Here is a 56,599-nt window from a genome sequence, read left to right as displayed (position 1 = left end):
GCAACGGCGGCCTTGTTGTGACGACCGTGCTTTTTCAGGGCCTTGCGGGTGATTTCCATCTGGTCGGAGACAGCGCCGAAACGCTGCGCTGCGATGACCGGATCCGGACCGCTTTCGGCTTCTTCTTCGTCATCCGAAGCTTCGGCGTCATCGTCGTCGGTATCGTCGTCAGCCTTGGCGGCTTTCGCGTCGATCGGCGGTGGCACTTCGGCAGCAGGCGGCGCAATGCCGTCGTCCGGGTCGATGTAACCGCTCAGAACGTCGGACAGGCGACCACCTTCGGTGGTGACGCGAGTGTACTCGGAGAGAATGTGGTCAACCGTGCCTGGGAAGTGCGCGATAGCGCTCATCACTTCACGGATGCCTTCTTCGATACGCTTGGCGATTTCGATTTCGCCTTCACGAGTCAGAAGCTCGACCGTACCCATTTCACGCATGTACATGCGCACCGGGTCAGTGGTGCGACCGATATCGGTCTCCACCGCGGCCAACGCGGCGGCTGCTTCTTCCGCAGCGGCCTCGTCGGTATCGGCGTCGGCCAACATAAGGGCGTCCGCATCCGGAGCACTCTCGTGTACGGGGATCCCCATGTCGTTAATCATGCGGATGATGTCTTCCACCTGCTCCGGATCTGAAATATCCTCGGGCAGGTGGTCGTTGACCTCGGCGTAAGTCAGATACTTCTGCTCACGACCCAGTTTGATCAACTCAATAATACGAGACTGCTGTTGCGCTTTTCCGGACATAACACCCTATCCACTGAAGGTCTTGGCGGGCAAAAAACAAGCCGAGGATTATACCTGAGCTATGACCTCACGCGCCAGTTGAGGTCGGGTTTGATGCGGAAACATTGCGACTTAATAGGTCGCGCAGTTGATTTTTTTCTTCGGCGCTCAGTTCGCTTTGACGCGCTTTCCTGAGCAACTGTTCCAGATTTCGCTCGCGTTGGCGGGCTGACAAGCTAGTAATGGTGTCGAAAAACTGTTGTTCAAGGTTTTCTCCGTCAATCAGCCACTCCTTTTCCGCCAACGCCTTGAGCAAGCGACCCTGTTCAGTGCCATGCCATCGCGCGATCAACTGAAATGAGTTTAGCTTGGGATTCTTCTGTACGGCTTCGAGCAGCGCCACAAGCAACTGGGCATTGGTCTGATTTTCGTCCGCAATGTGCCCGGCGTCTTCGACGCGTTCGGCCAGTTGCGGGTGGTGCAGCAATGTACGCAGGGCGGTCAGCGTCGGCGACTCGACACCAATCGGCGTGCGTGGGCGCTGTTGATCGCGATCGCCGCCACGCTTGCCGTTCTTGTCCCAGGGTTTCTTGTCCCATTTCTTGCCGCCGGCGCCGGGTTTCTTTGGCGTCCACTCCTGCTGCGGCACATACATGTCCTGTGCCTGCGGCTGATGGTAGTCGCTGTAGTCCGGCATTGCGTCGTAATCGATGCCCGGATCGTAGGCCGGAGGAGCTTCCTGCGGCGCACTTTGCGCGAGCTGGCTGACCGTTTCGCTGCTCAGGCCGGTGATTTCGGTCAGGCGCTGACGCATCAGAATGCGCAAGTTGGCGCCGGGCACTTTGTCGATCAGCGGCGCGGCGAGGGTAGCCATGTGGGCCTTGCCTTCGAGCGAGCGCGGATCGGCTTCCTCGGTCAGTTGCTGGAAGAAATAGTCTGCCAGCGGCTGCGCATGCTGATTGATGCGAGCCTTGAAGGCGTCAGTGCCTTCGGCGCGAACCAGCGTATCCGGGTCTTCGCCTTCGGGCAGAAACAGGAAGCGCGCACGGCGCCCGTCCTGCAGGCACGGCAGTGTCGCTTCCAGTGCGCGCCATGCAGCATTGCGGCCAGCCTGGTCGCCATCGAAGCAGAACAGAACGTTGGGCACGACGCGAAACAGGCGCTTGAGGTGCTCTTCGCTGGTCGCCGTGCCCAAGGTTGCGACGGCATTGCGCAAGCCTTGCTGGGCGAGAGCGATGACGTCCATGTAACCCTCGACGACGATGATTTCGTCGAGGTTGCGGTTGTTCTTGCGTGCTTCGTAGAGGCCGTAGAGTTCCTGGCCTTTATGGAAGACCGGGGTTTCCGGCGAGTTCAGGTATTTCGGCTTGTCGTCACCCAGTACCCGGCCACCGAAAGCGATGATCCGGCCACGGGTATCGCGGATCGGGAACATCACGCGATCGCGGAAGCGGTCATAGCGTTTGCCGGTTTCGGCGTTCTCGATCAGCAGGCCGGCGTCGATCATGGCCTTCTGCTGCAACGTGTCGCTGCTCAAGTGCTTGAACAGATTGTCCCAGCCCGGCGGCGCAAAGCCGAGACCGAAGTCCCGGGCGATCTCGCCGGTCAGACCGCGGCCCTTGAGGTAATCCACCGCAGCCTTGCGCGCCGGATGGCTCTTGAGCGCCTGGCGGTAGAAGTCGGCGGCGGCGGTGAGCAGCGGATACAGCGGCGAGTCGGTTGGCTGCCGCGGTTTGTGCGGGCGGCCGCTTTCTTCGCGGGGGACTTCCATGCCGGCGGCTTTGGCCAGGTCCTCGACAGCCTGGGGGAAATCCAGGTTGTCGTGGTCCATGAGAAAGCCGAGGGCATTGCCGCCGGCGCCGCAGCCGAAGCAGTAATAGAACTGCTTGTCGGGGCTGACGCTGAACGACGGGGTTTTCTCTTTGTGGAACGGGCAGCAGGCGGTGTAGTTCTTGCCGGCCTTTTTCAGTTGCACGCGCGAGCTGACCACGTCGACGATGTCGGTGCGGTTCAGGAGGTCGTCAATAAAGCTCTGGGGAATCAGCCCGGCCATGGCGTTCTCGTCTGCGCTGTAATGAGTCCGATGCGAAGGGCGGCCGGACACAGGTCTTGAGTGAAGCGCACAAAATGGGCGGTTCGACCGGTCGGTGCATATTCGCTGTCGGGAAGTGTATCTGCCGAAAATCCACTGACGTTAGTAACCATCAGTCTTCGACTATTTGAAAGTGTTGCGCTGAATCCGCTGACGGCCGATAAATGGCCTCGGATAGCTCAATAAAGCGGGCACGCATGGAGGTGCCTTGGGCTGATCGTCGTGAGAGGAATCAGTGGGTGTGCTCGTCAGTAGCCTTGAAAGGCTCGTCAGAAAAGACGTGCACCGCTGGCAAAAGAGCCAGGTCTGACGCGTGAAGCAGATTTGTCTCGGTCGCGTGTGCGGCTTCGACGGTGAAGCATCAAGCGTTTTACGCAAATGCCATTAGCCCGGCTGAAGGCCGGGCTTAGGCAAGAAGCTTGCTACGAACGTCTGTGTATTAGTACAGACGAACGGCGCGGCGCTGTTCGCGCTGAACTTTCTTGGCGTGACGCTTAACAGCGGCTGCTGCTTTGCGCTTACGCTCAGAAGTTGGCTTCTCGTAAAATTCGCGGCTACGAACTTCAGCCAGTACACCGGCTTTTTCGCAGGAGCGCTTGAAACGACGCAGAGCTACGTCGAAGGGTTCGTTCTCTTTAACTTTGACGGCTGGCATCCAGAGCTACCTTCATTCATTACCGGGGTCAACATCCTCGCGGCAAAAGAGCACTTGAAGACGTCGGTTTTTAAGGGTTGCGGATGTTAACCCCTCATCGCTCGGAATGCAAAGCCTCTGATCGAAAACCGCTAGTCGGGGCATCGCGTGGCGACTATTATGCGCGCCTTCGAATTCAGCCTAAACAAGGCGCAAACCCATGCTAGTACTGGGATTAGAAACCTCCTGCGACGAAACCGGCGTCGCATTATACGACAGTGAACGCGGCCTGCTGGCCGACGCGCTGTTCAGCCAGATCGACCTGCACCGCGTCTATGGCGGCGTGGTGCCGGAGCTGGCCTCGCGTGACCACGTCAAACGCATGCTGCCCTTGATTCGTCAGGTGTTGGCCGAGGCCGACTGCGTGCCGACCGAGATCGATGCGATCGCCTACACAGCGGGCCCGGGCTTGGTCGGCGCGCTGCTGGTCGGTGCCTCGTGCGCTCAGGCGCTGGCGTTTGCCTGGGGTATTCCGGCACTTGGTGTGCACCACATGGAAGGCCACTTGCTGGCGCCGATGCTGGAGCCCAAACCGCCGGAATTTCCGTTCGTCGCTTTGTTGGTGTCCGGTGGGCACACGCAACTGGTTCAGGTCGATGGCATTGGCCAATACAGCCTGCTTGGCGAGACCCTCGACGATGCCGCCGGTGAAGCGTTCGACAAAACCGCGAAAATGATGGGCCTCAATTATCCGGGCGGGCCGGAAATCGCCAAGCTGGCCGAGAAGGGCGTTGCGGGACGTTTCACCTTCCCGCGTCCGATGTGTGATCGCCCGGGTCTGGATTTCAGCTTCAGTGGCTTGAAGACCTTTGCCCTCAACACCTGGCAGCAATGCGTCAGCGCCGGGGACGACAGCGAGCAAGCCCGTTGCGACATTGCGCTGGCGTTCCAGCAGGCCGTGGTGGAGACTTTGACCATCAAATGCAAGCGGGCCCTGAAACAGGCAGGCATGAAACGTCTGGTGATCGCTGGCGGCGTCAGTGCCAACAAGGCGTTGCGTGTTTCGCTGGAAAAGATGCTCGGCGATATGAAGGGCGATGTGTTTTACGCCCGTCCCGAGTTTTGCACCGACAATGGCGCGATGATCGCGTTTGCCGGTTGTCAGCGTTTGCAGGCCGGTCAGCAGGAAAGTCTGGCGATCAGCGTGCAGGCGCGCTGGCCGATGGAGCAGTTGTCGGCGCTGTAATGTGCGGCGCTCATGGGCGGTATTTAAAAATGCCGTTCGCGCCCGGCAAACAGGTCGCGTAGATTGCCGCGGTGGCGCCAGACGATCAGAAGCGTCAGCGCGCTCATCGGCAGCAGCGCCTCCGGCTCTTGCCATGCAAGTAGGGGCAAGGTCAGTGGCGTGGCGATCAGCGCCGCCAGCGAGCTGGTACGGGTCAGGTAGAACGTCAGCAGCCAGGCGCACACCGCCAGCAGCGCGGCGGGTGGATACAGGCCCAGCAGCATGCCGGCAGCCGTGGCGACGCCTTTGCCACCGCGAAAACGGAAATACAGCGGGAACAGGTGACCGATCACGGCGCACACGCCGATCCAGGCCTGATCCTGCAGCGAAAGGCCAGCGGCTGCTGCGATCAGCACCGGCAACAGGCCTTTGCACAGATCACCGAGCAAGGTCAGGATCGCCAGTTTGCGACCGGCCAGGCGCAGCATGTTGGTGGCGCCGGCATTACCCGAGCCACTCATTCGCGGGTCCGGATTTCCGGTCAGGCGGCTGAGCAAAATGGCGAAGGACAGAGAGCCGAGCAGGTAGGCGAGGGTCGCCAGTAACCAAAACATGCTAACTATTCCGGGCGAGGACGCCCTGATTCTAACGGCGCATTGCGCCCTTGTCGTGCAGCGGAGAAAAGTGCTTGGACAGAGTGTTTATCGAGGGCCTGGAAGTCGACACCGTGATCGGTGCCTATGACTGGGAGCGCGGCATCCGTCAGTGCTTGCGTCTTGATCTGAGCTTCGCCTGGGACAATCGTCCGGCTGCGGTCGGTGACGACCTGACCCTGGCGCTCGATTACGCCAGCGTTTCCACGCGCATCCAGGCCTTTGCCGAACAAGCGCAATATCAATTGGTCGAGACCTTTGCCGAGCGTCTGGTCGAAGTGCTGATGACCGAGTTCAAGATTACCTGGGTTCGCCTGAAACTGACCAAGCCGGGCGCCGTGCCGGCCGCCAAGGGTGGCGTGGGTGTGGAGATCGAGCGCGGATGTCGCTGACTCAGGTGTACCTCGGGCTCGGTAGCAATATCGAGCGCGAAACCCATTTGCGCGCCGGGCTCGACGCTTTGGCGACATTTCTGGTGGATATCCGCTGTTCGGCGGTGTTCGAGAGCCAGCCGGTGGGAATCAAGAGCGGGCCGTTCTTCAATTTCGTGGTCTCGGCGTTTACCGATCTGCCCTTGATGGAGCTGGATCGGCGCTTGAAATTCATCGAAGCCGACAATGGTCGCTATGCGCCGGATCGCAAGGGCTTGCCGTTGGATATCGACGTGCTGTTGTACGGCGATCTGACGGGTAATTTCGACGGTTTGATCCTGCCGCGTGCCGAAATTCTGAAAAACGCCTTTGTGCTGTGGCCGCTGTCGCTGATTGCGCCGGATCGGGTGCATCCGGGTGTGGGAAAAAGCTTCGCGACATTGTGGGCCGAGGCGCAGATTGATCAGGTGTTGGCACCGGTGGGGTTTGAATGGCGTGGCGAACAGCTCACGCCTTTGAACCTTTGAAGCAAAAGATCGCAGCCTGCGGCAGCTCCTACACGGGGACGCGCGTTTCCATGTAGGAGCTGCCGCAGGCTGCGATCTTTTGATCTTGCTTCAGCGGTTTTCCTTGTACGCTTTCAACGCCTTGAGTCGCTCACGCTTGAGCGCTTCCCCAAGCTCCGGCCCTTTAAAGCCCTTCTCCAGCAGCGGCTGCACCGCCACCCCGCGTGCCACATCGGCCGCCCCACGCAGATAATCGGCCTGTGGATAACTGCGCTGTTCCAGCCCCTTGCGTCCGCGCGCATCCATCTCGCACGCGACGATGAACTCCTCGAAACGCTGCGGGCGACGATACACGTCAAAGCTCTGCAAAAGCTCCAGCAAGGTCGATGCCTTCAGCTCCAGGGCGCGGTGGCCGTGGGTGTGGTACTGGCCAACCAGCAACGCCAGTTCCTGACAGTCTTTAGGCGCCTTGAAGCGTTCGTTGACCGCTTTGATAAGCTTCAACCCCGTGTGTTCGTGGGCGATGTGCCGTGGCCAGGCTTCTTCAGGAGTCAGGCCTTTGCCAAGATCGTGGAGCAGACAGGCCCAGCGTACGGTTAGCGGTTGCTTGTGCAGCGCTGACTGTTCCAGCACGCTGAGTGTGTGGAGCCCGGTATCGATTTCCGGGTGATGCGCCTCCGGTTGCGGCACACCAAACAGCGCGTCAACTTCCGGCATCAGTACTTTCAGCGCGCCGCAGTCGCGAAGTACCTGAATGAATACCTGTGGCTGATCCTCCATAAGCGCGCGGGAGATTTCTTTCCAGCTGCGCTCGGCGGTCAACGCTTCCAGCTCGCCGGATTCGCTGAGCTGACGCATCAGTTCCAGCGTTTCTGGGGCGACGGTGAAACCCAGTCCGGCATAACGCGCGGCAAAGCGCGCAACGCGCAGTACCCGGAGCGGATCTTCGGCAAATGCGGGGGAAACGTGACGCAGGATGCGCGCTTCGAGATCGCGCTGGCCATGATAGGGATCGGTCAGATTCTGTTGATCATCCTCGGCCATTGCATTGATGGTCAGGTCGCGGCGGAGCAGGTCCTCTTCAAGGGTGACTTCAGGGCTGGCGTGAAAGATGAAGCCGCCATAACCGCGACCGCTTTTGCGTTCGGTGCGGGCGAGAGCATATTCCTCGCCGGTTTGCGGGTGAAGGAATACCGGAAAATCCGCGCCAACCGGGCGATAACCCTTGGCGAGCATCTCGTCTGCCGTGGCGCCGACCACTACCCAATCAATATCGGTCACCGGTAACCCGAGCAAGCGATCGCGTACCGCACCGCCAACCTTGAAAATCTGCATAAAAAACCTCCGTTAGCCCGACAGGATAAACCTTGTGTCGGACTTTCGGAGGTCAGAACCGCATCTAGAGATGAATCACGGCCAAGTCGAGCCGACCGTAATCACCCTCGCTGTGCTCACTGCGTGGCGGCACGTGGTGGGTTTTCATGATCTGGTCGCCCTGCAGGGTTTCCAGGTGAATGTCGAAGCCCCACAGCCGGTGCAGATGCTTGAGTACCTCATCAGTGGAGTCGCCCAGCGGTTTACGGTCGTGTTGCTGGTGACGCAAGGTCAGCGAGCGGTCGCCGCGTCGGTCGATGCTGTAGATCTGCACGTTCGGCTCACGGTTGCCGAGGTTGTACTGCGCCGCCAGGGTTTCACGGATGATCCGGTAACCGGTTTCGTCGTGGATCGCCGGCACCAGCAAATCGTCCTTCTGGTCGTCATCGAGGATGCTGAACAGCTTGAGGTCGCGGATGACCTTGGGTGACAAGTACTGCAGGATGAAGCTTTCGTCCTTGAAGCTGCTCATGGCGAACTTGATGGTCGAGAGCCAGTCGGAACCGGCAATGTCCGGGAACCAGCGCCGGTCTTCCTCGGTAGGGTTTTCGCACATACGGCGGATGTCGCGATACATCGCAAAGCCCAGTGCGTAGGGGTTGATTCCGCTGTAATAAGGGCTGTCGAAACCTGGCTGGAACACCACGCTGGTGTGCGAGGTAAGGAATTCCATCATGAAGCCGTCGGTCACCAGGCCTTCGTCATACAGGTCGTTCATCAGCGTGTAGTGCCAGAACGTGGCCCAGCCTTCGTTCATCACCTGCGTCTGACGCTGTGGATAAAAATACTGGGCGATCTTGCGCACGATGCGCACGATTTCCCGCTGCCACGGCTCCAGCAACGGTGCGTGCTTCTCGATGAAATACAGGATGTTTTCCTGCGGTTCGGCCGGGAAGCGGGCGTTGTCCTTGTCGCTGTATTTGTCTGCGCCTTTGGGAATGGTGCGCCACAGATCGTTGATCTGCTTTTGCATGTGCTCTTCGCGGTCCTTCTGCCGCCGACGTTCCTCTTCAGCAGAAATCGGATACGGACGCTTGTAGCGGTCGACGCCGTAGTTCATCAGCGCATGGCAGGAATCGAGCAGGTCTTCTACCGCATCGATACCGTGGCGCTCCTCGCACTGCATGATGTACTGCTTGGCGAACACCAGGTAATCGATGATCGAGCTGGCGTCGGTCCAGGTGCGGAACAGGTAGTTGCCCTTGAAGAAGCTGTTGTGGCCATAGCACGCGTGCGCCACCACCAGCGCCTGCATGCAGATGGTGTTTTCCTCCATCAGGTAGGCGATGCACGGGTCGGAGTTGATCACGATCTCGTAGGCCAGCCCCATCTGTCCGCGGCTGTAGGATTTCTCGGTGCTGAGGAAGTGTTTGCCGTAGGACCAGTGGTGATAGCCCAGTGGCATGCCAACCGAGGCATAGGCGTCCATCATCTGCTCGGCGGTGATCACTTCGATCTGATTGGGGTAAGTATCCAGAGCGTACCGGGCCGCAATCCGGGCGATCTCGCGGTCGTAGGCCTGAATCAGCTCGAACGTCCATTCGGAGCCGGTGGAAATGGGTTGGCGCTTCTGCTCTTTGGCGGTCATGTCACTAACCTGCGCTGGAAGAGTTCACGGAAGACCGGATAGATATCCCCGGCCGAGACCAGCTGCTGCTGGGCAAACGTGTCGGAAAAGGCTTCGGCGATGCGTTCGTATTCGTACCAGAGGGCCTGGTGCTCGCGTGGGGTGATCTCCACATAAGTGTAGTACTGCACAAACGGCATGATCTGGTTGATCAGGATGTCGCGGCAGATCGGTGAGTCGTCGTTCCAGTTGTCACCGTCGGAAGCCTGCGCGGCGTAGATGTTCCATTCGTTGCTCGGATAACGCTCGGCCATGATCTCCTGCATCAGTTTCAAGGCGCTGGAGACGATGGTGCCGCCGGTTTCCCGCGAGTAGAAGAACTCTTCCTCGTCCACTTCCCGGGCGCTGGTGTGGTGGCGGATGAACACCACATCGATCTTGTCGTAGTTACGTTTGAGGAACAGGTACAGCAGGATGAAAAAGCGTTTGGCGATGTCCTTGGTGGCCTGGGTCATCGAACCGGAAACGTCCATCAGGCAGAACATCACCGCTTTGGAGCTGGGGTTGGGCTGCTTGACCAGCAGGTTGTATTTGAGGTCGAACGTATCGAGAAACGGCACCCGGTGGATGCGCGCGCTGAGTTTTTCGATTTCTGCCTCGAGTTCCTGAATATCGCCGAAGTTGTCCGGCTCTTCGCGTTTTAATCGCGCCAGTTCTTCTTTGGCCTCGCGCAGCTTGGCGCGGCTGCTGCCGGACAGGGCAATGCGCCGGGCATGGGCCGAGCGCAGGGTGCGGATGATATTGATCCGCGACGGGTTGCCTTCGTTGCTGATCCCGGCGCGCACGGTCTTGAACGTGTCAGTCCCGCTGAGATTGCGTTTCACCAGATTCGGCAGTTCGAGGTCTTCGAACATGAATTCGAGGAATTCTTCCTGAGTGATCTGGAAAACGAATTCGTCCATGCCCTCGCCGGAATTGCCAGCCTTGCCGGGGCCGCGTCCGCCGCCACCTCCCGGTGGCCGGGCGATGTGTTCGCCGGCAGTGAATTCCTTGTTGCCGGGGTGAACCACGGTCTGCTTGCCGCCGCGACCGTGGTGAAGCACCGGTTCGTCAATGTCGCGACCGGGAATGCTGATCTGTTCACCGTGTTCCATGTCAGTGATGGAACGCCGGCTGACCGCCTCTTCGACAGCCTTCTTGATGTGATCACGGTAACGCCGCAGAAAGCGCTGGCGGTTCACCGTGCTCTTGTTCTTGCCATTGAGACGTCGGTCGATCACATAGCTCATGACTGCTCCTTAGAAGCTGTCCTGCAAAGGCGGGAGCGGTCATGCAGCATTGAGCCGAATGCCAGGGGACGTACACGCTCCCCCAAGCGCTCTGGATGCTGCCTGTACCTCGCTACCGACTTGCGGACACCTTCCAGAGGCCTGTGTAGCAGAAAATGCGGGCACAGGCCTCGGGCTGACGACAACCGGTCTTACCGGCCGCGGTTTACTGTGACTTTCTGACTCGCAGGTACCACTCGGACAGCAGTCGTACCTGTTTGTCGGTGTAGCCGCGTTCGACCATTCGAGTAACGAAGTCGTTGTGTTTCTGTTGATCCTCTTTGCTGGCCTTGGCATTGAAGCTGATGACTGGCAGCAGGTCTTCGGTGTTCGAGAACATTTTCTTCTCGATGACCACCCGCAGTTTTTCGTAGCTGAGCCAGGTCGGGTTCTTGCCGTTGTTGTTGGCTCGGGCGCGCAACACGAAGTTGACGATCTCGTTGCGGAAGTCCTTCGGATTGCTGATGCCGGCCGGTTTCTCGATTTTCTCCAGTTCTTCGTTCAAGGCGACGCGGTTGAGAATCTCGCCGGTTTCCGGATCGCGGTATTCCTGATCCTGAATCCAGAAGTCCGCATACAGCACGTAGCGGTCGAAGATGTTCTGCCCGTACTCGCTGTAAGACTCCAGGTAAGCGGTCTGGATCTCCTTGCCGATGAATTCGATATAACGCGGCGCCAGGTACTCCTTGAGGTAGCGCAGGTAGCGTTCACGGGTTTCAGCCTGGAACTGTTCCTGCTCGATCTGCTGCTCGAGCACATACAACAGGTGCACCGGGTTGGCGGCAATTTCATGCGGATCGAAGTTGAACACTTTGGACAGGATCTTGAAGGCAAAACGGGTCGACAGACCGTTCATGCCTTCGTCGACGCCGGCCGAGTCGCGGTATTCCTGAATCGACTTGGCCTTCGGATCGGTGTCCTTGAGGTTTTCCCCGTCGTAGACGCGCATCTTCGAATAGATGTTGGAGTTTTCCGGCTCCTTGAGGCGCGACAGCACAGTGAACTGCGCCAGCATCTTCAGGGTGTCCGGCGCGCAGTGAGCCTTGGCCAGGGAGCTGTTGAACAGCAACTTGTCGTAGATCTTCACTTCGTCACTGACCCGCAGGCAGTACGGCACTTTGACGATATAGATCCGGTCGATGAAGGCTTCGTTGTTCTTGTTGTTGCGGAAGGTGTGCCATTCCGATTCGTTGGAGTGGGCGAGCAGGATCCCGGTGAACGGAATCGCACCGAGGCCTTCGGTACTGTTGTAGTTGCCTTCCTGGGTGGCGGTCAGCAATGGGTGCAGCACCTTGATCGGTGCCTTGAACATTTCGACGAACTCCATCAGGCCCTGGTTGGCCCGGCACAGCGCGCCGGAGTAGCTGTAGGCGTCGGCGTCGTTCTGTGGGTATTCCTCGAGTTTGCGGATGTCGACCTTGCCCACCAGCGCGGAGATGTCCTGGTTGTTCTCGTCGCCCGGTTCGGTCTTGGCCACGGCGATCTGATTGAGGATCGACGGGTACAGCTTGACCACGCGGAACTGGCTGATATCGCCGCCAAATTCAGCCAGGCGTTTGGTCGCCCACGGCGACATGATGGTGTTCAGATAGCGCCGCGGGATACCGAAGTCTTCCTCGAGGATCGCGCCATCTTCGGTGGCGTTGAACAGACCCAAAGGTGATTCGAATACCGGCGAGCCCTTGATCGCATAGAAGGGCACTTTTTCCATCAACTGTTTCAGCTTCTCGGCCAGGGACGATTTACCGCCACCTACGGGGCCGAGCAGGTAGAGAATCTGTTTCTTCTCTTCCAGGCCCTGGGCGGCATGGCGGAAATACGAGACGATCTGGTCGATGCATTCTTCCATCCCGTGGAAGTCTTCAAAGGCCGGATAGCGACGAATCACCTTGTTGGAGAAGATCCGCGACAGCCGCGAGTTGGTCGACGTATCGAGCAGCTCGGGTTCGCCAATAGCCATCAGTAGACGCTCGGCGGCGGAAACGTAAGCGCTGCGATCCTTTTTGCACAGCTCCAGGTACTCCTGCAGCGAGAGTTCTTCCTGGCGTGTGGACTCGAAGCGTTGTTGGAAGTGGCTAAAGATACTCATGACGTCACCTCGCTCGATACGTGGAGCCGACGCCGGATCACTCAGTCGATGCTGGCAAGCAGCCGTGGTGGCCACTTGTTTACCCCCCAGAACACTTTCGCGGTCGACAACCTTGAAAGTCACTCCCGATGACCCGTGCGCCGGTGTACCGGCTCTCCCCTGTTTTGGATGGCCTGGGCTTAAGGATAGTTGGGAATTCGAGAGGTAAAGGCGAGATACGTAATTAGTTGTGGCAGACCGTTCGTCTGTCACGCGCAGGCCCGCGTGAGCCGGGGCCTGCGCGTGACAAAAAAATTATTCGGCGCCGCCTTGCGCGGTTTCCGCAGGATAAGTCGTACGCCACAGCTCGAAGCCGCCGTCCATGCTGTAGACGTCGGAGAAGCCCTGGCTGATCAGGTAAGCCGCAGCGTTCTGGCTGGAGTTGCCGTGATAGCAGACCACCACCAACGGTGCGTCGAGATCGGCGTTACGGATGAATTCCGAGATCGAGTGGTTATCCAGATGGGTCGAGCCGGCGATGTGCAGCGCGGCATAGGTTTGCGGGTCGCGGATGTCGACCACCACTGCGCCTTGTTCACGCAGGGCCTGGGCCTGTTCCGGGGGGATTCGTTTGAATTCGCTCATGGCGGGTTCCTGTAGCTCGGCAGAATGCGCAGTCTAACGCGGGACGCTGACTGGCGACGTTTCGGGGATAAGTGGCGCGACGGTCGGGGCAAGTCCGCCGTGCTCATCGCATTTGCACGACACGCGCTCGCCGCTGTCGACGTTCATCAGGGTCAGGCTGCCGCCCCAGACACAACCGGTGTCCAGTGCCGAGACGCCCGGTTCACGGACATCACCTTCCAGTGCGGCCCAGTGGCCGAAAATGATCCGCAGGCCACGGGTTTTGCGCTCCTTGTGCTGAAACCACGGTTTGTAGCCCGGTGGCGCGGTGTCGAGGCCTTCCTTGCTCTTGAGGTCGAGCTTGCCGTCGGCGGTGCAGAAGCGCATGCGGGTGAAATAGTTGGTGATCACGCGCAGGCGGGTCACGCCGGTGAGATCGCTGTCCCACTTCGCCGGCTCGTTGCCGTACATGCCATCGAGGTACAACGGAAACAGGTTGTCGTCACGCAGCGCGGCTTCGGCTTCGGCGGCGTACTTCAAGGCCTTGCGCAAGGACCACTGCGGGGGGATGCCCGCGTGCACCATGGCGACTTCGCGCTGTTCGTCATAGTGCATGAGTTTCTGTTGGCGCAGCCATTCGAGCAGGTCAGCCGCATCGGGGGCTTCGAGAATCTCGCGCAGGGTGTCGGATTTCTTCAGGCGCTCGATGTTGTTGGCGGCGGCGAGCAGATGCAGATCGTGGTTGCCGAGTACGCAGACCAGTGAGTCGCGCATGCCATAGAGAAAGCGCAGAGTCTCCAGCGACTGAGGTCCGCGATTGACCAGATCACCGACCAGCCACAGCCGATCAAGCCTGGGGTCGAACGCGACTTGCTTGAGCAAGCACTTGAGCGGATCAAGGCAGCCTTGCAGGTCGCCGACGGCGTACGTCGTCATCAGTGCAGGGCTCCAGGCACGGCGAGGCGAAAAGGCTTGATGATCGCATCGAAATGCTTGCCATCGTCGGCGACCATTTCGTAAGAGCCCTGCATGGTGCCGACCTTGGTGGTCATCACTGTGCCGCTGCTGTAAGTGTGACTTTTGCCGACCTCGATCAGCGGTTGCTGGCCGACAACACCGGCGCCGCGAACCTCTTCGACATGCCCGTCACCGTCGGTGATCACCCAGTGCCGCGACATCAGGCGGGCGGGCTTTTCGCCATTGTTCTGTACGGTGATGGTGTAGGCGAAGGCGAAGCGGTCGTGCTCGGGTTGCGACTGGTCTGCCAAATAATGGGTAACGACGCTGACATCGACCTGGTAACGGGAATCGGACATGCAAAAGGGCCTTAACGAAGCGGAACGCGTGGCGTAGCTGATGAAGAGTCAGTCTAGGCAAGTATCGGGCAGTAAACCAGAGTGGCGTCCTGCCCGATAGCGTTCATCGCCGGTCAGTCGGCGGCAGGCGCGGCAGCAACCTGCTCGGCGAGCTTGTCGGCCAGGCGCACGAATGCGGCCAGGTCCAGTTGTTCGGGACGCAGGCTGCCATCGACGCCGGCGGCTTCGATCTCGGCGGCGGTCATCAATTGCTTGAGGGTGTTGCGCAGGGTCTTGCGACGCTGGTTGAAGGCTTCGCGAACGACGCGCTCCAGCAGGCGATGATCCTTGGCCGGGTGCGGCAGCACCGCGTGCGGCACGAGACGGACGATGGCCGAGTCGACCTTCGGCGGCGGATTGAACGCGCCCGGGCCGACGTTGAACAGGTGTTCCACGCGGCAGTGGTACTGAACCATGATCGACAGACGACCCCAGTCGCCGCCGCCCGGACCGGCCGCCAGACGCTCGACCACTTCTTTCTGCAGCATGAAGTGCATGTCGCGAATGATGCCGGCGTTGTTCAGCAGATGGAAAATCAGCGGCGTGGAAATGTTGTAAGGCAGGTTGCCCACCACACGCAGGCTGTTCGGCGCGGCGTTGAGGGTGTTGAAGTCGAACTTCAGCGCATCGCCCTGATGCAGGTTGAAGTTGCTCTTGCCGGCGAACTGCTGGTTGAGGATCGGGATCAGGTCCTTGTCCAGTTCCACCACGTCGAGTTGCGCGCCGGAATTGAGGATGCCGGCGGTCAGTGCGCCCTGGCCCGGGCCGATTTCCAGCATGCGGTCGTCAGGCTTGGCGCTGATGGAGCGCAGGATGCGGTCGATGACGCCGGCATCGTGCAGGAAGTTCTGGCCAAAGCGTTTGCGCGCCTTGTGTTGGTATTGCTCGGTCATAAACGGGTCTCGGCCATCTGGTAGGCGGTTTCCAGGGCGACCTGCAGGCTGCCGGTGTCGATCTTGCCGCTGCCAGCCAGATCCAGGGCAGTGCCGTGGTCGACCGACGTGCGGATGATCGGCAGGCCGAGGGTCACGTTGACCGCCGCGCCGAAGCCTTTGTACTTCAGCACGGGCAGGCCCTGGTCGTGGTACATCGCCAGCACTGCGTCGCAGTGCTCCAGATATTTGGGGGTAAACAGAGTGTCGGCAGGCAGCGGGCCACGGAGGTCCATGCCCTCGCCGCGCAGGCGCTCCAATGTCGGTTCGATGATGTCGATTTCTTCATGGCCCAGGTGTCCGCCTTCGCCGGCGTGCGGGTTGAGTCCGCAGACCAGAATGCGTGGCCGGGCGATGCCGAATTTGTCTTGCAGGTCGGCGTGCAGAATTCGCGTGACCCGCTCCAGCCGCTCCGGGGTGATTGCATCGGCAATCTCGCGCAGGGGCAGGTGAGTGGTCACCAGTGCCACGCGCAAGCCGCGAGTAGCGAGCATCATCACCACTTGGGCGGTGTGGGTCAGGTCGGCGAGGAATTCCGTGTGTCCGGAGAACGGGATACCGGATTCGTTGATCACGCCCTTGTGTACCGGTGCGGTGATCATCCCGGCGAAGTCGCCGTTCAGGCAGCCGTTGCCGGCACGGGTCAGGGTGTCGAGGACGAAGGCGGCGTTAGCCTTGTTCAGTTGACCAGCGACCACGGGAGTGCTGAGTGGAGTGTCCCAGACATACAGGCTGCCAGCGGGGGCTGGAACAGCCGGCCAGTTGTCAGGCGCAACCTCAAGCAAATTGACGGCCAGCCCCAACTGCGCGGCCCGCTCGGTGAGCAGGTCGCGGCTGGTGATGGCAATCAGGGGATGTGGCTGGGCTTGCGAGGCGAGCAGCAGGCACAGGTCGGGACCGATGCCGGCTGGTTCGCCGGGTGTCAGCGCGAAACGCTTGGGTTTCACTGCGCTGCCTGGTCTGCACCAGGGAGTTTGATTTCTACGTAGGCTTCTTCACGAATCTGACGCAGCCAGTTTTGCAGCTCTTCATCGTATTTTTTGTTACGCAGAACATTCATAGCCTGTTGCTCGCGTGCCGATTCGGTGCTGTCGGTGGCGCGGCGGCCAAGGACTTCCAGCACGTGCCAGCCGTACTGGGTCTGGAACGGCTTGGACAGCTGACCTTGTGGGGTCTTGGCCATCACTTCGCGGAATTCCGGTACCAGTGCGTTCGGGTCGATCCAGTTCAAGTCGCCGCCGTTGAGCGCCGAACCCGGGTCTTCGGAATAGTTCTTCGCCAGCTCAGCGAAGTCTTCACCGGCCAGGATGCGCTCGTACAGCGATTGCACCAGGGCTTTGGTCTTGGCTTCGTCGCGGATCGGGCTTGGCTTGACCAGGATGTGGCGCACATGCACCTCATCACGCATCTGGGTTTCGCCACCCCGTTTGGCCAGCAACTTGAGGATGATGAAACCACCCGGGGTACGTGCAGGCTGAGTGATGTCGCCAACGGCCATGCTGCTCAGCTCACGGTCGAACGGCGGTGGCAATTGCGCAGCTTTACGCCAGCCCATGTCGCCACCTTCCAGAGCGTTGTCGCTGCCGGATTTGGCCACGGCCATCTGACCGAAGTCAGCGCCTTGCTTGAGTTGCTGGTAAACGTCCATCGCCTGACGGTAAGCGCTCTGAATCGCATCAGAGTTGGCGCTTTCCGGCGTCGGGATCAGGATGTTGGCCAGGTGCAGTTCTTCGGACAGTTGCATCTTGCCCAGGTCGGAAGCGAGGAAGTTCTTCACTTCCTGCTCGGAGACCTGAATGCGTTCCGCCACGCGGCGCTGACGCACACGGCTGATGATCATCTCGCGCTTGATCTGGTCACGGGCGTCGTCATAGGACAAACCGTCGTGAGCCAGGGCGGCGCGGAATTGATCCACGGTCATGTTGTTGCGCTGGGCGATGGTGCCAACTGCCTGGTTCAGCTCTTCGTCGGTAATGCGGATGCCGGAACGCTCGCCGATCTGCAGTTGCAGGTTTTCGACGATCAGGCGTTCGAGCACCTGCTGATCCAGCACGCCCGGCGGCGGCATGCCGCCGCCACGCTTGGCGATGGTCTGCTGAACTTCATGGACACGCTGGTCCAGTTGGCTCTGCATGACCACGTCGTTATCGACGATCGCAACCACTTTATCGATGGACTGTACTGCGGCGTTGGCCGCAGTACCCAGGAACAGCGCGCCCAGCAACAGCGGGCGCAGAGAGTCAGAAAGCTTGGTCTTCACGTTGACGATAACCTTGGATGCCTTTGTCGAGGAAGCTCTCTACCTTGGCGCCAGTCAGGCCGCCGAGTCCCTTCAGAACAATTTGGAGGAAGACGCCGTGGTCGCCTTTTTCGTTTTGTGGAGCTTCCTGACTGAATTCGTCGTAGGAAACCCAGTAACGGTTGATCAGGCGCAGTTTCCAGCAGCAGTTGTCGTACTCGAAACCACCAAAGGCTTCCAGTGTACGGTTGCGGTTGTAGTCGTACTGCCAGCGGCTGATCGCGCTCCACTGCGGAACGATCGGCCAGATGACCGAGAAGTCATGCTGCTGGATCTTGTAGTAGTCCTTCACGTAGCCAGGCTGGCCGGGCGTGCCGTAGTCGCCGCCGCCCACAGCCCACTTGCCGGTGTTCTGGTCGTAACGGATCTGGTCGTTGCGATAGCGATAACCGACGTTGACCACCTTGTTCGGGTTGTCTTCAGGCTGGTAATGGAACATCGCGCTGCCGGAACGCGGGCTGCGGCTGTCCGGATCCCAGTTGTAGTCAGCCGTGGTGCGCCAATCGCGGTTCCAGCGGTATTCGTATTCCAGCGCGTATGGCGATACGTCGGAGTGGGCGTCTTTGCGATCCTTGAACGCGATGCCTGGCAGTTGAACTTCGCGATCCTTGAAGTAGTACGCCTGACCGACGCTGATGCGCTGACGCTCGAAACCGTTGTCTTCGATCCAGCGGCTGGTCACGCCCAGCGACAGCTTGTTCTCGTCGCCGACACGGTCGGAGCCAGAGAAGCGGTTGTCTCGGAACAGTGACGCGTAGTTGAAGGTGTATTCACCGGTGTCGAATACCGGAATGTCTTCCTGATCAACCTTGGGTACATACAGGTAGAACAGGCGCGGTTCCAGAGTCTGGCGATAGTTCTTGCCGAAGTACGACGTGTTGCGGTCGAAGTACAGGCCGCTGTCGACGCTGGCGATCGGTACGCCGCGGTTCTGGTTGCTGTCGAACTTGCCATTGAGCTTCTGCTGCTCAGGAGTCATCGCATCGATCTGCGACTTGCCGGTGCCGTCGAGATCCAGCTGGTATTGGGTGTACTGGTACTTGAGCGATGGCTTCAGGAAGCCATAGGTCCAGTTCATCGGCAGGCTGACACCAGGCTTCAGGTTCAGACGGTCGCCGTTGGCACGGGCCAGGCCAGTAACGTTATTGTCGAGGCGTGGTTCGACAGTAGTCCCGTCTTCGTTGGTGAACGTGCCATTTTTCAGATCACGATCAAACCGCACAATCTCGGTCTCGTAATCGAAATTCAACCCTTCCGGGTGATACGGCAGTTGACCATTGAAGGTGATCTGCGGCAGACGGTCATACGGAGTGATGTTCGATACGGTCGCCAGCTGGTAAGCCTGAGCGTTCAACATGGCAGTGTACGAGTCGCCACGGTAGGTCACCGAACCCTGCTGATTCACATAGTCAGCGCTCTTCACACCGATCTGATCGGTGGTCAGGTCCTGGAAGTAGTACGGATCGCTGATCTTGGTGTAGTCAACCTGAGTCATCACACGGGAGTCGAGTCCGCCCTTGTGCTGCCAGTTGTACATGTAGCGATTTTTTTCGTAATCGGTCTGCTTGCTGCGATCGGTATCTTCGTCGTTCAGATACGCCGCACCGAACTGGCCTTCGCTGGACTTGGTCAGGTAACGGAACTCGCCTTCGACCAGCATGCCGCGCTTGCTCATGTAACGCGGGTACAACGTGGCATCGTAGTTCGGCGCCAGGTTGAAGTAGTACGGGGTGACCAGCATGAAGCCGGTATCGCTGCCGGTACCGATGGTCGGCGGCAGGAAACCCGATTGGCGACGATCGTCGATCGGGAAGTAGATGTACGGCGTGTACAGGATCGGAATGTCCTTGACCCGCAGTGTCACGTTGGTCGCGGTACCGAAGCCGGTGGCCGGGTTCAGGGTGATGTTGTTGCCCTTGAGCTGCCACGCGTTGCTGTTCGGTTCGCACGTGGTGTACGTGCCGTCCTTCAAGCGGATGATCGCGTTCTCGGCACGCTTGGCGTACAGCGCGTTACCGCGGATGCGCGATTTGTGCATCACGTATTCGGCGTTGTCGACCTTGGCTTCACCGGTGTCGAGCTGCACATCGGCGTGGTCGCCGACGATCAGTGCACCGTTGTCGCGAATGCGCACGTCGCCGTTGAGTTCGGCACGGCTCTCGGCCTGATAGAGGCTGGCCTCGTCGGACTCTACCTGCATGCTGCCCTGACGCAGGACCACGTCGCCGGCCAGCGTACCCACCTGATCTTCGGTGTTGTAGCGCGAGGCCTTGGCGCCGATAAAGGTCGGTGCGTCACTTTTATTCGTCTTGTCATTCATGCCAGGACGAATCGGTTCGATATAGGAACCAGAGCAGTAAGGGCCGGTCTCGGCCAATTGGGCGGCGGTGAGCTTCTCGCGCGGAACCCAGTCGAGGTGACTGTAGTCTTCGCTACGGGATTTCAGGCCGCGGCCCTTGGCTTCGGTGACCAGCACAGGCTTGGCGCCGGTGTCGGCAGTGGAACCGTTCTGGGCCGGGGCTTCGCCGGCGGCGCTGACGGCACTGCCGTCATGCACCGGACGCGGCGGCAATGCAGCTGCCGGCGTCTTGGGCGCACACGCCCAGCCACCCGTTGCCGAGACGGCGCAGTCATACTGCTCGGCGGCAACAACGAATTGACTGGCCAGAGGTTGCATAGCCAGCAGACTGCCGGTTACCAACAACGGAAATTTTTTACGAAACGCGGGGGATTTCAATGCCATCTTATTAGTCCGGGCTTCCTGCGTGCCATCTGCCCGCGGTGTGGGCCGCACGCCTCTCGATGGTCTGAAAAAGATGCTGGATAATAAAGCATGACCCGCTTGACGGCTAGCGCCGTCGGAGACCCTTGCAATGCCTGACCAAGATGTACGCTTGCAACACCTGAAAGTTTGGCTCGATGAGCAGTTGGCAATCCTGTTTGCAGATCAAGGCTGGGGCACCGTGCCCCCGGCCACGTTGACCGCGGCCAGCAGCGACGCGAGTTTCCGCCGGTATTTCCGCTGGGAAGGCGCGGGCCGCAGTTTCGTCGTGATGGACGCGCCACCGCCCCAGGAAAACTGCAAACCGTTCGTGGATATCGCCTTTTTGCTGGCGAAATCCGGAATTAACGTGCCGAAAATTTATGCAGAAGACCTCGAACGCGGTTTTCTTTTGCTCAATGACCTGGGCAACAAGACCTATCTCGACGTAATCGACGGCGAAAATGCCGATGCATTGTTCAGCGATGCCCTGCAGGCGCTGTTGGCTTTTCAGCAATTACCGATGGTCGCACCGCTGCCGAGCTACGACGTCGCGCTGCTGCGCCGTGAGCTGGAATTGTTCCCCGAGTGGTACGTGAAACGCGAACTCGGCATCGAGTTCGACGCAGCACAGCAGCAACAATGGCAGTCCGTCAGCGAACTGCTGATCGACAGCGCACTGGCCCAGCCGAAAGTTCTGGTGCACCGCGACTACATGCCGCGCAATCTGATGCTCAGCGAGCCGAATCCCGGCGTGCTGGACTTTCAGGATGCGGTCTACGGCCCGGTCACCTACGACGTCACCTGCCTGTTCAAAGACGCCTTCCTCAGTTGGCCTGAAGAGCGCGTGCGCGGTTGGCTGGAAAGTTATTGGCAGCAAGCCTCGGCGCTGGACATTCCGGTGCAGGCCGACTTCGAAGACTTCCTGCGTGCCAGCGACCTGATGGGCGTACAGCGGCACCTGAAAGTCATCGGTATCTTCGCCCGCATCTGCCATCGCGATGGCAAACCGCGCTACCTGGCCGACGTGCCGCGTTTCTTCGCCTATATAGAAGCGGTGATTGCGCGTCGTCCTGAACTGGCGGATCTGCAGGCATTGCTCGCCAGTCTGCGTGGTGGAGCGATCGCATGAAGGCGATGATACTGGCAGCAGGCAAGGGCGAGCGCATGCGCCCCCTGACCCTGACCACCCCGAAACCGCTGGTGCGTGCCGGTGGCGTGCCGTTGATCGAATACCACCTGCGGGCGCTGGCGGCGGCCGGTTTCAGTGAAATCGTGATCAACCATGCCTGGCTCGGTCAGCAGATCGAGGATTACCTGGGCGACGGTTCGCAGTTTGGCGTGAGCATCCAGTACTCGCCGGAAGGCGAGCCGCTGGAAACCGGCGGCGGGATTTTCCGTGCTTTGCCATTGCTCGGTGACGACGCCTTTTTGGTGGTCAACGGCGATATCTGGACCGACTACGACTTCAGCGTACTGCACCAACCGATCAACGGTCTGGCGCATCTGGTGCTGGCGGACAACCCGGCCCACCACCCGCAAGGCGATTTCACCTTGACCGACGGTCAGGTGATCGATGGCCAACCGGACGCGGCAACTCTGACCTACAGCGGCATCGCCGTCCTGCATCCGCAGTTGTTCGATGGTTGCGCGGACGGCGCATTCAAGCTTGCACCGTTGCTGCGCATAGCCATGGCAAACGGGCAGGTCAGCGGTGAACGTCTGAAAGGCCATTGGGTGGATGTCGGCACGCATGAGCGTCTGGCCGAAGCTGAAGCATTGATAGAAGCGAGTCGTTGATATGTTGTGGCCAGGGACTCTGATTGGAGCCGGAGCGGGTTTTGCGATCGCCAGCATTCCGGGGGCCATGCTTGGGGCATTGTTGGGACAGGCGCTGGATCGGCGCCTGCACTTGCAAAGCTGGGGGCATCTGCGGGAAAAGCTCGGCGGGCGGCCGATGTTGCGCAACGACGAACTGTTGTTCGTGCTGCTCGGGCGTCTGGCCAAGAGTGACGGGCGGGTGACGGACGGCCATATCCAGCAGGCGCGCAACGAAATGAACGCGTTGGAAATGAGCGAGCCGGCGCGGCGGCGGGCGATTGCTGCGTTCAATCGCGGCAAGTCCGGCGGTGACCGCCTGCGCGGTTATCTGCGGCGCCTGAGTGCTCAGCCGCATGCCGCCGAAGGCGTGTTGCGTGCCTGCTGGCGGATGGTCTGGGCCGACGGTCGTGCGGGTGTCAGTGAGCGCGAATTATTGGCGCAGTGGGGCAAGTGGCTGGGCTGGACGACGCACCAGATCCAGGCGCTGGCCAATGATTACGAGCCGAATAAACGGCCGATTGTCAGTGCGGCGGTGAGTTATCAGGAAGCGATGCGCCTGCTCGGCGTGTCGGCGACCAGCGAGCCGGCACAGATCAAGCGCGCCTATCGACGGCTGCTCAGTCGTCATCACCCGGACAAGATCGCCGGCAGCGGTGCGACGCCTGAGCAGGTGCGCGAGGCGACCGAGAAAACCCGTGAGTTGCACAACGCGTTTACCCTGATTCGGGCGCGGCGGGATTTTCGCTGATCGTTGCCGTTAAATATGGGTTGGCTGAAATGGCCTCATCGCGAGCAGGCTCGCTCCCACAGTTGAATGCATTCCGTCTGTAGGAATGCGATCAGTGTGGGAGCGAGCCTGCTCGCGAATGGGGCGACTCGGTCTTCCAGTCAGTCAGTCTTCTGCGGATTCAACCAGCCACGCACCCGCCGAAACAACTGTTCCTGCTCAGCCTTTTTGTCCGGCAACGCCTTGAGCGCCACCTGGCTGAACGCCGAAGTCTTCAGGCGCTTGCTGGCCTGCATGCGCTCCAGCGCCGCGTTACGATCCAGCGCCTTGTCCATGTAGAAAATGTCCGCCGTCGGCAACTTCAGGGTCGGCGTCAGCTCGGCCAGTTGCGGCTTGGCTTTACTTGGCGTTTGCGCATCGACCATCACTAGCTTCTCGACCTGCGAACTCTGCCGCTCGCTGAGGAAACGCGCCGCCCAGTACGCGCCCGTACCGTGACCGAGGATCACGACCCGGCGTGCGCTTTGTTGCTCGGCGTAGGCAATGGCCGCGTCGATCCGCGCAAAGATTCGCTCGGCATCCGCCTTGGATTGTTCTTCAGTCGTTTCGGCCACGACCTGATCCGCCACGTCCGCTTCGCCGCCCGCAGCCTGTTCGATCGGTTGCGCGGTGGTGGAATCCTTGCTGCCACTTTCCGCGGCTTTTGGCGCGGCGGCGGGCGCAATCACGCGTGGAGCGATGACATCGCTTTGCAGATCCGGCAGGGTGATACTCAGGCTGCTCCACTCGACGTCGGGCAATTTGTTGCGCAGCGGGGCGATCACTTGCGGCCAGTCAGCGGTTTCGCCGGCGCCCGGCACAATAATGACCGCACCTTTGGGTTCGGCAGTGTTGGCCGGTTTCCACAGGGCGAGGAAAGTGTCGGCGCCGGCCTGCAGTTGCTGCTGCTCTTGCGCCGGGACTTTACGTTCGAGTGCTGCGGCTTCTTCCTGACTACGCTCAAGCAGTGGCTGGCGTTCGGCGGGTTTTTCGGCGGCCGGTTGCTCGGCGGTGGAGGCGGGCGCCGGATCGGCGGCTTCGACGGAAAACGCACAAGGCAGGATCAGCGACAGGCACAATGCTGGCATTGCCAGGCGATAGACAGAGGGCATCGGTTATTCCAGGCCAGAAAAGTATCCCGGCAGCCTAATGGGTTGGTCAGAATTTGTCAGTGCAAGAGACTTCAATGATGCGTTTTTGCTGCCTGTGGGTTATCGGCTGGTTGTGTTTTCCCTTGATGGGCTGGGCGGCGTCTGCGCCGGCGGCGCATGCAGCGCTGTTGACGCCCGCCGAGCAGCAATGGCTGGCGCAGCACCGTGAGTTGCGTGTGGGCCTGGTGCTGCAGGCGCCGTACGCGCAGTACGACCGACGTCTGCAGCGCTTGTCCGGGGCTAATGTCGAATTGATGAAGTCACTGGCCAAGACCTTGAACGTCGAGCTGAGCTGGCGCAATTTTCAGGATCTGGCGCAACTGGAGGAGGCCGCCCGCGAAGGCGAAATCGACATCGCCCCGGGCCTGACCCAGACCCCGGGTGCACTGCGCCTGTGGCAGTTTTCCGATCCCTACATGCGGGTGCCGCAGCTGGTGGTCAGCGACCAGAAGAGCGGCGGCGTGGTCGAGCTGGAAAAACTCGACAGCCTGTCGCGCGTCGCCGTGCGCATGCCCAGCGTGACGGCAGACTATTTGCGCAGCACCTATCCCCATCTGAATCTGCAAGGCGTGCCGCTGGAGCGTCAGGCGCTGCAACTGCTGTTGACCCAGCAGGCGTCCTACGCCGTGGTGGATGAGGCGCAACTCGGACGGTTGTCTGCCGAACCTGAGTTCGCCGGGTTGGTGGTGGTCGGCGATATCGGCTTGCCGCAGCTGTTGCGGATTGCCACACGGCGCGACTGGCCGGCGTTGGCCGGCATTGTTGAAAGTGCTCTGCGGGCGATTCCCGCGAAGGATCTGGAACGCCTGCACACGCAATGGCTGCAACCCAAATACCCGCGTCTGTCGGAGTCGCCGGGGTTCTGGCAGAACCTCAGTTTGCTGTTTGCGGTGTTGTTGCTCAGTTGTGTGGCCATTGTGGTCTGGCAACGACGCCAGCAACACAGCCTCGAACACCGTCTGTTGACCGCCCGGGAAGACATCGCCCTGCGCGCGGCCAGCGAAGAAGCCTTGCGCCTGACCCAGTTTTCCATCGATCAAAGTACTGTCGGCATTCTTTGGGTCAACTGGGACAGCCATGTGCGTTACGCCAACCGCGCGGCGGAAAGCATGCTCGGTTATCCACAGGGCGCGTTGATCGAACGGCCGCTGATCGATTTCGAACCCGGTCTGCACATGGACCGCTGGCTCAACCTGTGGAAGCGTGCGCGGGCCAGTGAAGAAGGACCGCTGAGCTTTGAAACCAGCTGCGTGCGCGCTGATGGCAGCGTCCTGCCGGCGGACGTTTCGCTGAGTTTTCTGCGCTTTCGCGACAGCGAGTATCTGGTGGTTTATCTCACCGACGTCACCGAGCGTCGCCGCGCGCTGGCCGCGTTACAGGAAAGTGAAGCGCGCCTGCAAGGCATCGCCGCCAACGTACCGGGGCTGGTGTTTCGCCTGGAGCGGGCGCCAGTGACCGGGCAGATCGATTTCGCCTACATCAGCGAGGGCAGCGAGAGTCTGGTCGGCTACGCGCCGGCCGCCATTGCGCACCGCGACATGGGCTTGCGCAGCCTGGTGCACCCGGACGACAAGGCCAGTTACCACCGGACCCAGGACCAGGCACTGGACACCGACAGTGACTGGTCGTGGCAGGGCCGCATCCTCACCCGTCAGGGTGAACAACGCTGGGCCGAGATCAAGGCAATCACCCGCCAGCTGGAGGATGGTGCCTATGTCTGGGATGGCATCGTCTGGGACATCAGCGAAAGCAAGCGCATCGAACTGGAACTGGCGGCGTCCCGCGAGCAACTGCGCGAGCTGTCGGCGCACCTGGAAAGCGTGCGCGAAGAAGAGAAGGCGCGCATTGCCCGTGAAGTGCACGATGAGCTGGGGCAGATGCTCACGGTGCTGAAACTGGAAACCTCGATGTGCGAGCTGGCCTACGCGCAACTCGATCCGGGCCTGCACGAACGGTTGAACAGCATGAAACGCCTGATCGCCCAGTTGTTCCAGCTGGTGCGCGATGTGGCGACGGCGCTGCGCCCGCCGATCCTCGATGCCGGGATCGCTTCGGCAATCGAGTGGCAGGCGCGGCGATTCGAGGCGCGCACGCAGATTCCATGTCTGGTGCAGGTGCCGGACAATCTGCCGGTGCTCAGCGACGCCAAGGCGATCGGGCTGTTCCGCATCCTGCAGGAGGCGCTGACCAATGTGATGCGCCACGCCCAAGCGCATACTGTGGAGCTGACGCTGGCGCTGAAAGGCGACGAGTTGTGTCTGACGGTCAGCGATGATGGCGCAGGCTTTGTCGCGACGGCGCAGCGGCCGACATCCTTTGGCCTGGTTGGCATGCGCGAGCGGGTGTTGATCATGGGCGGGCGGCTGGTGCTTGAGAGTGAGCCGGGTGAGGGCACCAGTCTGAAGGTGTGGGTGCCGGTGAGTGAGGTTTGAAGGTTTGTGGTGTTTGAGCTGACGCTATCGCGAGCAGGCTCGCTCCCACAGGGTTTGGTGTGTACCTGAAATCTGGAGAAAAAATTTGATCCGTGTACTGGTAGCCGAAGACCACACCATCGTCCGGGAAGGCATCAAGCAATTGATCGGCCTGGCCAAGGACCTGCAAGTGGTGGGGGAGGCGAGCAATGGCGAGCAGTTGCTCGAAACCCTGCGCAGTGTGCCGTGCGAGGTGGTGTTGCTGGACATCTCGATGCCTGGCGTCAACGGTCTGGAGGCGATCCCGCGGATTCGCGCGTTGAACAATTCACCGGCGATTCTGGTGCTGTCGATGCACGATGAGGCGCAAATGGCCGCTCGCGCGCTAAAGGTCGGCGCTGCTGGTTATGCGACCAAAGACAGTGATCCCGCGTTGCTGCTGACGGCGATTCGCAAGGTCGCGGCGGGTGGGCGCTACATTGACCCGGAGCTGGCCGACCGGATGGTCTTCGAGGTCGGCCTGACCGACACGCGACCGTTGCATTCGCTGCTGTCCGAGCGCGAATTCTCGGTGTTCGAACGCCTGGCCCAAGGCGCCAACGTCAACGACATCGCCCAGCAACTGGCGCTGAGCAGCAAGACCATCAGCACGCACAAGGCGCGGCTGATGCAGAAGCTCAACATCACCTCGCTGGCCGAACTGGTCAAATACGCGATGGAGCACAAACTCCTCTAAGCACATTGATCCCGTGTGTAGGAGCTGCCGAAGGCTGCGATCTTTTGATCTTGTTTTCATAAGATCAAGATCAAAAGATCGCAGCCTTCGGCAGCTCCAACAGTTAGAACCGTGTGGGCATATCCATCAGCGACAACCGCTTTTGCTTGTTCTTGCGGCTCGCAGCTTGGTGCTCGTCGCTCGCTTGCCAAAACGCGCCATCCTTGTAGGGCAATCCCTACCCCCAACCTTCCATCCCGCTGAGGCGATTCTCTCCTGCGCCCCGATTTGCGTGGCTGGCGCCAGCCACTAGGCTTAATCCACAGCAGTTACCAATAACAAAGGTGTGGGTATGAGCCAGGTCGATTCAAACGCAGGGGCCAGTGACGTGCTGGTCAGCTTTCGTGGAGTGCAGAAGAGCTACGACGGCGAGAACCTGATCGTCAAAGACCTCAACCTGGACATTCGCAAAGGCGAGTTCCTGACCCTGCTCGGGCCGTCCGGCTCGGGCAAGACCACCAGCCTGATGATGCTCGCCGGGTTCGAAACGCCGACCGCCGGCGAAATCCTCCTGGCCGGCCGTGCAATCAACAACGTGCCGCCGCACAAGCGCGACATCGGCATGGTGTTCCAGAACTACGCGCTGTTCCCGCACATGACCGTGGCCGAGAATCTGGCCTTCCCGCTGACCGTACGTGGCCTGAACAAGAGCGACGTCAGCGACAAGGTCAAGAAAGTCCTGAGCATGGTCCAGCTCGACGCGTTCGCCTCACGTTATCCGGCGCAACTCTCCGGCGGTCAGCAGCAGCGGGTGGCGCTGGCCCGGGCGCTGGTGTTCGAACCACAACTGGTGCTGATGGACGAACCGCTGGGCGCGCTCGACAAGCAACTGCGCGAACACATGCAGATGGAGATCAAGCACCTGCACCAGCGTCTCGGCGTGACGGTGGTCTACGTGACCCACGATCAGGGTGAAGCGCTGACCATGTCCGACCGCGTCGCCGTGTTCCATCAGGGCGAAATCCAGCAGATCGCGCCGCCGCGCACTCTCTACGAAGAACCGAAAAACACCTTCGTCGCCAACTTCATCGGCGAGAACAACCGCCTCAACGGCCGCCTGCTCAGTCAGAGCGGCGAGCGTTGCGTGGTCGAGCTGGGCCGGGGTGAGAAGGTCGAGGCGCTGGCGGTCAACGTCGGCCAGACCGGCGAACCGGTGACCCTGTCGATCCGCCCGGAGCGCGTCAGCCTCAATGGCTCGAGCGACCAATGCGTCAACCGCTTCTCAGGGAGGGTGGCGGAATTCATCTATCTGGGCGACCACGTCCGGGTGCGCCTGGAAGTCTGCGGCAAGACCGACTTCTTCGTGAAACAGCCGATTGCCGAGCTCGATCCCGGGCTCGCGGTCGGAGACGTGGTACCGCTTGGCTGGCAGGTCGAGCACGTTCGTGCACTCGACCCACTTCTAGAGGCGCATTGATCGCCCCGGCAATACCAACACCAACCCTGCACGTGGAGAGAACAATAAATGTTGAGATCCCTGAAGTTCACCGCCCTGACCCTGGGCCTGATGGGTGCGGCCAGCGCGATGGCCGCCGGTCCCGATTTGACTGTGGTGTCGTTTGGCGGGGCGAACAAGGCGGCGCAAGTCAAAGCCTTCTACGCACCGTGGGAAGCCGCGGGCAACGGCAAGATCGTGGCCGGCGAGTACAACGGCGAAATGGCCAAGGTCAAAGCCATGGTCGACACCAAGAGTGTGTCGTGGGATCTGGTGGAAGTTGAATCGCCGGAGCTGTCCCGTGGTTGCGATGAAGACATGTTCGAACAACTCGACCCGGCGCTGTTCGGCAAAACCGAAGATTACGTCAAAGGTGCGATTCAGCCTTGCGGCGTGGGCTTCTTCGTCTGGTCGACCGTACTCGCGTACAACGCTGACAAGCTGAAAACCGCGCCAACCAGCTGGGCCGATTTCTGGGACACCAAGAAATTCCCGGGCAAGCGTGGCCTGCGTAAAGGCGCCAAGTACACCCTGGAATTCGCGCTGATGGCCGACGGTGTGGCGCCGAAAGACGTCTACAAAGAACTGGCGAGCAAGGGTGGTCAGGATCGTGCGTTCAAGAAACTGGATGAGCTCAAACCGAACATTCAGTGGTGGGAAGCCGGCGCCCAGCCACCGCAGTACCTCGCTTCCGGTGACGTGGTGATGAGCTCGGCCTACAACGGTCGCATCGCCGCCGTGCAGAAAGAATCCAACCTGAAAGTGGTGTGGAACGGCGGCATCTACGACTTCGACGCCTGGGCGATCCCGAAAGGTCTGGACGCCAAGCGCGCCGAAGCGGCGAAGAAATTCATCGCGTTCTCGGTGCAGCCGCAACAGCAGAAGACCTACTCGGAAAACATCGCCTACGGCCCGGCCAACTCCCAGGCCGTGCCGTTGCTGGACAAGGCGATCCTGAAAGACATGCCGACCACTCCGGAAAACATCGCCAACCAGGTGCAGATCGACGTCAGCTTCTGGGCTGACAACGGCGAGCAACTGGAGCAGCGCTTCAACTCCTGGGCTGCGAAGTAACCACAATCTGAAGGAAGACTTTGTGGCGAAGGAGCTTGTGTGGTGAGGGGATTCATCCCCGATGGGTTGCGAAGCAGCCCCCGAAGCCATACCCGCTCGGTGTGTCAGATAAACCGGATTCTCAGGTTTTACGACTGCTGCGCAGCCGATCGGGGATGAATCCCCTCGCCACAAAAACTCATCTGAGAGTTTTGGTGTTTCAACACAACAGAGGTGGTTCGCCACCTCTGTAATGATCAAAGATTTGCGGAGTACGTCATGGCCATCGCCGTTCCCCTGAACGAGGGCGCCAGCCCCACCTTGAAGCAGAAGCTCAAGCACGCCGAGCGGGTCAACCGCTGGAAGGCCCAGGCGTTGATTGCGCCGCTGGTGCTGTTTCTGTTGCTGGTGTTTCTGGTGCCGATCGTGGCGCTGCTCTATAAAAGCGTCGGCAACCCGGAAGTGGTTGGCGGCATGCCGCGCACCGTGGCGGCCATCGCCAGTTGGGATGGCCGTGGCCTGCCTGCTGAACCGGTGTACAAAGCGGCTGGCGAAGACCTCGCTGAAGCGCGCAAAAACCAGACGCTGGGCGATCTGTCCAAGCGCTTGAACATGGAGTTGGCCGGCTATCGCAGCCTATTGACCAAAACCGCCCGGGCGCTGCCTTTCGCCAGCGAACCGGCCTCCTATAAAGAAGCCCTCGAAGCGCTCGACGAGCGCTGGGGCGATCCGGCCTATTGGCAAGCGGTCAAACGCAACACCAGCAGCATCACCCCGTATTACCTGCTGGCGGCGGTCGATCACCGTATCGACGATCTCGGCGAACTGGCCCCGGCCACCCCGGATCAGGCGATCTACCTCGACATCTTCGCCCGGACTTTCTGGATGGGCCTGGTCATCACCGTGATCTGCCTGTTCCTCGCTTATCCATTGGCTTACCTGCTGGCCAATTTGCCATCGCGGCAGAGCAACCTGCTGATGATTCTGGTGCTGCTGCCGTTCTGGACCTCGATTCTGGTGCGGGTTGCGGCGTGGATCGTGTTGCTGCAGTCGGGCGGGCTGATCAACAGCGCGCTGATGGCCATGGGCATCATCGATAAACCGCTGGAGCTGGTGTTCAACCGCACCGGGGTCTACATATCGATGGTGCACATCCTGCTGCCGTTCATGATCCTGCCGATCTACAGCGTGATGAAAGGCATCTCGCCGACCTACATGCGCGCCGCCATATCGTTGGGCTGCCATCCGTTCGCCAGTTTCTGGCGGGTGTATTTCCCGCAGACCTACGCCGGTGTCGGCGCCGGTTGCCTGTTGGTGTTCATCCTCGCCATCGGCTACTACATCACCCCGGCGCTGCTCGGCAGTCCGAACGATCAGATGGTCAGCTACTTCGTCGCGTTCTACACCAACACCAGCATCAACTGGGGCATGGCCACTGCGCTGGGCGGCTTGTTGCTGCTGGCGACCGTGGTGCTTTATCTGATCTACAGCTGGCTGGTGGGCGCCAGTCGCCTGCGCCTGAGCTAAGGGGAGTTTGAAATGCTGAGTCCTTACATGTCGCCCATTGAACGGGTGTGGTTCTACAGCTTGCGGATCCTCTGCGGCCTGATCCTGCTGTTCCTGATCCTGCCGGTGCTGGTCATCGTGCCGCTGTCGTTCAACTCGGGCAGTTTCCTGGTGTATCCGCTGCAAGGTTTCTCGCTGCACTGGTATCAGGATTTCTTCGCCTCGGCGGAATGGATGCGCTCGCTGAAGAACAGCATCATCGTCGCCCCCGCCGCGACCGTGCTGGCGATGGTTTTCGGCACCCTGGCCGCGATCGGCCTGACCCGCGGCGATTTCCCCGGCAAGGCGCTGGTGATGGCGCTGGTGATTTCGCCGATGGTGGTGCCGGTGGTGATCATTGGTGTGGCGAGTTACCTGTTCTTCGCGCCGCTGGGGCTGGGTAACAGCTTCTTCTCGCTGATCGTGGTGCACGCGGTGCTCGGCGTGCCGTTCGTGATCATCACTGTGTCGGCAACGCTGCAAGGGTTCAACCACAACCTGGTACGGGCGGCGGCCAGCCTAGGGGCTTCGCCATTGACCACGTTCCGCCGGGTGACTCTGCCGCTGATCGCACCGGGGGTGATTTCCGGGGCGCTGTTCGCCTTCGCCACGTCGTTCGATGAAGTGGTGGTGACGCTGTTCCTCGCCGGCCCCGAGCAAGCGACGCTGCCCCGGCAGATGTTCAGCGGGATTCGCGAGAACCTCAGCCCGACGATTGCTGCTGCGGCAACCTTGCTGATCGCGTTCTCCGTCATCCTGTTGCTGACCCTTGAATGGCTGCGTGGGCGCAGCGAAAAACTACGTACCGCTCAGGTCTGACGCTGATCCCCTGTAGGAGCTGCCGAAGGCTGCGATCTTTTGATCTGGCTTTTTAAGATCAAAATCAAAAGATCGCAGCCTTCGGCAGCTCCTACATAGGAATGTTCGTGCGTACAGAAAATCTATGTGTGGTTGTCATTCATGGGGTGAATGGCAGACAACCCGGTTTCCCCAACTACGCTTGTGCTCAGCTCCCACATCTATAAGAGGCTGCGCACGATGAGTCTGTCCCAGTTCAAAATTGCTCACAAACTGATCACCGGCGCCGGGGCCATTGAGCAACTGGCAGCGGAACTCACCCGCCTCGATATCGACAACCCGCTGATTGTCACCGACGCCGCGCTGGTCAAATCCGGCACTGTGGAACTGGCGCTGTGCCAATTGGGCGGGCGCGAGTACGAGATTTTTGATCGAGTGCTGCCGGACCCGGAAATCGCCATTGTCGAAGATTGCATGCGCGTGTACCGCGAGGGCGGGCATGACGGTTTGATCGGCCTCGGTGGCGGCAGTGCCATCGATATCGCCAAGAGTGTCGCCGCGTATGCCGGGTACCACGGCGCGCTGGAAGACCTGTTCGGCGTCGATCAGGTGCCGCGCAAAGGCCCGCCGCTGATCGCCATCCCGACCACCGCTGGCACCGGTTCGGAAGTGACCAACGTCGCCATCCTCTCAGACAAGGTCGCGCAACTGAAGAAAGGCATCGTCAGCGACTACCTGTTACCGGATGTGGCGCTGGTCAGTCCGCAGATGACCCTGACCTGCCCGCGCAGCGTCACCGCCGCCAGTGGTGTTGATGCGCTGGTGCACGCCATCGAATCCTATCTGTCGGTCAATGCCTCGCCAATTACCGACTCACTGGCCATCGGCGCAATCAAGTTGATCGCCAAAGCCCTGCCCAAGGCCTACGCCAATGGCGCCAATCTCCAGGCCCGTGAAGACATGGCCACCGCCAGCCTGATGGCCGGCATGGCGTTCGGCAATGCCGGGGTCGGCGCGGTGCATGCGTTGGCGTATCCGCTGGGCGGGCGTTTCAACATCGCCCACGGCGTCAGTAACGCGTTGTTGCTGCCGTATGTCATGACCTGGAACAAGATGGCCTGCGTCGAGCGCATGCAGGATATCGCCGAAGCCATGGGAGTGAAGACCGCTCATTTGAGCGCCACCGAGGCGGCGGACAAAGCCGTGCAGGCGATGACCGAGTTGTGCGCGGCGGTGGAAATTCCCGCCGGGCTGCGCAGTTTTGGCGTCCCGCAAGAGGCGATCCCGGCCATGGCCGTGGAGGCCGCGGGAATCGAGCGTCTGATGCGCAACAACCCGCGCAAGCTCAGCGCTGCGGATATCGAGAAGATCTACCGAGCGGCGTACTGATCATCGCGGTCACGGTGCGCGCACGGAAACTTGAGGTATACAATGCGCGCCATCGTGATTTAGCTCAGAAAAGGTGCGTCATGCAGCCCTTCGTAATTGCTCCGTCGATTCTCTCTGCCGACTTCGCCCGCCTCGGCGAGGAAGTGGACAACGTTCTGGCCGCCGGTGCCGACTTCGTTCACTTCGATGTCATGGACAACCACTACGTGCCGAACCTGACCATCGGCCCGATGGTCTGCGCCGCATTGCGCAAGTACGGCATCACCGCGCCGATCGACGCGCACCTGATGGTCAGCCCGGTGGATCGCATTGTCGGCGACTTCATCGAGGCCGGCGCCACCTACATCACCTTCCACCCGGAAGCCACGCTGCACGTCGATCGTTCGCTGCAACTGATCCGTGAAGGCGGCTGCAAATCCGGCCTGGTGTTCAACCCGGCGACCCCGCTGGACGTGCTCAAGTACGTGATCGACAAGGTCGACATGGTCTTGCTGATGAGCGTCAACCCGGGCTTTGGCGGGCAGAAGTTCATCCCCGGCACCCTCGACAAACTGCGCGAAGCGCGGGCGATCATCGATGCCTCGGGGCGTGATATCCGTCTGGAAATCGATGGCGGCGTCAACGTCAACAATATCCGCGAAATCGCGGCCGCTGGCGCTGACACCTTTGTGGCCGGTTCGGCGATCTTCAATGCGCCGAACTATCAGGAAGTCATCGACAAGATGCGTTCCGAACTGGCGCTGGCCCGCCCATGAGCGGTTTTGAGCAGCTGTTCCCGGGGCAACTGCCACGGTTGGTGATGTTCGATCTGGATGGCACGCTGATCGACTCGGTTCCCGACCTGGCGGCGGCGGTGGACACCATGCTGCTCTCCCTCGGCCGCAAGCCTGCCGGCATCGAGGCGGTACGCGAGTGGGTCGGTAACGGCGCACCGGTGCTGGTGCGCCGGGCGCTGGCCGGCGGCATCGATCATTCGGCGGTGGATGACGTCGAGGCCGAGCACGCGCTGGAAGTGTTCATGGAGGCCTATGGCGCGAGCCACGAGTTGACCGTGGTCTATCCCGGCGTGCGCGACACCCTCAAGTGGCTGCACAAGCAGGGCGTGGCCATGGCACTGATCACCAACAAGCCGGAGCGTTTCGTCGCGCCGCTGCTGGACCAGATGAAGATCGGCCGCTACTTTAAGTGGATCATCGGCGGCGATACCCTGCCGCAGAAGAAGCCTGATCCGGCCGCGCTGTTCTTCGTGATGAAGATGGCCAACATCCCGGCCTCGCAATCGCTGTTCGTCGGCGACTCGCGCAGCGACGTGCTGGCGGCGAAGGCGGCGGGGGTCAAGTGCGTGGCGCTGAGCTACGGCTACAACCATGGCCGGCCGATTGCCGAAGAATCCCCGGCACTGGTGATCGACGATCTGCGCAAGCTAATTCCCGGTTGCCTCGGTACAGCCGCTGAGATAACGTTGCCCGACGCATCTCAATCCCATTCTGGAAACGCCATCGTGGTGGTCACCCGCAAACTCTGGATGAAAGTCATCAAGGCCCTGGCCCGCTGGCGTTGGCGCGCCTGACGGGTTCCTGGCCGGCTTGCCGGCGCGTTTGCACACCTGACTGATTTGCCCCTCACACCACGAGGCACCCCATGATCCGCGAAGAATTCCTGCGCCTGGCCGCTGACGGCTACAACCGCATTCCGTTGGCCTGCGAAACCCTGGCCGACTTCGACACGCCGCTGTCGATCTACCTGAAACTGGCCGACCAGCCCAACTCCTACCTGCTCGAATCGGTGCAGGGCGGCGAGAAATGGGGCCGTTACTCGATCATCGGCCTGCCGTGCCGCACCGTACTGCGGGTGCACGACCATCACGTAAGCATCACCGTCGATGGCGTCGAGACCGAAAGCCATGACGTCGAAGACCCGCTGGCCTTCGTCGAAACCTTCAAGGCCCGCTACAACGTGCCGACCATTGCCGGTCTGCCGCGTTTCAACGGTGGCCTGGTCGGTTATTTCGGTTATGACTGCGTGCGCTATGTCGAGAAGCGTCTGGGCAAATGCCCGAACCCGGATCCGCTGGGCGTGCCGGACATTCTGCTGATGGTGTCCGATGCGGTAGTGGTGTTCGACAACCTCGCCGGCAAGATGCACGCGATTGTCCTCGCCGACCCGGCGCACGCCGATGCTTACGAGCAGGGTCAGGCGCAATTGCAGGCACTGCTGGAGAAACTGCGCCAGCCGATCACCCCGCGCCGTGGCCTGGATTTCAGCAAGCAACAAGCGGCTGATCCGCTGTTCCGCTCCAGTTTCACCCAGAGCGACTACGAAAAAGCCGTCGACACCATCAAGGAATACATCCTCGCAGGCGACTGCATGCAAGTGGTGCCGTCGCAGCGCATGTCGATCGACTTCAAGGCCGCGCCGATCGATCTGTACCGCGCCCTGCGTTGCTTCAACCCGACGCCGTACATGTACTTCTTCAACTTCGGCGACTTCCACGTCGTCGGCAGTTCGCCGGAAGTGCTGGTGCGGGTCGAAGACAACCTGATCACCGTGCGCCCGATCGCCGGCACTCGTCCACGCGGAGCTACCGAAGAGGCGGATCTGGCGCTGGAAGAGGATCTGCTGTCGGACGACAAAGAGATCGCCGAACACTTGATGCTGATCGACCTCGGTCGTAACGACACCGGTCGTGTCTCGGAAATCGGTTCGGTGAAGCTCACCGAGAAAATGGTCATCGAGCGTTATTCCAACGTGATGCACATCGTCTCCAACGTCACCGGCCAATTGAAGGCCGGGCTGACCGCGATGGACGCGCTGCGGGCGATTCTGCCGGCGGGCACCTTGTCTGGCGCACCGAAGATCCGTGCGATGGAAATTATCGACGAACTGGAGCCGGTCAAGCGTGGCGTGTATGGCGGTGCGGTCGGTTACTTCGCCTGGAACGGCAACATGGACACCGCGATTGCGATTCGTACCGCGGTGATCAAGAACGGCGAACTGCACGTGCAGGCCGGTGGCGGCATCGTGGCCGACTCCGTGCCGGCGCTGGAATGGGAAGAAACCCTGAACAAGCGCCGCGCGATGTTCCGCGCCGTGGCCCTGGCTGAGCAGACTCCGGACGCCTGACCCACATGGGCTTTATGGTCAGGCATAAAAAACGCGACACCCGTAAGGGCGCCGCGTTTTTTGTACCTGCCAAGCCCCTGTAGGAGCTGGCGCAGCCTGCGATCTTTTGCTTTTCCGCCTCAGAAATCGAGACTGACCCCGACGTTCACCCCTTGCTGGGTAAAGTCATCATCCTTGCGCACGTTGTAGCTGGCGCGCAACGCCAAATCCTGCGTGAGCTTGTGGCTCACGCCCAGGTTCAGGCGATTGAGGTTGGTCTGCGGCTCGTAGCCTTCGAGCGTGAAGCGGTTGTTCGGCAAGCTGTTGAGGTTGATGGTCAGATCCTGGCGATCGTCGTTGTACTCACGTTCGTGAGCGAACTCGCCGAACACTTCGGTCTGCGCCGTGATCTGGTACTTGCCCTGGATACCCAGGCCCAGACGCCGCGAGTTGCGCGACTGGTCATCGAAGGTCAGCGCGGTGGAATCCGCGCCTTTTTCCGAGTAACCGTCGACCTCGACCTTGCCAAAATCGGCGCTGACGAACGGCGACAGGTGCCACGGGCTGCTGGCCTGCTGTGCGATGTCGTAGCCGATACGGCCGCTGATCGCCAGCACGTAGCCATCGGTATCGCCTTTCTCCCCGCGCTCGTTGACCCCGAGTTGGAATTTACGCTTGAGGCTGTCGTAGTCGAGTTTGCCGGCGGTCATTGCCAGATCGCCCCACCAGCGGTTTTGTTGATACTGGGCGAACGCGGTGCCCATGTAGGAGTTGAGTTTGTATTCCGAATCGGCGTCGCCGGCCTCGAGTTTCTGGTTATAGAAACCAGCGGCCAATCCGACACGCCAGGCGTCGTTGACGCGATAGCTGCCGCCGATGTTCAGGTTGTAGCCGTTGCCGTCGGCACTGGCGGCGCTGTGCTGGCCGTCGAAGTCCTGATGCTGTCCGCCACCGGCGACGATAGCGCGCCATTGGCCCACGGCCTGCCAGTTTTCCCAGTCGGCCAGCCATTGATTGCGCAGTTCATCCTGATGCGCGCGCAACGAACCTTGGGCCATTTCCGGCAGCAGGGTCAGTTCCCACGGGGCGGCGAGCAGCGAGTAGGCGTAGTCGGCAATCAGGCGCTGGCCAGCTTCGGTGGGGTGCACCGAGTCGTTGTAGATCAGCTTGGTCGGATCCGGCGTGGCGCTGTTGATGCCGTATCGGGCGTTCTCGGTGCAACTGTTGCCGCTGAAGCAGGTGGCCGTCAGGTTCTGGTCGGTCGCGAGGCCGAACTGCGCCGGGTTGGCGAACGCTTCTTTGAGCAGCACCGGAATGTTCAGTGGAATGATTTCGGCGTTGATGCCCTGCAACTGGCTGACCAGTTCGGTGTTGAATTGGGCGCTGAGCTGCGAGGTGAAGCTCTGCAGCGGTGAGCCGTTGATCGCCGGGGTCAGGCCGATGTCTGGCAGCAGCCAGACCATGATGTATTTGGCGCCGGCACCTTGCAGCGTGCGCACGCTGTCGGCCAGTCGGTCGGCCGCCGAGCTGGCCTGATCGAGGCTGAGCACGCGGCCCTGAAGGAAGTCGTTGCCGCCCCCGGACAGGTAATACAGCGCGTTCGGATCAGCGCGGAAGCCATTCGACGGCAGGTAACCGCTGCGCGTGCGTTCACCGGTGGCGGACTGGGTGGTGATCGAGTCGAGGATCTGGTCGGTACGGTAACCACCCACCGCCCAGTTGTTGCCATCGGCCAGACCTTCACCGGCACGCACGGCCGAGGACGAGGAGGCGGTCTGATCCGGGCTGAAACCGAGTTTGCCGCCGATGATCTGGGTGGCGTTGAGGTCGCGGTTTTCCCCGGTGCCATCCTTGTACAACGGGCCGGTGCGGTTGGTGTAGCGCTGCGTGGCGCCGGCCGGGCCGCCGGTGTCCCTGAAGGTACCAGCGTCGTTGAGGCTGTCACCGAACACGATGAAGTTCGAATAGGGCGCGGGTGCCGCGTAGGCCTGGGCGCAAGCCATGGCGAGCAGGCAACCGGCGAGCGGTACAAACAACGTCTGTTTGATCATGAGCAAGTCCGTTTATTTATTGTTGTAGGTGAACGAAACGACAGTACCAAAAACTCCCGGCGTTTTGCCATCGGTCGCGAAGCCTCCCATAGTTTTGTCCCCCGTCAGCCCCGCCATATTGCACGCTCTGCCCAGCTAAGTTACTGTGCCGGAACGTATAAACGAGACCTTCCCCGTGTTGATCGTCAGCAAACTTCTGGATCAAGTCATCAAGGCACACGCCCGTTGGCGTTGGCGCGCCTGAATCTTTTCTGCCGGCCCGGCCGGATCTGTATCGCTTTGCCTTCCTCGCCCGTTTGAAATGCCGCTGTGCCGACGCTCTCTGTGCGTCCGACATCGTGCAGCGCCCTGCGGGCAAGTCATCTGAAGGCTGTCTTCAAGTCAGAATTCAAGAGGTTCGAAACGCCATGTTGCTGATGATCGACAACTACGACTCCTTTACTTACAACGTTGTGCAATACCTCGGCGAGCTGGGTGCCGAGGTCAAAGTGGTGCGCAACGACGAACTGACTGTCGCCGAAATCGAAGCGCTCAACCCCGAGCGCATCGTGGTTTCGCCAGGTCCGTGCACGCCGACTGAAGCCGGCATCTCCATCGAAGCCATCAAATACTTCGCCGGCAAACTGCCAATCCTCGGCGTCTGCCTCGGCCATCAATCGATTGGCCAGGCGTTCGGTGGCGATGTGGTGCGCGCCCGTCAGGTGATGCACGGTAAGACTAGTCCGGTATTCCACGAGGACAAGGGCGTTTTCGCCGGTCTGAATCATCCGCTGACGGTTACCCGTTACCACTCGCTGATCGTCAAGCACGGTACTTTGCCCGATTGCCTGGAGCTGACCGCGTGGACGCAGCACGATGACGGCAGCGTCGATGAAATCATGGGCCTGCGGCACAAGACCCTGAACATCGAGGGCGTACAGTTCCACCCCGAGTCGATCCTCACCGAGCAGGGTCATGAACTGTTTGCCAACTTCCTCAAACAAACCGGCGGCACGCGCTAAGGACTCCCATGAACATCAAGACAGCCCTGAGCCGTATCGTCGAACACCTCGACCTCAGTACCGAAGAAATGCGCGACGTGATGCGCGAAATCATGACCGGGCAATGCACCGACGCACAGATCGGCGCATTCATGATGGCCATGCGCATGAAGAGCGAGAGCATCGATGAAATCGTCGGCGCCGTGTCGGTGATGCGTGAGCTGGCCGACCAGGTCGAACTCAAGACCCTCGACGGCGTGGTCGATGTAGTCGGCACCGGCGGTGACGGTGCGAACATCTTCAACGTATCGACGGCTTCGGCGTTCGTTGTCGCGGCAGCCGGTTGTACCGTGGCCAAGCACGGTAACCGTGCGGTGTCGGGCAAGAGCGGCAGCGCCGACTTGCTGGAGGCGGCCGGTATCTATCTGAACCTGACCCCGGTGCAGGTTGCCCGTTGCATCGACAACGTCGGCATCGGTTTCATGTTTGCCCAGACTCACCACAAAGCGATGAAGTACGCCGCCGGCCCACGCCGCGATCTTGGCCTGCGTACGCTGTTCAACATGCTCGGCCCGCTTACGAATCCGGCCGGTGTGAAACATCAGGTGGTGGGCGTGTTCACTCCAGCGCTGTGCCGGCCATTGGCCGAAGTCTTGCAGCGGCTTGGCAGCAAGCACGTGCTGGTGGTGCATTCGAAGGATGGCCTGGACGAGTTCAGCCTTGCCGCGCCGACCTTCGTCGCTGAGCTGAAAAACAACGAGATCACAGAGTATTGGGTCGAGCCGGAAGATCTGGGCATGAAGAGCCAGAGCCTGCACGGTCTGTCGGTCGAAGGCCCGGAAGCGTCGCTGGCGCTGATCCGCGATGCGCTGGGCAAGCGCAAGACCGAGAGCGGCCAGAAAGCTGCGGAAATGATCGTGCTCAATGCCGGTGCGGCGCTGTATGCCGCCGACCTGGCGACCAGTCTCAAAGAAGGCGTGGCGCTCGCGCACGACGCCCTGCACACCGGTCTCGCTCGGGAAAAACTCGAGGAGTTGGGTGCCTTTACCGCGGTATTCAAAGTGGAGAATGAGGGATGAGTGTACCGACGGTTCTGGAAAACATTCTGGCGCGCAAAGTCCAGGAAGTCGCCGAGCGCAGCGCTCGCGTCAGCCTGAGCGAGCTGGAAAGTCTGGCCAAGGCGGCCGATGCACCCCGTGGTTTTGCCCAGGCATTGCTGGCGCAGGCCAAGAAGAAGCAACCGGCGGTGATCGCCGAAATCAAGAAGGCTTCGCCGAGCAAAGGCGTGATACGCGAGAACTTCGTGCCTGCCGATATCGCCAAGAGCTACGAGAAGGGCGGGGCGACCTGTCTTTCGGTGCTGACCGATATCGACTACTTCCAGGGCGCTGATATCTACCTGCAACAGGCCCGCGCCGCGTGCAAATTGCCGGTGATCCGCAAAGACTTCATGATCGATCCGTACCAGATCGTCGAAGCCCGTGCGCTGGGCGCCGACTGCGTGCTGTTGATCGTCTCCGCACTGGACGACGTAAAAATGGCCGAGCTGGCCTCGGTGGCCAAGGGTGTCGGTCTCGATGTGCTGGTGGAAGTGCACGACGGCGATGAGCTGGAGCGCGCACTGAAAACCCTCGACACGCCACTGGTCGGGGTCAATAACCGCAACCTGCACACGTTCGACGTCAGCCTGGAAACCACCCTCGACCTGTTGCCGCGCATTCCGCGCGACCGATTGGTGATCACCGAGAGTGGCATCCTCAACCGTGCCGATGTCGAGCTGATGGAAATCAGCGATGTGTATGCCTTTCTGGTGGGCGAAGCGTTCATGCGCGCGGAAAGCCCGGGCACCGAACTGCAACGCCTGTTCTTCCCGGAACGCGGCGTACCGGTCAGTGGTTCGACCCTCGACTGATCGAGTCGACCTCATTCGCGAGCAGGCTCGCTCCCATATTGGAATGCATTTCCCCTGTGGGAGCGAGCCTGCTCGCGAAAAGGCCCTCAAAATCCCTAAAGATTCCAGATCTGCCGGAGCCCTCCATGTCGCTGCCCACCTTCATGACCATCGAGGCCGGCCTGCAAGCCGAACAAGACTTGCTCGCTTCCGTCTGCGCCGGCGACGCCGAATTCGGCCTGCTGTTCTGGCAACCCAGCGATAACGCCCTGGTCATGCCGCGCCGCCTTAATCGTCTGCCCGGTTTTGATCACGCCTGCGAAGTCTCCGCGACTGCCGGTTGGCCAGTATTGCTGCGGGAAACCGGCGGTGAACCGGTCCCGCAGTCCTCCTCAACGATCAACATCGCACTGGTCTACGCTCCGCCCCGCAGCGAGGGCGATCTGAATCGCATCGAAACTGGCTATCGGCGTCTGTGCGATCCAATCTGTGAGTTGCTGGATGAGTTGGGCGGCACATCGTCGTTGGGCGAAATCGACGGTGCGTTCTGTGACGGCCGCTTCAACGTCAATCTCGACGGCCGCAAGATGGTCGGCACTGCTCAACGCTGGCGCCAGAGTCAGGGCGGTCAGCGTCCGGTGGGGTTGGTGCACGGGGCGATGTTGATCGATAACGAGCGCGAATCGATGGTCGCGGCGGTCAATCGCTTCAACGAGGCTTGCGGTCTGGAGCAGCGAGTGCGGGCTGAAAGCCACATTGCCCTGCATGAGAAGTTCGTCGCGCCAAATGCTTTGGCGCGTCTGGATGAGCTGTTTCGACGGATGCTGGCGCAGGTCTACAGCGCCTGAGCTTGCGCGCTTAGCGGGTGCCGAAGACCACCATGGTCTTGCCTTTCACATCGACCAGGTTGCGTTCCTCAAGATCCTTGAGCACGCGGCCGACCATTTCCCGCGAACAACCGACAATTCGTCCGATTTCCTGACGGGTCACCTTGATCTGCATGCCGTCCGGGTGGGTCATTGCGTCAGGCTGTTTGCACAACTCCAGCAGGCAACGGGCAACGCGACCGGTGACGTCGAAGAACGCCAGGTCGCCGACCTTGCGCGTGGTATTGCGCAGACGTTGTGCGATTTGTCCGCTGAGGACGTAAAGAATGTCGGGATCCTGCTGTGACAGTTCGCGGAACTTCACATAGCTGATTTCGGCGATTTCACATTCAACCTTGGCCCGCACCCAGGCGCTGCGTTGTTGTTCCTGACCCGCTTGTTCGAACAAACCCAGTTCGCCAAAGAAATCCCCGGCGTTGAGGTAGGCAATGATCATTTCGCGGCCGTCGTCATCTTCAATCAGGATCGTGACCGAACCCTTGATGATGAAGTACAGCGTGTCCGAGCGATCGCCGGCGCAGATGATGTTGCTTTTGGCCGCATGGCGACGGCGTTGGCAATGCATCAACAGTTTGTCGAGGTTTTTGATTTTGGGTGTGGGGGTAATAGCAACCATGGTTGTATCCCGAAAAGACTGCACGGTGATGTTTGATTTTTATATGAGGCGCTGAAGGCGGTCGCTACACAGGCTGACAATTGGCGCCAGCGAATTGGCGCCAGCTTACCAGACACTTCGTCGAAAATTCGAGAAATTACCTACGCAGCTTAGGCATCTTTCCCAGGAACGCCGGGCGCTGTCAGAGCAAAGGCCTGTGCTAAGCTGGCGACCCTTTTTTCTACAGTGGAGTCTTGGCGATGAAGGCACGCATCCAATGGGCTGGCGAAGCCATGTTCCTCGGCGAATCCGGTAGCGGTCATGTCGTGGTGATGGACGGTCCGCCCGACGCCGGTGGTCGTAACCTGGGTGTTCGCCCGATGGAAATGCTTCTGCTGGGCGTGGGTGGTTGCAGCAACTTCGACGTGGTGAGCATCCTGAAGAAGTCGCGTCAGGCGGTTGAAAGCTGCGAAGCGTTCCTTGACGCCGAGCGCGCGACCGAAGACCCGAAGGTGTTCACCAAGATCCACATGCACTTCGTGGTCAAGGGCCGAGGCCTGAAAGAAGCCCAGGTCAAACGCGCCATCGAACTGTCTGCCGAGAAGTATTGCTCGGCCTCGATCATGCTCGGCGCGGCCGGCGTGGCGATCACTCACGATTATGAAATCGTCGAACTCGGTTGAACCGACATTCAACTATCATAAAAGCAGTGCAGACTCTGGCGATCCCTCGCTGACGTCTGCATAATGCGCCACTTTTTTCAGGGCAGTGATCGGTCAGCCGACGGATCATCCGCCTGAACAGATAACCAAAATCGCCATCGCGAAGAGGTGTTAACCGTCCTACGCAGGTGCGTTGTTCGCACTTGACGGGCATGCTTGATCACGCGGCTGCGCCGCATACATAGAGAGTTTTTAACGGTGAAAAGCAAACTCAAGCTCCACGGGTTCAACAACCTGACAAAGACCTTGAGCTTCAACATCTATGACATCTGCTACGCGGAAACCCCGCAAGACCAGCAGGCTTACGTCGAGTACATCAATCAAGAGTACAACGCCGAACGCCTGACGCAGATCCTCACGGAAGTTGTCGAAATCATTGGTGCCAACATTCTGAACATCGCGAGTCAGAACTATGAGCCTCAGGGTGCCAGCGTCACGATTCTGATCTCGGAAGAGCCGGTGACCCCGACTGACAGCCAGATCGAGGAGTCCCCGGGCCCATTGCCCGAAATCATCCTTGCCCACCTCGACAAGAGCCACATCACGGTGCATACCTATCCGGAAATCCATCCGGACGCCGGTATTGCGACGTTCCGTGTGGACATCGACGTGTCGACCTGTGGTGTCATTTCACCGCTTAAAGCGCTCAACTTCCTCATTCACCAGTTCGATTCGGACATCGTGACTGTGGATTACCGTGTGCGCGGTTTCACCCGTGACGTTGAAGGCAACAAGCACTTCATCGACCACGAGATCAACTCGATCCAGAACTACCTTTCCGAAGACACCCGCGACGCGTACCAGATGACCGACGTGAACGTGTACCAGGAAAACCTGTTCCACACCAAAATGCTGCTGAAGAACTTCGAGCTGGATAACTACCTGTTCGGCGACGCCACCAGCAACCTGTCCGCTGAACAGCGGGCACAGGTAACTGAACGTGTGAAACACGAAATGCTGGAAATCTTCTACGCGCGCAACATGCCGGCGTAAGATTCCCGTGTCTAGTCCTGAAATAGGTTTACACCTGTTTCACCCTAACGCCCGATGCACTTCATCGGGCGTTTTGTATTTTAAGGACAGGTGAGGGCGCTCCTGGTTGTAGATCAAGATCGCCTCCCGCACCATTTGCTCCGCTTGCGCCAAGTCTGTCGGCCGGTGGAGCAAGAGCTCTGTCTTCAAGATGCCGTTGACCCGCTCTGCCAAGGCGTTTTGGTAGCAGTCGTAGCCATCAGTCATTGAGCACGTAATGCCATGCTTGGCATGGAGCTTTTGATAAAGCGCCGAGCAGTACTGCACACCTCGATCTGAGTGATGAACCAGTTTCTGACATGTTCGACGCGTCTTCACAGCCATGCGCAAGGCTTGAGCCACCGAGTCGGCATGTAAGCTGCCATGCACGTGATAGCCGACTATTTTTCTCGAGAAGGCATCCGTCACCAGACTCAAATAGACCGGATCGTCACGCTTGGTAGACAGATAAGTGATATCGGCTACCCAAACCTGTTCCGGACCGGTAGCGACAACTTGCGACGAGCCTGGTTTGAGCAGATTGGGATGGCAGCGGAAGTGATGATGACTGTCGGTCGTTTTGTGATAAGCCCGCTTCCTGCGGACCAGTTGGCGGAAATCACGCAAGACCGCCAATAACCGATCGCGGCCGACATGCAGCTCCTGTTTCTCACGCTCCGCGTGCATCAGTGAGTGCAATTTGCGGGCGCCAATGCAGGGTTGGCGTACTCGGATTGTCTGCACAAACTGGATGAGTTTCTGATCTTGCTCGATGCGAGCCCGATAGACGCGATTACGTTTGTAAAAGGCTTGGCGACTAATCCCCATAAACTGGCAAGCCCTGCTGACACTCAGGGTTTGGGTCTGCGCAACGACTTGCCGGGCCGCTTTTTTACGACAGAGACGCCGTAGTCGTTCTTCAGTACATCCACCACGTCTTCAAAAAACTTGGCTTTCTGATTCGCCAGCGCCAACTGCTCCTCAAGCTCTTTGATTCTCTGCTCGGGAGTTAAGGGCAAAGTGGGCTCGTCCATCGATCGGTTCCTTTGGGAACGAATGGAGGCGCCTTGGCTCCAGTCTTGCCGACCATGCTTGCGTAACCAAACCAACACCGTCGACCGACCCTGAATTCCGTAGCGCCGTTGAGCCTCTTTATAACTCAACTCGCCTTTTTCGACTTGGTCGACAACCGACAATTTAAAAGTCAGCGTGTAATCGCGTTGACTGCGTTTTGCGCCCGAATCCATTGCACACTCCTGATAAGAAGCCAGAAGGTGTAAACCTTATTCAGGACGAGACACCGGGCACAAAAAAGGCGACTACTTTGCGGTAGTCGCCTTTTTTATTACCGAAACAGAGCCCTGTGGGAGCGAGCCTGCTCGCGAAGGGGCCCTCAGCAGCAATACCGATCTCAGATTCGATAAGTGCTCTTGGTCATCACCTTCGCCAACAGACTCATCCCGAACTTCACTGGCGCCGGAAAACGGAAACCGCCCGCATCCAGTGCGCTCTCCGCATGATGTTCTTCATCAATGCGCATCTGCTGCAAGATTGCCCGGGACTTCTCGTCTTCTGCCGGCAATTGCTCCAAGTGCTCGTTCAGGTGCTTGCACACTTGATGTTCGGTGGCTGCGACGAAGCCGAGGCTGACCTTGTCGCTGATCAGGCCGGCCACGGCGCCAATACCGAACGACATCCCGTAGAACAGCGGATTGAGTACGCTGGTGTGACTGCCCAGTTGATGGATGCGCTGCTCGCACCACACCAGATGGTCGATTTCCTCTTCGGCGGCGTGCTCCATGGCGGCACGCACCTGCGGCAACTTGGCGGTCAGCGCCTGACCTTGGTACAGCGCTTGGGCGCACACTTCACCAGTGTGGTTGATGCGCATCAGGCCGGCGACGTGGCGAGTGTCTTCATCGCTCATCTGCACTTCCGGCTGCACAATCGCTGGCGACGGACGGTACGGCTGACCACTGAAAGGCAGCAGAGTACGCATCGCGGCATCGGCTTGCAGCAGTAGACGGTCAATCGGCGAGTAGTGACGTTGGGTAGTCATGCTGACCTCCGGGAAAAATCTCGACCGCCAGTTTAACCGAATCGGCCGGGGAAGGTTTGCGCTGGGTCATCAGTCACACTGGATGTGCTTTTTGCTTTATGCAGGAGCTGCCGAAGACTGCGATCTTTTTGATACTCGAAGATCAAAAGATCGCAGCCTTCGGCAGCTCCTGCACAGGTTTGCTGATATCAGCCCGGCGGCCAGTTCATCTGGCGCTGACCGAGTACATGCATATGAATGTGATAGACGGTCTGCCCACCTTTTTCATTGCAGTTCATCACCACCCGGAAGCCTTCCTCGCAGCCCAGTTCCAGCGCCAGACGCTGGGCGGTGAACAGGATGTGCCCGGCCAGTGCCTTGTCGTCTTCGGTCAGGTCGTTGAGGGTGCGCACCGGTTTCTTCGGGATCACCAGAAAGTGCACCGGTGCCTGAGGGGCGATGTCGTGGAACGCCAGAACCTGGTCGTCCTCGTAAATGATCTTGGCCGGGATTTCCCGGTTAATGATCTTGGTGAACAGAGTATCCACTGCTGTTTTCTCCGTTGTGGGGGCTGGCCTGAGTGTACTCATGGGAAATGACCGCGCCCAGTGATTTGCCGTAGGACAGTTCAGCGCGGGCAGTAAGCCTTGTTGACCATGCCGACGAGGGTGCGATTGAGCCAGCGCGAGCCGAGGCGCGGCAGGAACGCCAGCCAGCGGTTGCGTCGTCCCGGGATAATGATTGCGCGGTTTTTCTCCAGCGCACGCACGGTGTACAGCGCGACTTCCTCGGGGCTCATCAGCAGTTTGCTGTCCTTGAGTTTGTCGCTGTTGAGCTGAGCGGTGCGGAAGAAAGCGGTGCGTGTCGGGCCGGGGCAGAGCACCGAAACCTTGACCGCGCTCTGTTTCAGTTCAACCCGCAGCGCCTCGGAGAAGTGCAGAACGTAAGCCTTGCTGGCGTAGTAAGTGCTCATCCACGGACCGGGATTGAACGCTGCCACTGAGGCGACGTTGAGGATCTGCCCGCCGCCCTGCAGCGCCATGCTGTTGCCGATGGCATGGCACAGACGGGTGAGGGCGAGGATGTTGACTTCGATCAGGTCCTGCTCGGTCATCCAGTCCTGGGCGAGGAATGGGCCGCAGGTGCCGATACCGGCGCAATTGACCAACAGATCGATCTGCCGGTCGCCTTCTTCCAGCTCCAGCAGGAAGCCGGACAGGCGCAATGGCTCGCCCAGATCGCAGGCGCGGAACAACACTTCCACGCCAAAGCGCTGGGTCAGTTCGATCGCGATACTTTCCAGCTGATCACGCTGGCGAGCCACCAGAATCAAGCTGCGGCCGCGTCGGGCCAGCGCTTCGGCCATGGCCAGGCCGATGCCGCTGGAGGCGCCGGTGATCAGAGCGTAACGGGTCATGCATTTCTCCATCGCAACAGCCCCGCGCCAGCGACGCAGGTGTCACGGCGGGGAGCGTTGTTCATTCTTTCGCAGAGTCTACAGGGGCCGGGGGCGCTTCGGCTGCATCGTCCACGGAATTCGCAGGTACAGTCTCGACCTCGACTTCATCGGTGGTGACCGAGCCGCTTTCATAGCTGCTCTCGAGGTTGCTTTCGTACTCCTGCTGAATCGCCGAGATACCGCCGAGCATGCCGCCGGCAAATACCAGGGCGAAGAACACGATCCACAACGAGCACAGCACTTTGACCGCGGTGCTGTTGGGCGGTGGCGGCGGGCCGTAGCGGTTGGCCCCGGTGTTGCCCGGCACGACCATGATCACCAGCGGGAAGAAGCTGCCCACGAACGGCACCAGATTCAGCAGCCAGAGCCAGCCGGACCAGCCGATGTCGTGCAGGCGCTGCACGCTGAACAGAATGCTGACAATGATGAAACCGAGGAACAGGAAGAACGCGAATAGCCCGCCGATGATCAGGCCGGTGGTGGTGTCGCCACTGACCAGTCCGAGCCCGATAAACGCGAATATCGCCACGATCGGCAGAGTCACCAGGCTCAGGACCATGCTCCAGGCCAGAAAGCGCAGGCGACCGATCCGGCCCTCGACGCTGAAGGGCTTGAGGGTGGCGAAGGCTGGCAGGTTTTCGCCGACGTTGGCCTGAGGGGGCGCATAAGGTGATGCGGAGTCGTTGAAGGTTGCCGGTTGCTCATGCACGTCCGACAGACTCAGTTCGATCGCCGTTTCGCTTTCGATCCGTGCATCGATCCCGGTCTTGTTCAGTGCTTGCAGATAGGTTTGCGCATCGCTGTAGGTCAGGTCGCGTTTGAGGGCGACGGTGCTGTCATTGAACAGGCGCTCTATGGCGGCGACATCGCTTTTGAACAGGGCCGCAAGATTGAGCTTGGCGGTGGTGAGATCGACACCGGGCTGTAGAGCTCCGGCGAAAACGATCTTGTAACGAGGTTCGCTCATGGCCGAGGCATCCTTGTCGCGAATTAATTGAGGGTCAGCAAGTGTAAGGCCAGTCACTCTAAGACTGGCCTGATTTTTCTCAGCGTGGCCAACGCTTCGGCAACTGCGCCGCACGCTCCAGCGCCTGACGGTATTCCGCGTCGAGCCGGGCGATCAACTGATCCACGCTCGGCAGGTCGTCAATCTGGCCAACGCCCTGGCCGGCCGACCACACGGTCTTCCAGGCCTTGGCTTCGTCGTTGATCGGTTTGAGCTTGTCACCGAAATTGACCTCGCCTTTGCCTTGCAGCGCGGCCATGTCGAAACCCGCAGCTTCCAGACTTTGGCGCATGAAGCTTGCGGGTACGCCAGAGACCGCAGGCGTATGAATGATGTCCGCCGCTTTGGCCGTCAGCAGCATGTCCTTGTAGGCGTCAGACGCATGACTTTCGGTGGTGCCGATAAATCGCGTGCCGAAGTAGGCCAGATCCGCGCCAAGCAGTTGTGCAGCCAAAATCTCATGGCCGTGGTTCAGACATCCGGCAAGCAGCAGGGTTTTATCGAAGAACTCGCGGATCTCGGCGATCAGCGCAAACGGACTCCAGGTGCCGGCATGGCCACCGGCACCCGCCGCAACCGCGATCAAACCGTCGACGCCGGCTTCGGCGGCTTTCTCGGCATGCCGGCGCGTGGTCACGTCGTGGAACACCAGGCCGCCGTAGCTGTGCACGGCATCGACCAGTTCCTTCACCGCACCGAGGCTGGTGATGACAATCGGCACCTTGTGCTCGACGCAGATGTTCAGATCCGCCTGCAAGCGCGGATTGCTGTTGTGCACGATCAGATTCACGGCATACGGCGCCGGGTTGTCCAGTGTCGCCAGGCCCGCTTCAATCTCCTCCAGCCAGGCCTTGAAACCGCTGCTTTCACGCTGGTTCAGCGCCGGGAAGCTGCCGACCACGCCGTTACGGCAGCAGGCGAGCACCAGTTCCGGGTTGGAGATCAGGAACATCGGCGCCGCCACTACCGGCAAGCGCAGACGTTGTTCGAGCAGAGCGGGCAGTGACATTGGAAATCCCCCGAGGTGTGATGCCTGTTATGAAATTAGAACGGCTTGACCACGACCAGAATTACGATAGCCAGCAATATCAGAACCGGCACTTCATTGAACCAGCGATAAAAGACATGGCTGCGGGTGTTCTCGCCACGGGCGAAGCGTTTTACCTGCGCGCCGCACATGTGGTGGTAGCCGATCAGCAGGACCACCAGGGTCAGCTTGGCGTGAATCCAGCCGCCCATGCTGAAGATGCCCGGATTGAGGTAGATCAGCCAGCCGCCGAAGATCAACGTGGCGATCATCGCCGGGCCCATGATGCCGCGATACAGCTTGCGTTCCATGAGGCTGAAGCGTTCCTTGCTGATCGTGTCTTCACTTTGTGCGTGATAAACGAACAGCCGTGGCAAGTAGAACAGCCCGGCAAACCAGCAGACGACGCTGACAATATGAAGCGCTTTGATCCATAGATAGAGCATTTTGGTTATTCCCAGGTTCACGGTAGCCGGGATAGTAGAGGCTTGAGCGTCCGCACGTCACCTTGATGGTTGTCGCAGGGCCGCGCGGCCCCTATTATCGACGGCTTTCCAGTGGGTTCGTTGAGGGCAGGTTTATGGTCAAGGTCGGTATCGTCGGCGGCACGGGTTACACCGGTGTCGAACTGCTGCGTCTGTTGGCACAGCATCCGCAGGCAGAAGTGGTGGTGATCACTTCCCGATCCGAGGCCGGTCTGGCCGTGGCTGACATGTACCCGAACCTGCGCGGTCACTACGACGGCCTGGCGTTCAGCGTGCCGGACATCAAAACCCTGGGCGCATGTGATGTGGTGTTCTTCGCCACCCCGCACGGCGTTGCTCATGCGTTGGCCGGTGAACTGTTGGCGGCGGGCACCAAGGTCATCGACCTGTCCGCGGACTTCCGTTTGCAGGACGCTGAAGAATGGGCCAAATGGTACGGCCAGCCACACGGCGCGCCCGAGTTGCTGGACGAGGCGGTCTACGGCCTGCCGGAAGTCAATCGCGAGCAGATCAAAAAAGCGCGTCTGATCGCTGTGCCGGGTTGCTACCCAACCGCTACGCAGTTGGGTTTCCTGCCGCTGCTTGAAGCGGGTCTGGCTGACACTTCGCGGCTGATCGCCGACTGCAAATCAGGTGTCAGCGGTGCCGGTCGCGGCGCATCTGTAGGCTCGCTGTACTCTGAGACCTCGGAAAGCATGAAGGCTTATGCGGTCAAAGGTCACCGTCATTTGCCGGAAATTCGCCAGGGTCTGCGTCGCGCTGCGGGCAAGGATGTCGGTCTGACCTTCGTTCCGCACCTGACGCCGATGATCCGTGGTATTCACTCCACGCTCTACGCGACCGTGGTTGATCGTTCGGTGGATCTGCAGGCTCTGTTCGAAAAGCGTTATGCCAACGAGCCGTTCGTCGATGTGATGCCGGCCGGCAGCCATCCGGAAACTCGCAGCGTGCGTGGTGCCAACGTCTGCCGCATCGCCGTGCACCGCCCGCAGGATGGCGATCTGGTGGTGGTGCTGTCGGTGATCGACAACCTGGTCAAAGGCGCGTCGGGTCAGGCGGTGCAGAACATGAACATCCTGTTCGGGCTGGATGAGCGTTTCGGCCTGTCCCACGCCGGTATGCTGCCGTAACACGTTCGTCAACACAGCAAAAAGGCCCGTCAACCGGGCCTTTTTGCATTCTGGGCAGTTGGTCGGGTTTATTGATATACCGTAACAATAGTTGACCGATTTTCTAGGACAAGCGGATAATGCGCGTCATCACGCATTATGGCGGCGTAACGCCGGGAGATAGTCAGCATGAGCGTCGAATCCTTCACCCCCACGGCTTTGCAATTCACTCAAGGTGCTGCGCACAAAGTGAAGAGCCTGGTCGATGAAGAGGGGAATGATCGCTTGAAGCTGCGCGTATTCGTTACGGGCGGCGGTTGTTCAGGGTTTCAGTACGGCTTCACCTTCGATGAAGATGTGGCCGAGGACGACACCATCGTCGAGCGCGAAGGCGTGAGCCTGGTGGTGGATCCGATGAGCTTCCAGTATCTGGCGGGTGCCGAAGTGGATTACCAGGAAGGTCTGGAAGGTTCGCGCTTCGTGATCAAGAACCCGAACGCCACCACTACTTGTGGTTGCGGCTCTTCGTTCTCGATCTGATCGCGCCTCGCTGCACACAACAAAACGCCGCAGAGCCTTACGGTTCTGCGGCGTTTTTTGTTGCCGGCGTTTTGCTCAGTTGGGGTAGATGGCGCCGAGTACCCGCAGGCCTTTGGCGCCAGTGACGCTCGGGCGGTTGGCGGCAATGCCTTCGAGGCAGCAATGAGCAAGCCAGGCGAAGGCCATGGCCTCGACCCAGTCCGGATCGACACCGTGAGTCGCGGTGCTGGCGACGATAGCGTTCGGCAGCAGATCGGCGAGACGCTTCATCAGCGTGGCGTTATGAGCGCCGCCGCCGCAGACCAGCATTTCCCGGGTATCGGCTTGAGCGCTTTGCAGCGACTCGACGATGGTCAGTGCCGTCAGTTCCAGCAATGTTGCCTGGACGTTTTCAGCAGCAAAGGTCGGCAGTCTGGACAGGTGTTGTTGCAGCCACGGCAGGTTGAATACTTCGCGGCCGGTGCTCTTCGGGCCCTTTGTGACAAAGAACGGGTCGCTGAGCAGCGCTGACAGCAAGGCGGGCTCTACCGTACCGCTGGCTGCCCACTGACCGGCGCGATCATAATTCTCACCGCGTTGCTGATGAATCCAGGCATCCATCAGCACATTTCCGGGGCCGCAGTCGAAACCGGCTACAGGCCGCGTCGGCTCTATCAGGCTCAGATTGCTGAAACCGCCGACATTCAAGACTGCACGGTTACCGCTACGCTCTTCGAACAAAGCTTCATGGAAGGCTGGCACCAGCGGCGCGCCTTGGCCGCCGGCAGCCACGTCGCGGCTGCGGAAGTCGCTGACCACGGTGATACCGGTCAGCTCCGTGAGTAGCGCAGGATTGCCGATCTGTACGGTGAAGCCGCGAGCGGGCTCATGGCGAATGGTCTGGCCGTGGCTGCCGATTGCACGAATGGCGTCGGGCTTGAGCTGCTGCTGATCGAGGAGGGTATGGATGCCCTGCGCGGCGAGTTTCACCCAGTGCTGTTGGGCGATCGCCGAGCGTGCGATCTCGTCGGGGCCGCTGGCGCACAAGCCAAGCAGCTCGGCGCGCAGGGATTCAGGCATGGGGATGTAGTGCGTGGCGATCAGTTTGATCGCCGAGGTTTGCTCGATCAGGGCGATGTCCAGCCCGTCGAGACTGGTGCCGGACATCACGCCTATATAAAGCGCCATGGCTTAGCGCTTGCTCGAAGCCAGCATGGTGGCCTTCTCTTGATCCATGCGCGCCATCAGCGGCTGGCTCTGCGCAAGGAAGCGTGCGCGTTCGGACTTGGCGATCGGATCCGCCATTGGCAGCTTCTGGCCCAATGGGTCGACGTGAACACCGTTGACCTGGAACTCATAGTGCAAGTGCGGGCCGGTGGACAGACCGGTAGTCCCGATATAACCGATCACCTGACCCTGCTTGACGTTACCGCCGGTCTTCACGCCCTTGGCGAAACCCTGCATGTGGCCATACAAGGTGCGGTAGGTGTTGCCGTGCTGGATGATCACCGTGTTGCCGTAGCCACCGCGGCGACCGGCCAACAGCACTTTGCCGTCGCCGGCAGCCTTGATCGGCGTGCCGCGTGGCGCTGCGTAATCGACGCCCTTGTGGGCGCGGATTTTGTTGAGGATCGGATGTTTGCGGCCCATGGAGAATTTGGAACTGATGCGGGCGAAGTCCACCGGGGTACGGATGAACGCTTTGCGCATGCTGTTGCCATCAGCGGTGTAATAGCTGCTGTTGCCTTGCTTGTTGGTGTAACGCACGGCGGTGTAAGTCTTGCCGCGGTTGGTGAAGCGCGCCGACAGAATCGGGCCATTACCGACGGCTTTGCCGTTAACCACTTTCTGCTCGTAGATCACGTCGAATTCGTCGCCCTGACGGATATCCTGAGCGAAGTCGACGTCGTAGCCAAATACGCTGGCCATGTCCATGGTCAGACTGTGGGACAGGCCTGCGCGGGCAGCGGATTGTGACAGGGAGCTATTGATCACGCCGTGCACGTAAGCCGTGCGAACAGTCGGTTTTGCGGTGACGCGGCTGAATGCATAGCCCTTGTCGTTCTTGGTCAGGGTGATGGTTTCAACGTCGCTGACTTTGCTGTGCAGGCTGGTCAGTTGGCCTTGCGGGTTCAGTTCGAACTCAAGCTTCTGGCCGTGCTTGAGCTGGCTGAATTGTTTGGCTTGCTTGTCGCTCGCCAGGACTTCATGCACGGCGGCGGCTGGCAGACCGACTTTCTCGAACAATGTAGAGAGCGTATCGCCTTTGGAGACAACGACTTCGCGGTGTCCTGGAGCTTTTGGCTTTTCGGCAACCGGAGCGGGCGCAGGTGCGGCTTCAGCGGCTTGCGGAGTGTCTTCGGTGCTGTTTTCGATCTGGGCGAAAGGTGAGGCTACTGGCTCATTTGTGGCTTGAACTGCGTCAGCAGCGTCTTGATCTTGTGTCAGTTGTTCAGCAGGACTTTCCAGTTCAAGGCTCAGGGTCGTCTTTTTGGCTTCAACATCACTGGAAGGGAATACCAGGAGCGCCAGGCTGAGAAGGGCGGCGATTCCACTTGCGGCGAGCAGGTGGGTCTTCGGGTAAAGCGGTGGCGCTTTAGACGGTTCAGTGGTCATAAGTATTTTTGACTTTGAAAAAAGATGAATTGGAAAAGATGAATGACATGATGAAGATGAAATAACTGTATAAAATATAACCAAATCATCCCCGAAGCAAGTCTACAGACACCCTGTCTGCAGATTGGTGTCCGTGCGCCGGGCAAAACTTGTAATTGGTGCACGATCTTGTATGGTTGGTTCCCTTTGAATCTGAGCCTTGCGGGTCTGTTATGAAGTCGGTTGAAGAGCAGCTAGCGCTGATTAAACGTGGTGCGGAAGAACTATTGGTCGAGTCCGAGCTGATCGAGAAGCTCAAGCGCGGCCAGCCGCTGCGTATCAAGGCTGGTTTCGATCCAACCGCCCCGGATCTGCACTTGGGTCACACCGTGCTTATTAATAAGCTGCGCCAGTTCCAGGAATTGGGGCATCAGGTGATTTTCCTCATTGGTGACTTCACTGGAATGATCGGTGATCCAAGCGGCAAGAGTGCGACTCGTCCTCCCTTGACTCGCGAGCAGGTTCTGGAAAACGCCGAAACGTACAAGACTCAAGTGTTCAAGATTCTTGATCCGGCGAAAACCGAAGTCGCATTCAACTCCACCTGGATGGATCAGATGGGGCCGGCGGACTTCATTCGTCTGACTTCGCAATACACCGTCGCGCGCATGCTAGAGCGTGATGACTTCGACAAGCGTTACACCACCAATCAGCCGATCGCTATTCATGAGTTCCTCTATCCGCTGGTTCAGGGTTATGACTCGGTTGCTCTGCGCGCGGATGTCGAGCTGGGCGGTACCGATCAGAAGTTCAACTTGCTGATGGGGCGAGAGCTGCAGCGTGGTTATGGTCAGGAAGCTCAGTGCATTCTGACCATGCCGTTGCTCGAGGGCCTGGATGGCGTGAAGAAGATGTCCAAGTCGTTGGGCAATTACGTCGGTATTCAGGAAGCGCCAGGTGTGATGTACGGCAAGCTTGTTTCGATTCCGGATGTGCTGATGTGGCGTTACTTTGAGCTGCTCAGCTTCCGTTCGATGGATGAGATCGATGCCTTCCGTGCGGATGTTGAGGCGGGGGCCAATCCGCGCGATATCAAGATCAAGCTGGCGGAAGAGATTGTTGCGCGTTTCCACGGTGAGGAGGCTGCGGCCAATGCTCATCGGGCTGCGGGTAATCGTATGAAGGATGGTGAGTTGCCGGATGATCTGCCGGAGATCGAGCTGGCCTCTGTTGAGGATATGCCAATTGCTGCTGTCCTTAATAAGGCGGGCTTGGTGAAGAACTCGGCGGCGGCGCGCGATCTGTTGGCTTCCGGTGGTGTGCGTGTCGATGGTGAGGTGGTTGATCGCTCCTTTATATATGTGCTGGGTGCGACTCACGTCTGTCAGGCCGGCAAGAAGGCGTTTGCGCGCATCACGCTGAAATCGGAATAAAGTTTGAAATAAGGGTTGACGGCGAATTTTA

General features: G+C 59.9%; 52 protein-coding genes (1 of these 52 only partly in view). 25 read left to right on the top strand and 27 right to left on the bottom strand.

Annotation, left to right across the window (positions count from 1 at the left end; translation table 11 throughout):
* From rpoD to rpsU, 3 genes are all read right to left on the bottom strand, one after another.
* Positions 1-746, bottom strand: the start of a protein-coding gene (gene rpoD, locus AC193Q_RS17570; RefSeq protein WP_041070030.1) for an RNA polymerase sigma factor RpoD. Its footprint begins 1,102 nt before the window's first position; the window shows 746 of its 1,848 coding nt (coding positions 1-746); the start codon lies at positions 744-746; the stop codon falls past the left edge of the window.
* A 67-nt stretch (positions 747-813) separates the two neighbouring features.
* Positions 814-2,778: a DNA primase gene (gene dnaG, locus AC193Q_RS17565; protein WP_041070033.1), complete on the bottom strand. Its 1,965-nt coding sequence runs from the start codon at positions 2,776-2,778 to the stop codon at positions 814-816.
* Between the two features lie 478 nt (positions 2,779-3,256).
* Positions 3,257-3,472, bottom strand: coding sequence for a 30S ribosomal protein S21 (gene rpsU, locus AC193Q_RS17560; RefSeq protein WP_002551877.1), 216 nt, complete (start codon positions 3,470-3,472; stop codon positions 3,257-3,259).
* A gap of 199 nt (positions 3,473-3,671) precedes the next feature.
* Here rpsU and tsaD point away from each other — a divergent pair, with 199 nt between their 5' ends.
* Positions 3,672-4,697, top strand: coding sequence for a tRNA (adenosine(37)-N6)-threonylcarbamoyltransferase complex transferase subunit TsaD (tsaD, locus tag AC193Q_RS17555; RefSeq protein ID WP_039768071.1), 1,026 nt, complete (start codon positions 3,672-3,674; stop codon positions 4,695-4,697).
* Positions 4,698-4,720: 23 nt separating this feature from the next.
* Here the strand turns inward: tsaD and plsY are convergent, their stop codons facing one another.
* Positions 4,721-5,290 (bottom strand): glycerol-3-phosphate 1-O-acyltransferase PlsY, encoded by a 570-nt coding sequence (plsY, locus tag AC193Q_RS17550; protein WP_041070041.1) that lies wholly within the window; start codon positions 5,288-5,290, stop codon positions 4,721-4,723.
* A gap of 74 nt (positions 5,291-5,364) precedes the next feature.
* Between plsY and folB the strand changes: the two genes are divergently transcribed.
* On the top strand, positions 5,365-5,721 hold the full coding sequence (gene folB / locus AC193Q_RS17545) for a dihydroneopterin aldolase (RefSeq protein ID WP_121187490.1): 357 nt from the start codon (positions 5,365-5,367) through the stop codon (positions 5,719-5,721).
* A complete protein-coding gene (folK, locus tag AC193Q_RS17540) occupies positions 5,712-6,227 on the top strand; it encodes a 2-amino-4-hydroxy-6-hydroxymethyldihydropteridine diphosphokinase (RefSeq protein ID WP_121187488.1) in 516 nt (171 codons plus the stop codon). The genes folB and folK overlap by 10 nt, the downstream gene beginning before the upstream one ends.
* Before the next feature lie 90 nt (positions 6,228-6,317).
* Here folK and AC193Q_RS17535 read toward each other — a convergent pair whose 3' ends face one another.
* The 11 genes from AC193Q_RS17535 to AC193Q_RS17485 form a co-directional block, all read right to left on the bottom strand.
* Positions 6,318-7,541 (bottom strand): multifunctional CCA addition/repair protein, encoded by a 1,224-nt coding sequence (locus tag AC193Q_RS17535; RefSeq protein ID WP_121187486.1) that lies wholly within the window; start codon positions 7,539-7,541, stop codon positions 6,318-6,320.
* A gap of 64 nt (positions 7,542-7,605) precedes the next feature.
* Entirely contained in the window at positions 7,606-9,168 is a 1,563-nt protein-coding gene (locus AC193Q_RS17530) for a SpoVR family protein (protein ID WP_047296987.1), read from the bottom strand.
* Positions 9,165-10,436, bottom strand: a complete 1,272-nt coding sequence (locus tag AC193Q_RS17525) for a YeaH/YhbH family protein (RefSeq protein ID WP_041070055.1) — start codon at positions 10,434-10,436, stop codon at positions 9,165-9,167. Before AC193Q_RS17525 ends, AC193Q_RS17530 begins: the two co-directional genes overlap by 4 nt.
* Positions 10,437-10,641: 205 nt before the next feature.
* The gene (locus AC193Q_RS17520) at positions 10,642-12,564 is read right to left on the bottom strand and encodes a PrkA family serine protein kinase (RefSeq protein ID WP_003228848.1); all 1,923 of its coding nucleotides are present in this window, start codon (positions 12,562-12,564) and stop codon (positions 10,642-10,644) included.
* Positions 12,565-12,858: 294 nt separating this feature from the next.
* Positions 12,859-13,188 carry a thiosulfate sulfurtransferase GlpE gene (gene glpE, locus AC193Q_RS17515; RefSeq protein ID WP_041070058.1) on the bottom strand — a complete coding sequence of 110 codons (330 nt, stop codon included), beginning with the start codon at positions 13,186-13,188 and terminating at the stop codon, positions 12,859-12,861.
* A 33-nt stretch (positions 13,189-13,221) separates the two neighbouring features.
* Positions 13,222-14,103, bottom strand: a complete 882-nt coding sequence (locus AC193Q_RS17510) for a symmetrical bis(5'-nucleosyl)-tetraphosphatase (protein ID WP_047296986.1) — start codon at positions 14,101-14,103, stop codon at positions 13,222-13,224.
* Entirely contained in the window at positions 14,103-14,483 is a 381-nt protein-coding gene (gene apaG / locus AC193Q_RS17505; RefSeq protein ID WP_047296984.1) for a Co2+/Mg2+ efflux protein ApaG, read from the bottom strand. The genes AC193Q_RS17510 and apaG overlap by 1 nt, the downstream gene beginning before the upstream one ends.
* Before the next feature lie 113 nt (positions 14,484-14,596).
* Positions 14,597-15,415, bottom strand: a complete 819-nt coding sequence (rsmA, locus tag AC193Q_RS17500) for a 16S rRNA (adenine(1518)-N(6)/adenine(1519)-N(6))-dimethyltransferase RsmA (protein ID WP_121187483.1) — start codon at positions 15,413-15,415, stop codon at positions 14,597-14,599.
* The gene (gene pdxA / locus AC193Q_RS17495; protein ID WP_047296980.1) at positions 15,412-16,401 is read right to left on the bottom strand and encodes a 4-hydroxythreonine-4-phosphate dehydrogenase PdxA; all 990 of its coding nucleotides are present in this window, start codon (positions 16,399-16,401) and stop codon (positions 15,412-15,414) included. The genes rsmA and pdxA overlap by 4 nt, the downstream gene beginning before the upstream one ends.
* Positions 16,398-17,714: a peptidylprolyl isomerase SurA gene (gene surA, locus AC193Q_RS17490; RefSeq protein ID WP_121187481.1), complete on the bottom strand. Its 1,317-nt coding sequence runs from the start codon at positions 17,712-17,714 to the stop codon at positions 16,398-16,400. The genes pdxA and surA overlap by 4 nt, the downstream gene beginning before the upstream one ends.
* Positions 17,695-20,496, bottom strand: coding sequence for an LPS-assembly protein LptD (locus tag AC193Q_RS17485; RefSeq protein WP_121187479.1), 2,802 nt, complete (start codon positions 20,494-20,496; stop codon positions 17,695-17,697). The genes surA and AC193Q_RS17485 overlap by 20 nt, the downstream gene beginning before the upstream one ends.
* A gap of 130 nt (positions 20,497-20,626) precedes the next feature.
* Here AC193Q_RS17485 and AC193Q_RS17480 point away from each other — a divergent pair, with 130 nt between their 5' ends.
* The 3 genes from AC193Q_RS17480 to AC193Q_RS17470 are packed head-to-tail and all read left to right on the top strand — an operon-like array spanning position 20,627 to position 23,083.
* Positions 20,627-21,646: an aminoglycoside phosphotransferase family protein gene (locus AC193Q_RS17480; protein WP_047296972.1), complete on the top strand. Its 1,020-nt coding sequence runs from the start codon at positions 20,627-20,629 to the stop codon at positions 21,644-21,646.
* Positions 21,643-22,314 carry an N-acetylmuramate alpha-1-phosphate uridylyltransferase MurU gene (gene murU, locus AC193Q_RS17475; protein WP_047296970.1) on the top strand — a complete coding sequence of 224 codons (672 nt, stop codon included), beginning with the start codon at positions 21,643-21,645 and terminating at the stop codon, positions 22,312-22,314. The genes AC193Q_RS17480 and murU overlap by 4 nt, the downstream gene beginning before the upstream one ends.
* Before the next feature lies 1 nt (position 22,315).
* Positions 22,316-23,083, top strand: a complete 768-nt coding sequence (locus AC193Q_RS17470; RefSeq protein WP_041070087.1) for a TerB family tellurite resistance protein — start codon at positions 22,316-22,318, stop codon at positions 23,081-23,083.
* A 140-nt stretch (positions 23,084-23,223) separates the two neighbouring features.
* On the opposite strand, the gene AC193Q_RS17465 is transcribed toward AC193Q_RS17470, so the two are convergent.
* The gene (locus AC193Q_RS17465; RefSeq protein ID WP_047296969.1) at positions 23,224-24,213 is read right to left on the bottom strand and encodes an alpha/beta hydrolase family protein; all 990 of its coding nucleotides are present in this window, start codon (positions 24,211-24,213) and stop codon (positions 23,224-23,226) included.
* 74 nt (positions 24,214-24,287) lie between these two features.
* Between AC193Q_RS17465 and AC193Q_RS17460 the strand changes: the two genes are divergently transcribed.
* The 10 genes from AC193Q_RS17460 to trpE all read left to right on the top strand — a co-directional run bounded on the left by AC193Q_RS17460 (position 24,288) and on the right by trpE (position 36,781).
* On the top strand, positions 24,288-26,684 hold the full coding sequence (locus AC193Q_RS17460) for a sensor histidine kinase (protein ID WP_121187476.1): 2,397 nt from the start codon (positions 24,288-24,290) through the stop codon (positions 26,682-26,684).
* 85 nt (positions 26,685-26,769) lie between these two features.
* Entirely contained in the window at positions 26,770-27,399 is a 630-nt protein-coding gene (locus AC193Q_RS17455; RefSeq protein ID WP_121187474.1) for a response regulator transcription factor, read from the top strand.
* A gap of 331 nt (positions 27,400-27,730) precedes the next feature.
* Positions 27,731-28,855 carry an ABC transporter ATP-binding protein gene (locus AC193Q_RS17450; RefSeq protein WP_047296967.1) on the top strand — a complete coding sequence of 375 codons (1,125 nt, stop codon included), beginning with the start codon at positions 27,731-27,733 and terminating at the stop codon, positions 28,853-28,855.
* A gap of 48 nt (positions 28,856-28,903) precedes the next feature.
* Positions 28,904-29,947, top strand: a complete 1,044-nt coding sequence (locus tag AC193Q_RS17445) for an ABC transporter substrate-binding protein (RefSeq protein ID WP_121187472.1) — start codon at positions 28,904-28,906, stop codon at positions 29,945-29,947.
* Between the two features lie 258 nt (positions 29,948-30,205).
* Positions 30,206-31,453, top strand: a complete 1,248-nt coding sequence (locus tag AC193Q_RS17440; protein WP_047296966.1) for an ABC transporter permease — start codon at positions 30,206-30,208, stop codon at positions 31,451-31,453.
* 12 nt (positions 31,454-31,465) lie between these two features.
* Entirely contained in the window at positions 31,466-32,290 is an 825-nt protein-coding gene (locus AC193Q_RS17435; protein ID WP_041070101.1) for an ABC transporter permease, read from the top strand.
* 219 nt (positions 32,291-32,509) lie between these two features.
* Positions 32,510-33,658: an iron-containing alcohol dehydrogenase gene (locus tag AC193Q_RS17430; RefSeq protein ID WP_047296965.1), complete on the top strand. Its 1,149-nt coding sequence runs from the start codon at positions 32,510-32,512 to the stop codon at positions 33,656-33,658.
* 80 nt (positions 33,659-33,738) lie between these two features.
* A complete protein-coding gene (gene rpe, locus AC193Q_RS17425) occupies positions 33,739-34,413 on the top strand; it encodes a ribulose-phosphate 3-epimerase (protein ID WP_003228808.1) in 675 nt (224 codons plus the stop codon).
* Positions 34,410-35,228 carry a phosphoglycolate phosphatase gene (locus tag AC193Q_RS17420; protein ID WP_047296963.1) on the top strand — a complete coding sequence of 273 codons (819 nt, stop codon included), beginning with the start codon at positions 34,410-34,412 and terminating at the stop codon, positions 35,226-35,228. The genes rpe and AC193Q_RS17420 overlap by 4 nt, the downstream gene beginning before the upstream one ends.
* Positions 35,229-35,299: 71 nt before the next feature.
* On the top strand, positions 35,300-36,781 hold the full coding sequence (trpE, locus tag AC193Q_RS17415; protein WP_041070110.1) for an anthranilate synthase component I: 1,482 nt from the start codon (positions 35,300-35,302) through the stop codon (positions 36,779-36,781).
* A gap of 119 nt (positions 36,782-36,900) precedes the next feature.
* On the opposite strand, the gene estP is transcribed toward trpE, so the two are convergent.
* Positions 36,901-38,811 carry an esterase EstP gene (estP, locus tag AC193Q_RS17410; RefSeq protein WP_041070114.1) on the bottom strand — a complete coding sequence of 637 codons (1,911 nt, stop codon included), beginning with the start codon at positions 38,809-38,811 and terminating at the stop codon, positions 36,901-36,903.
* 407 nt (positions 38,812-39,218) lie between these two features.
* Here estP and AC193Q_RS17405 point away from each other — a divergent pair, with 407 nt between their 5' ends.
* The 4 genes from AC193Q_RS17405 (at position 39,219) to AC193Q_RS17390 (ending at position 42,530) form a co-directional block, all read left to right on the top strand.
* Positions 39,219-39,812, top strand: a complete 594-nt coding sequence (locus tag AC193Q_RS17405) for an aminodeoxychorismate/anthranilate synthase component II (RefSeq protein ID WP_047296959.1) — start codon at positions 39,219-39,221, stop codon at positions 39,810-39,812.
* A gap of 8 nt (positions 39,813-39,820) precedes the next feature.
* Positions 39,821-40,870, top strand: coding sequence for an anthranilate phosphoribosyltransferase (gene trpD / locus AC193Q_RS17400; RefSeq protein ID WP_047296957.1), 1,050 nt, complete (start codon positions 39,821-39,823; stop codon positions 40,868-40,870).
* Positions 40,867-41,703: an indole-3-glycerol phosphate synthase TrpC gene (gene trpC / locus AC193Q_RS17395; RefSeq protein WP_041070123.1), complete on the top strand. Its 837-nt coding sequence runs from the start codon at positions 40,867-40,869 to the stop codon at positions 41,701-41,703. The genes trpD and trpC overlap by 4 nt, the downstream gene beginning before the upstream one ends.
* A gap of 125 nt (positions 41,704-41,828) precedes the next feature.
* On the top strand, positions 41,829-42,530 hold the full coding sequence (locus tag AC193Q_RS17390) for a lipoate--protein ligase family protein (RefSeq protein WP_095668181.1): 702 nt from the start codon (positions 41,829-41,831) through the stop codon (positions 42,528-42,530).
* A 10-nt stretch (positions 42,531-42,540) separates the two neighbouring features.
* Here AC193Q_RS17390 and crp read toward each other — a convergent pair whose 3' ends face one another.
* Positions 42,541-43,185 carry a cAMP-activated global transcriptional regulator CRP gene (gene crp, locus AC193Q_RS17385; protein ID WP_007966430.1) on the bottom strand — a complete coding sequence of 215 codons (645 nt, stop codon included), beginning with the start codon at positions 43,183-43,185 and terminating at the stop codon, positions 42,541-42,543.
* A 239-nt stretch (positions 43,186-43,424) separates the two neighbouring features.
* On the opposite strand from crp, the gene AC193Q_RS17380 reads away from it, so the two are divergent.
* Positions 43,425-43,847: an OsmC family protein gene (locus AC193Q_RS17380; protein WP_016772921.1), complete on the top strand. Its 423-nt coding sequence runs from the start codon at positions 43,425-43,427 to the stop codon at positions 43,845-43,847.
* Between the two features lie 237 nt (positions 43,848-44,084).
* Complete coding sequence (gene speD, locus AC193Q_RS17375; RefSeq protein ID WP_047296949.1) at positions 44,085-44,879, top strand: adenosylmethionine decarboxylase; 795 nt, start codon at positions 44,085-44,087, stop codon at positions 44,877-44,879.
* A 39-nt stretch (positions 44,880-44,918) separates the two neighbouring features.
* Here speD and AC193Q_RS17370 read toward each other — a convergent pair.
* The 7 genes from AC193Q_RS17370 to hemJ all read right to left on the bottom strand — a co-directional run bounded on the left by AC193Q_RS17370 (position 44,919) and on the right by hemJ (position 50,873).
* Positions 44,919-46,144 (bottom strand): IS3 family transposase gene (locus AC193Q_RS17370; protein ID WP_483878632.1). Its coding sequence is split into 2 segments (ribosomal slippage): positions 44,919-45,793 and positions 45,793-46,144, totalling 1,227 coding nucleotides; the frame shifts between segments, so codons are not numbered across the junction.
* A gap of 164 nt (positions 46,145-46,308) precedes the next feature.
* Positions 46,309-46,956, bottom strand: a complete 648-nt coding sequence (gene coq7 / locus AC193Q_RS17365) for a 2-polyprenyl-3-methyl-6-methoxy-1,4-benzoquinone monooxygenase (RefSeq protein ID WP_041070133.1) — start codon at positions 46,954-46,956, stop codon at positions 46,309-46,311.
* A gap of 188 nt (positions 46,957-47,144) precedes the next feature.
* The gene (locus AC193Q_RS17360) at positions 47,145-47,483 is read right to left on the bottom strand and encodes a histidine triad nucleotide-binding protein (RefSeq protein WP_003228789.1); all 339 of its coding nucleotides are present in this window, start codon (positions 47,481-47,483) and stop codon (positions 47,145-47,147) included.
* 80 nt (positions 47,484-47,563) lie between these two features.
* Positions 47,564-48,352 (bottom strand): SDR family NAD(P)-dependent oxidoreductase, encoded by a 789-nt coding sequence (locus tag AC193Q_RS17355; protein WP_041070136.1) that lies wholly within the window; start codon positions 48,350-48,352, stop codon positions 47,564-47,566.
* 61 nt (positions 48,353-48,413) lie between these two features.
* Positions 48,414-49,361 (bottom strand): DUF805 domain-containing protein, encoded by a 948-nt coding sequence (locus tag AC193Q_RS17350; protein WP_121187470.1) that lies wholly within the window; start codon positions 49,359-49,361, stop codon positions 48,414-48,416.
* 79 nt (positions 49,362-49,440) lie between these two features.
* Entirely contained in the window at positions 49,441-50,409 is a 969-nt protein-coding gene (locus AC193Q_RS17345; RefSeq protein WP_121187467.1) for an NAD(P)H-dependent flavin oxidoreductase, read from the bottom strand.
* A 35-nt stretch (positions 50,410-50,444) separates the two neighbouring features.
* On the bottom strand, positions 50,445-50,873 hold the full coding sequence (gene hemJ, locus AC193Q_RS17340) for a protoporphyrinogen oxidase HemJ (RefSeq protein ID WP_047296943.1): 429 nt from the start codon (positions 50,871-50,873) through the stop codon (positions 50,445-50,447).
* Positions 50,874-51,007: 134 nt separating this feature from the next.
* Between hemJ and argC the strand changes: the two genes are divergently transcribed.
* Both argC and erpA read left to right on the top strand, forming a co-directional pair.
* Positions 51,008-52,042, top strand: coding sequence for an N-acetyl-gamma-glutamyl-phosphate reductase (gene argC, locus AC193Q_RS17335; protein WP_047296942.1), 1,035 nt, complete (start codon positions 51,008-51,010; stop codon positions 52,040-52,042).
* A 168-nt stretch (positions 52,043-52,210) separates the two neighbouring features.
* Positions 52,211-52,561 (top strand): iron-sulfur cluster insertion protein ErpA, encoded by a 351-nt coding sequence (erpA, locus tag AC193Q_RS17330; RefSeq protein ID WP_003228776.1) that lies wholly within the window; start codon positions 52,211-52,213, stop codon positions 52,559-52,561.
* 75 nt (positions 52,562-52,636) lie between these two features.
* Here erpA and AC193Q_RS17325 read toward each other — a convergent pair whose 3' ends face one another.
* Both AC193Q_RS17325 and AC193Q_RS17320 read right to left on the bottom strand, forming a co-directional pair.
* Positions 52,637-53,728: an anhydro-N-acetylmuramic acid kinase gene (locus AC193Q_RS17325; protein ID WP_121187465.1), complete on the bottom strand. Its 1,092-nt coding sequence runs from the start codon at positions 53,726-53,728 to the stop codon at positions 52,637-52,639.
* 3 nt (positions 53,729-53,731) lie between these two features.
* The gene (locus AC193Q_RS17320) at positions 53,732-55,156 is read right to left on the bottom strand and encodes a peptidoglycan DD-metalloendopeptidase family protein (protein ID WP_121187462.1); all 1,425 of its coding nucleotides are present in this window, start codon (positions 55,154-55,156) and stop codon (positions 53,732-53,734) included.
* 212 nt (positions 55,157-55,368) lie between these two features.
* Here AC193Q_RS17320 and tyrS point away from each other — a divergent pair, with 212 nt between their 5' ends.
* The gene (gene tyrS, locus AC193Q_RS17315) at positions 55,369-56,568 is read left to right on the top strand and encodes a tyrosine--tRNA ligase (RefSeq protein WP_047296939.1); all 1,200 of its coding nucleotides are present in this window, start codon (positions 55,369-55,371) and stop codon (positions 56,566-56,568) included.
* Positions 56,569-56,599: the final 31 nt, after the last annotated feature.

Source organism: Pseudomonas sp. F2, from assembly GCF_057174385.1.
The sequence above is the reverse complement of the archived record's forward strand: the minus strand, read 5'-3'. Positions and strand labels throughout refer to the sequence as shown.

What these genes read in the sequence shown, in the direction of transcription:
- dnaG (WP_041070033.1), bottom strand. Translation starts at nt 2,778, where the DNA reads ATGGCCGGGCTGATTCCCCAGAGCTTTATTGACGACCTCCTGAACCGC.
- rpsU (WP_002551877.1), bottom strand. Translation starts at nt 3,472, where the DNA reads ATGCCAGCCGTCAAAGTTAAAGAGAACGAACCCTTCGACGTAGCTCTG.
- tsaD (WP_039768071.1), top strand. Translation starts at nt 3,672, where the DNA reads ATGCTAGTACTGGGATTAGAAACCTCCTGCGACGAAACCGGCGTCGCA.
- plsY (WP_041070041.1), bottom strand. Translation starts at nt 5,290, where the DNA reads ATGTTTTGGTTACTGGCGACCCTCGCCTACCTGCTCGGCTCTCTGTCC.
- folK (WP_121187488.1), top strand. Translation starts at nt 5,712, where the DNA reads ATGTCGCTGACTCAGGTGTACCTCGGGCTCGGTAGCAATATCGAGCGC.
- AC193Q_RS17535 (WP_121187486.1), bottom strand. Translation starts at nt 7,541, where the DNA reads ATGCAGATTTTCAAGGTTGGCGGTGCGGTACGCGATCGCTTGCTCGGG.
- AC193Q_RS17530 (WP_047296987.1), bottom strand. Translation starts at nt 9,168, where the DNA reads ATGACCGCCAAAGAGCAGAAGCGCCAACCCATTTCCACCGGCTCCGAA.
- AC193Q_RS17525 (WP_041070055.1), bottom strand. Translation starts at nt 10,436, where the DNA reads ATGAGCTATGTGATCGACCGACGTCTCAATGGCAAGAACAAGAGCACG.
- AC193Q_RS17520 (WP_003228848.1), bottom strand. Translation starts at nt 12,564, where the DNA reads ATGAGTATCTTTAGCCACTTCCAACAACGCTTCGAGTCCACACGCCAG.
- glpE (WP_041070058.1), bottom strand. Translation starts at nt 13,188, where the DNA reads ATGAGCGAATTCAAACGAATCCCCCCGGAACAGGCCCAGGCCCTGCGT.
- AC193Q_RS17510 (WP_047296986.1), bottom strand. Translation starts at nt 14,103, where the DNA reads ATGACGACGTACGCCGTCGGCGACCTGCAAGGCTGCCTTGATCCGCTC.
- apaG (WP_047296984.1), bottom strand. Translation starts at nt 14,483, where the DNA reads ATGTCCGATTCCCGTTACCAGGTCGATGTCAGCGTCGTTACCCATTAT.
- rsmA (WP_121187483.1), bottom strand. Translation starts at nt 15,415, where the DNA reads ATGACCGAGCAATACCAACACAAGGCGCGCAAACGCTTTGGCCAGAAC.
- AC193Q_RS17485 (WP_121187479.1), bottom strand. Translation starts at nt 20,496, where the DNA reads ATGGCATTGAAATCCCCCGCGTTTCGTAAAAAATTTCCGTTGTTGGTA.
- AC193Q_RS17480 (WP_047296972.1), top strand. Translation starts at nt 20,627, where the DNA reads ATGCCTGACCAAGATGTACGCTTGCAACACCTGAAAGTTTGGCTCGAT.
- murU (WP_047296970.1), top strand. Translation starts at nt 21,643, where the DNA reads ATGAAGGCGATGATACTGGCAGCAGGCAAGGGCGAGCGCATGCGCCCC.
- AC193Q_RS17470 (WP_041070087.1), top strand. Translation starts at nt 22,316, where the DNA reads ATGTTGTGGCCAGGGACTCTGATTGGAGCCGGAGCGGGTTTTGCGATC.
- AC193Q_RS17465 (WP_047296969.1), bottom strand. Translation starts at nt 24,213, where the DNA reads ATGCCCTCTGTCTATCGCCTGGCAATGCCAGCATTGTGCCTGTCGCTG.
- AC193Q_RS17460 (WP_121187476.1), top strand. Translation starts at nt 24,288, where the DNA reads ATGATGCGTTTTTGCTGCCTGTGGGTTATCGGCTGGTTGTGTTTTCCC.
- AC193Q_RS17450 (WP_047296967.1), top strand. Translation starts at nt 27,731, where the DNA reads ATGAGCCAGGTCGATTCAAACGCAGGGGCCAGTGACGTGCTGGTCAGC.
- AC193Q_RS17445 (WP_121187472.1), top strand. Translation starts at nt 28,904, where the DNA reads ATGTTGAGATCCCTGAAGTTCACCGCCCTGACCCTGGGCCTGATGGGT.
- AC193Q_RS17440 (WP_047296966.1), top strand. Translation starts at nt 30,206, where the DNA reads ATGGCCATCGCCGTTCCCCTGAACGAGGGCGCCAGCCCCACCTTGAAG.
- AC193Q_RS17435 (WP_041070101.1), top strand. Translation starts at nt 31,466, where the DNA reads ATGCTGAGTCCTTACATGTCGCCCATTGAACGGGTGTGGTTCTACAGC.
- AC193Q_RS17430 (WP_047296965.1), top strand. Translation starts at nt 32,510, where the DNA reads ATGAGTCTGTCCCAGTTCAAAATTGCTCACAAACTGATCACCGGCGCC.
- rpe (WP_003228808.1), top strand. Translation starts at nt 33,739, where the DNA reads ATGCAGCCCTTCGTAATTGCTCCGTCGATTCTCTCTGCCGACTTCGCC.
- AC193Q_RS17420 (WP_047296963.1), top strand. Translation starts at nt 34,410, where the DNA reads ATGAGCGGTTTTGAGCAGCTGTTCCCGGGGCAACTGCCACGGTTGGTG.
- trpE (WP_041070110.1), top strand. Translation starts at nt 35,300, where the DNA reads ATGATCCGCGAAGAATTCCTGCGCCTGGCCGCTGACGGCTACAACCGC.
- estP (WP_041070114.1), bottom strand. Translation starts at nt 38,811, where the DNA reads ATGATCAAACAGACGTTGTTTGTACCGCTCGCCGGTTGCCTGCTCGCC.
- AC193Q_RS17405 (WP_047296959.1), top strand. Translation starts at nt 39,219, where the DNA reads ATGTTGCTGATGATCGACAACTACGACTCCTTTACTTACAACGTTGTG.
- trpD (WP_047296957.1), top strand. Translation starts at nt 39,821, where the DNA reads ATGAACATCAAGACAGCCCTGAGCCGTATCGTCGAACACCTCGACCTC.
- trpC (WP_041070123.1), top strand. Translation starts at nt 40,867, where the DNA reads ATGAGTGTACCGACGGTTCTGGAAAACATTCTGGCGCGCAAAGTCCAG.
- AC193Q_RS17390 (WP_095668181.1), top strand. Translation starts at nt 41,829, where the DNA reads ATGTCGCTGCCCACCTTCATGACCATCGAGGCCGGCCTGCAAGCCGAA.
- crp (WP_007966430.1), bottom strand. Translation starts at nt 43,185, where the DNA reads ATGGTTGCTATTACCCCCACACCCAAAATCAAAAACCTCGACAAACTG.
- AC193Q_RS17380 (WP_016772921.1), top strand. Translation starts at nt 43,425, where the DNA reads ATGAAGGCACGCATCCAATGGGCTGGCGAAGCCATGTTCCTCGGCGAA.
- coq7 (WP_041070133.1), bottom strand. Translation starts at nt 46,956, where the DNA reads ATGACTACCCAACGTCACTACTCGCCGATTGACCGTCTACTGCTGCAA.
- AC193Q_RS17355 (WP_041070136.1), bottom strand. Translation starts at nt 48,352, where the DNA reads ATGACCCGTTACGCTCTGATCACCGGCGCCTCCAGCGGCATCGGCCTG.
- AC193Q_RS17350 (WP_121187470.1), bottom strand. Translation starts at nt 49,361, where the DNA reads ATGAGCGAACCTCGTTACAAGATCGTTTTCGCCGGAGCTCTACAGCCC.
- AC193Q_RS17345 (WP_121187467.1), bottom strand. Translation starts at nt 50,409, where the DNA reads ATGTCACTGCCCGCTCTGCTCGAACAACGTCTGCGCTTGCCGGTAGTG.
- hemJ (WP_047296943.1), bottom strand. Translation starts at nt 50,873, where the DNA reads ATGCTCTATCTATGGATCAAAGCGCTTCATATTGTCAGCGTCGTCTGC.
- argC (WP_047296942.1), top strand. Translation starts at nt 51,008, where the DNA reads ATGGTCAAGGTCGGTATCGTCGGCGGCACGGGTTACACCGGTGTCGAA.
- erpA (WP_003228776.1), top strand. Translation starts at nt 52,211, where the DNA reads ATGAGCGTCGAATCCTTCACCCCCACGGCTTTGCAATTCACTCAAGGT.
- AC193Q_RS17325 (WP_121187465.1), bottom strand. Translation starts at nt 53,728, where the DNA reads ATGGCGCTTTATATAGGCGTGATGTCCGGCACCAGTCTCGACGGGCTG.
- AC193Q_RS17320 (WP_121187462.1), bottom strand. Translation starts at nt 55,156, where the DNA reads ATGACCACTGAACCGTCTAAAGCGCCACCGCTTTACCCGAAGACCCAC.
- tyrS (WP_047296939.1), top strand. Translation starts at nt 55,369, where the DNA reads ATGAAGTCGGTTGAAGAGCAGCTAGCGCTGATTAAACGTGGTGCGGAA.